At 72.6% G+C, this 57,671-nt stretch carries 11 protein-coding genes (2 of these 11 cut by a window edge); all 11 read left to right on the top strand.

Going from position 1 to position 57,671, the window contains the following annotated elements; translation table 11 throughout:
• On the top strand, positions 1-3,898 hold the final stretch of the coding sequence (locus AB0N89_RS05395) for a type I polyketide synthase (RefSeq protein WP_364200443.1). It extends 5,945 nt beyond the left edge of the window; only the last 3,898 of its 9,843 coding nucleotides appear in the window; its start codon lies beyond the left edge, outside the window; it ends in the stop codon at positions 3,896-3,898.
• Positions 3,899-4,133: 235 nt separating this feature from the next.
• A complete protein-coding gene (locus tag AB0N89_RS05390; RefSeq protein ID WP_364200442.1) occupies positions 4,134-5,381 on the top strand; it encodes a DUF222 domain-containing protein in 1,248 nt (415 codons plus the stop codon).
• Positions 5,382-5,781: 400 nt separating this feature from the next.
• Entirely contained in the window at positions 5,782-10,119 is a 4,338-nt protein-coding gene (locus AB0N89_RS05385; RefSeq protein ID WP_364200440.1) for a type I polyketide synthase, read from the top strand.
• A gap of 39 nt (positions 10,120-10,158) precedes the next feature.
• The gene (locus AB0N89_RS05380) at positions 10,159-31,851 is read left to right on the top strand and encodes an SDR family NAD(P)-dependent oxidoreductase (RefSeq protein WP_364200438.1); all 21,693 of its coding nucleotides are present in this window, start codon (positions 10,159-10,161) and stop codon (positions 31,849-31,851) included.
• A 34-nt stretch (positions 31,852-31,885) separates the two neighbouring features.
• Positions 31,886-42,874 (top strand): SDR family NAD(P)-dependent oxidoreductase, encoded by a 10,989-nt coding sequence (locus tag AB0N89_RS05375; protein WP_364200436.1) that lies wholly within the window; start codon positions 31,886-31,888, stop codon positions 42,872-42,874.
• 28 nt (positions 42,875-42,902) lie between these two features.
• Complete coding sequence (locus AB0N89_RS05370) at positions 42,903-51,638, top strand: type I polyketide synthase (protein WP_364200434.1); 8,736 nt, start codon at positions 42,903-42,905, stop codon at positions 51,636-51,638.
• Between the two features lie 8 nt (positions 51,639-51,646).
• Positions 51,647-54,583 (top strand): type I polyketide synthase, encoded by a 2,937-nt coding sequence (locus tag AB0N89_RS05365; protein ID WP_364200433.1) that lies wholly within the window; start codon positions 51,647-51,649, stop codon positions 54,581-54,583.
• On the top strand, positions 54,580-55,425 hold the full coding sequence (locus AB0N89_RS05360) for a 3-hydroxyacyl-CoA dehydrogenase NAD-binding domain-containing protein (protein WP_364200431.1): 846 nt from the start codon (positions 54,580-54,582) through the stop codon (positions 55,423-55,425). Before AB0N89_RS05365 ends, AB0N89_RS05360 begins: the two co-directional genes overlap by 4 nt.
• Positions 55,426-55,490: 65 nt before the next feature.
• The gene (locus AB0N89_RS05355; RefSeq protein ID WP_005152895.1) at positions 55,491-55,742 is read left to right on the top strand and encodes an acyl carrier protein; all 252 of its coding nucleotides are present in this window, start codon (positions 55,491-55,493) and stop codon (positions 55,740-55,742) included.
• 14 nt (positions 55,743-55,756) lie between these two features.
• Positions 55,757-56,896, top strand: coding sequence for an acyl-CoA dehydrogenase family protein (locus tag AB0N89_RS05350; RefSeq protein ID WP_364200429.1), 1,140 nt, complete (start codon positions 55,757-55,759; stop codon positions 56,894-56,896).
• On the top strand, positions 56,893-57,671 hold the 5' portion of the coding sequence (locus tag AB0N89_RS05345) for an HAD-IIIC family phosphatase (RefSeq protein WP_364200427.1). It continues 280 nt past the right edge of the window; only the first 779 of its 1,059 coding nucleotides appear in the window; it begins with the start codon at positions 56,893-56,895; its stop codon lies beyond the right edge, outside the window. The genes AB0N89_RS05350 and AB0N89_RS05345 overlap by 4 nt, the downstream gene beginning before the upstream one ends.

Below are 57,671 nucleotides of genomic sequence, written 5' to 3'. Positions count from 1 at the left end.
CCGGACCCTGCACGCGGCGGAACCCTCGACCGAGGTCGAATGGGACGCCGGCGAGATCGAACTCCTGCGTGAAGCGCGGCCGTGGCCGGAGGCGGGGCGTCCGCGCCGCGCCGCGGTGTCGTCGTTCGGGATCAGCGGGACCAACGCGCACGTCGTCCTGGAACAGGTTGCGGCCGAAGCGCCCGCAGAGCCTGCTTCGCATGGCGTCGTGCCCTGGGTTCTTTCCGCGAAGACCGATCAGGCACTGGCCGAACGCGCTCGCGCTCTGCTGTCTCTTGCGGACACTCAGGACCCGCGTGACGTCGCGTACTCCCTGGCCACGACACGGACCGCGCACGAGCGACGGGCAGCCGTCGTCGGCGCGGACGTGGATGCGCTCCGGGCCGGGCTCGAAGCCGTCGCCGAAGGTGGCGGGATCACCGGTAAGGCGCAGTCGGGCAAGCTGGCTTTCCTGTTCACGGGCCAGGGTTCTCAGCGTGTCGGGATGGGCACTGAGCTGTATCAGGCGTTTCCGGTGTTCGCGGCGGCGTATGACGAGGTTGCCGCGCTGCTGCCGGAGATCGGCGATCTGTCGAGGACGGAGTTCGCGCAGCCCGCGATCTTCGCTCTTGAGGTGGCGCTGTTCCGGTTGGTGGAGTCGTGGGGTGTGCGGCCGGATTTCCTGGCCGGGCATTCGATCGGTGAGATCGCGGCGGCTCACGTGGCCGGGGTGTTCTCGTTGGAGGACGCCGCGAAGCTCGTCGTGGCGCGTGGTCGGTTGATGCAGGCGTTGCCCGAGGGCGGCGTGATGGTCGCTGTTCAGGCGTCCGAGGACGAGCTCGGTGACCTGCCGGCCGGGGTTTCGCTGGCCGCGGTGAACGGCCCGACGTCCTTGGTGTTGTCCGGTGCCGAAGAGCCGACGCTCGCCGTCGTGGCAGGGTTCAGCGGACGCAAGACCAAGCGGCTCGATGTGTCGCACGCGTTCCACTCGGTCTTGATGGAGCCGATGCTGGACGACTTCGCCGCCGTGGTGCGGAGCTTGGAGTTCTCGGAGCCGCGCGTTCCGATCCTGTCACCGATGACCGACCCGGCGTACTGGGTGACGCACGTACGGGACACCGTCCGGTTCTCCGACGCTGTCGAGACACTCCGCGCCGAGGGCGTCACGAAGTTCCTCGAACTCGGCCCCGACGCGGTGCTCTCGGCGCTCACCGAAGGCATCCCCCTGCTGCGCAAGGGACGCGACGAAGCCGTGACGGCGATGACCGCGCTCGCCACCCTGCACGTCCAGGGTGTCCGCGTCGGCTGGGACGGCGTCCTGCCCGGCGCGCGTGCGCTCGACCTGCCGACCTATCCGTTCCAGCGCAAGCACTTCTGGCTGGACCCGGCGCCGGTCGCGGATCTCTCGTCGGCCGGGCTCGACTCGCCGGGGCACCCGCTGCTCGCCGCCGGGCTCTCGCTCGCCGAGGGCGACGGCACGGTCCTCACCGGACGGCTTTCGCTCGCGACGCACCCCTGGCTCGCCGGGCACACCGTGCACGACACCGTCCTGCTGCCCGGCGCGGCGCTCGCCGAACTCGCCGTCCGGGCGGGTGACGAGGCCGGGCGGCCGCGGCTGGTCGAACTGACCTTGCACGCGCCCGTGGTGATCCCCGAGAGCGGGCCGATCGAACTCCAGGTCGCGGTCAGCGGCGCGGCGGCGGTGACCATCCACTCGCGGATCCCCGGCGAGGACTGGGAACTCAACGCGCTCGGCCTGCTGGCCGAAGCCGATCCGCCGGTCAAGGGATTCGCGTGGCCGGACGGCCTCGAGCCCATCGACCTCGGCTCGTTCTACGACGACCTCGCCGACCGCGGGTTCGCCTACGGCCCGCTGTTCCAGGGCCTGCGGGCGGCGTGGCGGCACGGCGAGGACCGCTACGCCGAGATCTCCCTGCCGGAGGAGGCGCGCGACGACGCGGCCCGCTTCGGCATCCACCCCGCGCTGTTCGACGCCGCCCTGCACGGCATGTTCCTCGGCGAAGGCGAGGAATCGGGGGCGCTCCCGTTCAGCTGGAGCGACGTCAGCCTGCACGCGACCGGCGCCACGACGGTCCGGGCGCGGCTGCGGTTCCTCGCGCCCGGCGAGGTCTCCGTCGAGCTGACCGATCTCGCCGGGGCGCCGGTGCTGTCGGTCGGCTCACTGGTCGTCCGCGCGGTCAGCGGTGAACAGCTGCGGGCCGGTGAGGACCGGTCGCTGTTCCGTGTCGAGCACATCGCGGCCGAGCCGGCGTCCGCCACGCCGGTGCCGTGGGTGCGGTGGGACGACGTGACCGAGCCGGTGCCGCCGGTGGTCGTCCTGCCGGTGCCGCCGGAGGGGATCCACGCCGTTCTCGTTGTCCTGCAACGTTTCCTGACCGAGTCCCGGTTCTCGGGATCGCGGCTGGTCGTGGTCACCGGCGACAGCCTCGACGACGCGGCGGCTTCCGGACTGGTGCGGTCCGCGCAAGCGGAGAACCCCGGCCGGTTCGTCATCCTCGACGGCGAAGTGTCCGATGTGGACGTCGCGCTGGCCACCGGCGAACCCCGCGTCCGGGTCCGGGACGGCCGGGCCGAGGTGCCGCGGCTGGTCCGGGCCGAGCCCGGGCCGAAGCCGGACTGGGAGTCCGCGGGCACGGTGCTGATCACCGGCGGGACCGGTGGGATCGGGGCACAATTGGCCGAACGGCTCGTCACCGAACACGGTGTCGAACACCTGGTCCTCACTAGCCGTCGCGGCCTCGCCGCCCCCGGCGCCGGCGTGCTGGCCGCGCGGCTTGGCGAGCTGGGTGCGGAGGTGCGTGTCGAAGCGTGCGACGTCGCCGATCGTGATGCGGTGGCCGCCCTGCTCGACGGCATCCCCGACCTGTCGGGCGTCGTGCACGCGGCGGGTGTGCTGGACGACGGTGTCGTCACCACGCTGACGCCGGAACGCCTGGACCGGGTGCTCGGCCCGAAGGCCGACGGCGCCCGTCACCTGCACGAACTGACCCTCGACCGGCCGCTGACCGAGTTCGTGCTGATCTCGTCGGTGTCCGGCGTGCTCGGCGGGCCGGGGCAGGGCAACTACGCCGCGGCCAACGCCTACCTCGACGCGCTGGCCGAACGACGGCACGCCGACGGCCTGCCCGCGCGGTCGCTCGCCTACGGGATGTGGGCGGCCGAGGGGATGGGCGGTGTCCTCGACCAGGCGCTGATCGACAGGATGCGGCGCGACGGCTTCGGCGCCCTGAGTCCGGAGGAGGGTGCGACGCTGTTCGACGTCGCGCCCGGCCCGGTGGCGGTGCCGGTCAAGCTCGACCTGGCCGGGCTGCGGGACCAGGCCCGGGCGGGTGTGCTGCCCGCGCTGCTCACCGGACTCGTCCGGCTGCCCGTGCGACGGGCGGCTTCTCCGGTCGCTTCCGCAGACTCCGTCGCGCTTACGCGTGAGGGGCTGGAAGACCTGGTCCTGACGCACACCGCGCAGGTGCTCGGCTTCGCGACGGCGGGCGAGGTGGACCCGGAGCACGCGTTCACCGATCTCGGGTTCGACTCGCTGACTTCGGTCGACCTGCGCAACCGGCTCGCGGCGGCGGCCGGGCGGCAGCTGGGGGCGACGGTGGTGTTCGACCACCCGACCCCGTCGGCGCTCGCGGCGCACCTCGGCACGCTGCTGTTCCCCGAAGTGGTGGTGCCGGACGAGGCGCGGCTGCGGCGGGCGCTGGCCGGCGCGTCGCTCGACCGGTTCCGGGAGCTCGGGGTGCTGGACGCCCTGGTGAAGCTGGCCGAGGAGGTGCCTTCGTCTGTGTCGTCCGCGTCGTCCGCGTCGTCCGCGTCGTCCGTGGAGCCTGCTGTCGAGTCCATCGACGATCTGGACGTGGGGGACCTGATCAGCCGGGCGATGTCGACCTCCAAGGGCTGAAGGGGACTTTCCCCGCATCGGACGCCGTGAAGGGCGCTTTCCCCGCATGCCATGCGGGGAAAGCGCCCTTCAGTCTTTCCGGACCGGTGCACCAGTAAACCGTCCGGCACGGTCCGAGCTTGTGATTCACAGGTGGCAGATACGACTCTCCGGCACAAAGCGAAATATCTTCAATCCGCTTTCAGGAAACTGTCTCACATTCGCACACGTGTTCGATTCTTGGTATTCTTGTGGGGTGTCCAGCCAGCGAATCCTCGAACCGCCACGGGAGCTGTGGCGTGCCGGTGCGCGGGAACTCGCGCACGGTGTGGTCGAGCGGTTGTCGGTGGCACGGCAGGCGTTGGCGGAGGTCGGGCAGTTCCTGGTGGAGATCGAAGGCCGGGGCCCGATGGAGCTGTTCGGGCATGGCTCGACGGCGGGCTGGTTCGCCGAAACCGCCCGAATCAGCCCGAAGGAAGCAAGCGCCACCGTGGCTCGTGCGGTGGCGGTGAACGAGGGCCGGAATCTGGACGGCACCCCCGCCCCGGCTGTCGCCCCCATCGCCGGGGCCGCCGCGGCCGAAGGAGACCTCGGGCATCAGCAGCTGGATCCTATTTTGGCGGTCCTGAAGAAAATCCCCGACGAGGTGTCGGAGGAAGACCGGTCGGGGGCGGAGCAGATCCTGGTGAATCTGGCCCGTAGTGCCGGTCCACAAGAGATCGGGAAGATCGGCGCGGAACTGCTGGCCCACCTCGACCCGGACGGGAACGAGCCGAAAGACGAGGACCTCAAGTCACCGTCGCGTGAGGTGTATCTGCGGAAACGTGACGACGGCTGGTGGAGACTCAACGGCCTGCTGGACCCGGAATTCGGGGCCCGCGCGAACGCCCTGTTCGAGACCTGGGGACAACGAAGACCCGTCGACGAGGGCGGCAACCGCAACCCCCGTACCCCCGGCGAACGCCGCGGGGACGCACTCTTCGACGCCATCCACTACGCGATGACCAACGACAAAGCCCCCACCCTGTCCGGGGACCGCACCACCATCGTCGTCACCATTCCGCTGGAGACCCTCACTTCAGGACTGGGGTCCGCCTGCGTGGACGAGGTCACCCAGATCACCGCACGCCACGCCCGCATGCTGGCCTGCGACGCCAAACTCATCCCCGCCGTCCTCGGGTCGGAAAGCGAACCGCTCGACATCGGGCGCGCCGCCCGCACCGTCACCCCCGCACAACGCCGAGCTTTGAACCTCCGCGACCACGGCTGCGCCTTCCCCGGGTGTCACCGCAAGCCCAAGCACTGCGAAGCCCACCACATTCTCCCGTGGGGCCACCTCGGCGACACCGACCTCGGCAATCTGTGTCTGCTGTGCCGCTACCACCACATGGTCATCCACGGGCAATCCGGCTGGCAGGTCCGCCTCGCCGCCGACGGACGGCCCGAGTTCATTCCGCCGCAGTACCTCGACCCGCTACAACAACCCCGCCGCAACCACCACTGAACCCCGAGGAAGCCCGCCACCACCACCGGCGACGGGCCCCTCGGCATGCCCACACCCAGGTTTCGCGTGTTTGGTTGGACGGTGCGTGTGATCCGGTGGACGACACGAGTGAGGGGATGCGCGACACGTGTGTCGTGCGGTGAGTCCATGCGTCGTCCACCGGATCGCGCGCAGCGCCCCTGAGGTCACGCGGGACCGCCTGGTTAGTAGGTACCTAAGACACCCTGGCCCTGACCTGCCGCACGACCGCCCGGACCGATCGCCGTCGCGGAAGCAGGTGGGCCCCCGGTTACCGGGGAATGGGGCCGGGGTGGCGAACAGCGCCCGGGGCGAGCGGCGCCCGCGCCCAGGATGAGGCCATGCCCGAGCTGCGTCCGTCTCGTCCGGTCCGGAGAATCTGATGGCGACACCCGAAGAGCTGGTGACCGCGCTGCGGGAATCGGTCAAGGAGAACAGCAGGCTGGCCGCGCGCAACCGCGAGCTCGCCGAAGCGGCGAAAGAGCCGGTCGCGATCATCGGCATGGGATGCCGTTACCCGGGCGGGGCCGACTCGCCCGAGGCGTTGTGGGATCTGGTCGCCGCCGGTCGCGACGCGGTCTCGGAGTTCCCCGAAGACCGCGGCTGGAACCTCGCCGAGCTGTTCCATCCCGACCCCGACCACCCCGGCACGTCCTACGCGCGTGAAGGCGGATTCCTCCACGAGGCCGCCGAATTCGACCCCGAGTTCTTCGGGATCTCGCCGCGTGAAGCGCTCGCGATGGACCCGCAGCAGCGGCTCCTGCTGCAGGTCAGCTGGGAGGCGATCGAGCGCGCCGGACTCGACGCCTCGGCGTTGAAGGGCAGCGCGACCGGCGTGTTCGCCGGGATCATGTACCACGACTACGGTTCAGGCGTCACCGAGCTGCCCGAAGGCGTCGAGGGCTTCCTCGGCACCGGCACGGCGGGCAGCGTGCTTTCCGGCCGAGTCGCCTACACCTTCGGCTTCGAGGGGCCGGCCGTGTCGGTCGACACCGCCTGCTCGTCGTCGCTGGTGGCCGTGCACCTGGCCGCGCAGGCGTTGCGGGCGGGGGAGTGCTCGCTCGCCCTCGCCGGTGGCGCGACCGTGATGGCCATCCCGGACACCTTCATCGAGTTCTCCCGCCAGCGCGGGCTCGCCCCGGACGGGCGCTGCAAGTCGTTCGGCGCGGGCGCCGACGGCACCGGCTGGGGTGAGGGCGCCGGCGTCCTGCTGCTGGAGAAGCTGTCCGACGCCGTCCGCAACGGACACCGCGTACTGGCCGTCGTCCAGGGTTCCGCGGTCAACTCCGACGGCGCGTCGAACGGGCTCACCGCACCGAACGGGCCGTCGCAGCAACGCGTGATCCGCACCGCCCTGAAGAGCGCGGGACTGTCCACTTCGGATATCGACGTCGTCGAGGCGCACGGCACGGGCACGAAACTCGGCGATCCGATCGAGGCCGACACCTTGCTGGCCACCTACGGCCGCGAGCGCGAGAACCCGCTGTGGCTCGGCTCGATCAAGTCCAACATCGGGCACACGCAGGCCGCGGCCGGGGTCGCGGGGATCATCAAGATGGTCGAGGCGCTGCGCCGCGGTGAGCTGCCGCGCACGCTGCACGCCGACGAGCCGTCCCCGCACGTCGCCTGGGATTCCGGCGCGGTCGAACTTCTCACCGAGCACCGGCCCTGGCCCGAGACCGGCCGCCCGCGCGCGGCGGCGGTGTCGTCGTTCGGGATCAGCGGCACCAACTCGCACGTCATCCTCCGGCAAGCCCCCGAACAGGCGCCCGAGACCAAGAGCGGCAAGGCGACCCGGGTCCCGTGGGTGCTCTCGGCCCGCGGCGAAGCCGCCCTGCCCGAGCTGGCCGACCGGCTGCTCCAGACCGGCGGCGACGCCACCGACGTCGCCTGGTCGCTCGCCACCGGCCGCGCGCCGCTGCCGTACCGCGCTGTCGTCACCGGCGCCGACGAAGAAGAACTCCTCGCCGGACTCGGTGCCCTGGCTCGCGGAGAGGCCGCGCCCGGCGTCGTCACCGGCCGCGCGGGCAGCGGCAAACTCGCCTTCCTCTGCACCGGGCAAGGAGCGCAGCGGCTCGCGATGGGTGCCGGGCTCGCCGCCGCGTTCCCTGTCTTCGGGGAGACCTTCGACCGTGTCGCGGAGCGGCTCGACGCGCACACCGGCTTCAAGCTCGCCGAAGTCCTCGCCTGCGAGGACCAGACGAGGATCGACCGGACCGATGCCGCCCAGCCCGCGCTGTTCGCCTTCGAGGTCGCGATGGCCGAGCTGGTGCGGTCCTGGGGCGTCGAACCGGACTACCTGCTCGGGCACTCCATCGGCGAACTCGCCGCGGCGTACATCGCCGGGGTGTGGTCGCTCGACGACGCCGCCCGCCTGGTCGCCGCGCGCGGCCGGTTGATGCAGGCGCAGCCCTCGGGCGGCGTGATGGTCGCGCTGCAGGCCACCGAAGCGGAACTGGACCTGCCCGACGGCGTGAGCATCGCCGCGATCAACGGGCCCTCCTCGGTCGTGCTCTCCGGTGAGGAAGCCGCCGTCACCGCGGTCATCGAAGGGTTCCCGGACCGTCGCACCAAACGGCTTTCGGTCAGCCACGCCTTCCACTCCGCGATGATGGACGGGATGCTCGACGACTTCCGCGAGGTCGCCGCGAGCGTGACGTACGCCGAACCGCGGATCCCGATCATCGCCGGTGACGTGCGCGACCCGGAGTACTGGGTGCGGCAGGTACGCGAGCCCGTCCGGTTCGCCGACGGTGTCGCGGCCCTGCACGCGCGCGGCGTCCGGCGCTTCGTCGAGATCGGGCCCGACGCCTCCCTGACCGCCCTCGGCGCGGACTGTGTCGCCGACGGCACTTTCATCGCCACACAAAGGAAAGATCGTGACGAGGCGGCCGCCGCCGACCTGGCACGGGCGAGGCTCTTCACCGCCGGGGTCCGGCTCGACTGGGCCGGGATGCTCGACGGGGGTGCCCATGTCGACTTGCCGACGTATCCCTTCCGGCGTGACCGCTTCTGGCTCGCCGCCGCCGATCGGAGCACGCCTCCGGCCCGGCGGTACGAGATCGTGTGGCGTCCGATCGAGCCCATCGCGTCCCTGGAAACCTGGACCGTCTACGCCCCCGAGAACCACGCGTGGGCCGAAGCCGCCGCGAAGGCGCTCGACGCGCCCTTGGTGACGGAGGTCCCGGAGAACGGGCCGGTTCTCGCCTTCCCTGCCGACGGGGCCGCGCTCGCCGCCCTCCTTCGGGACTCCCCGGCGAAGATCTGGTGCGCCACCAGTGATCCCGGTGTCGCCGCGGTCGCGCGGGTCGCGGCGATCGAGCAGCCCCGTCGCTGGGGTGGCTGCGTGACCCTGCCCGAGAACCCGGACGCGGCCGACCGCCTCAGGGACGTGCTCGGCGGCCCGGAGGACGAGGTCGCGATCCGCGAGGACGGGATCTTCGCCCGCCGGTTCGTCCCCGCCGCCCCCGCGCCCACCACGGCCTGGACCACCTCCGGCACCGCGCTGATCACCGGCGGCACCGGAGCGCTGGGCGCGCTGGTGGCCGAACGGCTGATCCGTGCCGGAACCGAACACGTGGTGCTCCTTTCGCGGCGCGGTGAGGACGCGCCCGGAGCGGCGGAGCTTCGCCGGAAACTGGAAGGCCTCGGCGCCCGCGTCAGCATCCACGCCTGCGACGCCGCCGACCGCGACGCAGTGTCCACAGTGGTCACCGGCCTCGGCGACCTCAAAGTGGTCGTGCACACCGCCGGCGTCCTCGACGACGCGCTGCTCGACGACGTCACCCCGGAGCGGTTCGAAGCCGTCGCCCGGCCGAAGGTGACCGCCGCGCGGCATCTGCGGGAGCTCACGAAGGACCTCGACGCGCTGGTGCTGTTCTCCTCCGTCGCCGGGGTGCTCGGAAACGGCGGTCAGGCCGCCTACGCCGCCGCGAACGCGGAACTCGACGCGCTCGCGACCCGGTGGCGGGCCGAAGGGATCAAGGCGGTGTCGATCGCTTGGGGTCCGTGGGCCGAGGGCGGGATGGCCGAAGCCGTCGACGACGCCGTCCGCCGCAAGGGTTTGCGCCCGATGACCCCCGAAGCGGCGGCGGAGGAGTTCGTCCGGGCGATCGCCGCGGACGACACCTGCGTCACCGTCGCCGATTTCGACTGGCCGTCGTTCTTCGAGGACTTCCGTGCCGCGCCGATGCTCGCCGAGCTGCCGCGACCGGAGACCGCGGCCGCCGAAGCCCCCGTGGTGGATCTCCGGTCGCGGCTGGCCGGGCTGATCGAGCCCGAGCAGCGGCGGCTGCTGCTGAAGGTCGCCCGCGAGACCGTCGCCCGCGTGCTCGGTCATCCGGACACCTCGGCCATCGGGCCGGACCGCGCGTTCACCGAGCTCGGCTTCGACTCGCTGACCGCGGTCGAACTGCGCAACCGTCTCGACGCCGCGACCGGCCTCGCCGTGCCCGCGACGCTCGTCTTCGACCATCCGACCCCGCAGGCCCTCGCCGCCTACCTCTGGCAGGAACTCGCGGGAACCACCGAGGACGCCGACGTGGAAGGCCTGCTCGACGGGCTGGAAGCCGCGCTCGGCCGTCTCGACCCGGGCAGCGACGAGCACGCCAAGGCGGGTGCGCGGCTGCGGAAACTCGCCGAGAGCCTCGACGGGCCCGGCTTCACGCCGTCTTCGGACGACGAACTCTTCGCCTTCATTGACCAGCAACTCGGCGCTTGAGCCGGGTGCACGCGACCTCGACCGATGAGTGGGGACACCGTGGGTGAGAACGACAAGCTTCGCGACTACCTGACGCGAGTCACCGGCGAACTGCAGCGCACGCGCGGCAGGCTGGCCGCGCTGGAGGACCGCGCCGCCGAACCGATCGCGATCGTCGGCATGGGCTGCCGGTTCCCGGGCGGCGTCCGCACGCCGGAGCGGTTCTGGGAACTGCTGACCGCCGGGGAACACGGGATCACCGGGTTCCCCGAAGACCGCGGCTGGGACGTCGGCGCGCTCGTCGACCCGGACCCGGACCACCTGGGCACGAGCTACGTCGACCGAGGAGGTTTCGTCGACGGCGCCGGGGAATTCGACCCCGAGTTCTTCGGTATCTCGCCGCGCGAGGCCGTCTCGATGGACCCGCAGCAGCGGCTCCTGCTGGAGACGTCGTGGGAGGCGCTGGAGCGCGGCGGGATCGACCCGGCGTCGCTGTCCGGCAGCCGCGCCGGGGTCTTCGTCGGCACCAACGGCCAGGACTACGGACGCGACCTGCCCAAGGGCGTCGAAGGCGTCGAGGGTTACCTCGGCACCGGCATCTCCGGCAGTGTCCTTTCCGGACGGATCTCCTACGTCCTCGGGCTGGAAGGCCCGTCGGTCACCGTCGACACGGCGTGTTCGGCGTCGCTGGTCACGCTCCACCTCGCCGTCCGCGCCTTGCGCGCGGGGGAGTGCGACCTCGCGCTTTCCGGTGGTGCCACCGTGATGGCGAGCCCGGACGCGTTCATCGAGTTCTCCCGCCAGCGTGGTCTCGCGCGCGACGGCCTGGTCAAGGCGTTCGCCGCCGGGGCCGACGGCACCGCGTGGGGCGAGGGCGCCGGCATGATCGTGCTGGAGCGCCTTTCCGACGCCGAGCGCAACGGACACCCTGTCCTGGCCGTCGTCCGTGGCTCCGCGGTCAACCAGGACGGCGCGTCCAACGGTCTCACCGCGCCCAACGGTCCCTCGCAGCAGCGCGTCATCCGCCAGGCGCTGGCCGACGCGCGACTGTCCACAAAGGATGTCGACGTCGTCGAGGCGCATGGCACGGGAACCACGCTCGGTGACCCGATCGAGGTCCAGGCACTCCAGGCCACGTACGGCCGCGACCGCGGCGAGCGCGGTCCGCTGCTGCTCGGCTCGGTGAAGACGAACATCGGCCACACGCAGGCAGCCGCGGGTGTCGCCGGGATCATCAAGATGGTCCTGGCCCTGCGCAATGGGATCCTGCCCGCGAGCCTGCACATCGACGCCCCGAGTCCGCAGGTCGACTGGTCGCCGGGCTCGATCGAGCTCCTGTCGTCCGCGCGCCCGTGGCCGGAAGGGGAGACCCGCCGGGCGGGCGTCTCGTCGTTCGGCATCAGCGGCACCAACTCCCACGTGCTGCTGGAGCAGGCGCCCGCGACCGAAGAGTCCACAGTGGATACAGTGACACCGCCGGTGATCCCTTGGGCGCTGTCCGGCCGCACTCCGGCCGCGTTGCGTGCCCAGGCCCGTGCGCTGCTGGACGTCGAGGGCGATCCCGCCGACATCGGCTGGTCGCTGGCCGCGACCCGGTCCACGTTCGAGCACCGCGCCGTCGTCACCGGCCGCGACGAGGCCACGCTGCGCGCCGGGCTGACGGCGGTCGCCGAAGGAAATCACGACGTCGGCGAAGCGGCCGACGGCAGCCTCGCGGTTTGCTTCACCGGCCAGGGATCGCAGCGCCTCGGCATGGGCCGTGAGCTGTACGAGGCGTACCCGGCGTTCGCCGCCGCGTTCGACCAGGTCTGCGAGCTGCTGCCGGGTGTCCGCGAGATCGTCTTCGGTGACGACGCGGACGCCTTGAACGACACCGCGAACGCCCAGCCCGCGCTGTTCGCGCTGGAGGTCTCGCTCTACCGGCTGGTCGAATCCTGGGGCGTCGTCCCGGACTTCCTGATCGGGCATTCCGTCGGCGACTTCGCCGCGGCGCACGTGGCCGGTGTCTGGTCGCTGGAAGACGCGGCCGAGCTGATCGCCGCGCGCGGCCGTCTGATGAGCGCGTTGCCGCGCGGTGGCGCGATGTGCGCGATCGAGGCGGCCGAGGACGAGGTCCGTGCCGCTCTGGTCGCGGGCGCGGACATCGCCACCGTCAACGGCCCGCGCGCCATCGTCGTCTCCGGCACCGAGGACGCCGTGCGAGCCGTCGCGGCTGCGTTCGCCGAGCAGGGCCGCCGGACCAAGAACCTCGCCGTCTCCCACGCGTTCCACTCGGCGCTGATGGACGGCATGCTCGACGACTTCGCGACCGTCGCGCGCCGCGTCACCTACAAGACACCGAAGATCGCGCTGATCGCGGGCGTCACCGGCCGTATCGCCGAGACCGCCGAAATCCTCGACCCCGCCTACTGGGTCCGGCACGTGCGCGAAGCCGTGCGCTTCGCGGACGGTGTCAAGGCCTTGGCCGAAGCGGGCGTCACCCGCTTCCTCGAACTGGGCCCGGACGGCATCCTCTCCGCCGCCGGTCAGGACAGTGCCGAGGGCCTGTTCGTTCCGGTGCTGCGCCGCGACCGTCCCGAACCCGAGACGTTCGTCGCCGCGCTGGCCGCCGTGCACGTCCACGGCGGGAAGGTCGGCTGGGCCGCCGCGTTCGACGGCGCGCGTCCGGTCGAGCTGCCCACGTACCCGTTCCAGCGCGAGTTCTACTGGCTCCCCGCGACCCACGCCGCCGGTGACGCGGCCGGTCTCGGCCTCGGCTCGCTCGACCACCCGCTGCTCGGCGCCGCCGTCTCGGTCGCCGACGCGGGCGGCTTCCTGTTCACCGGCAGCCTTTCCCTCCGCACCCATCCGTGGCTGGCGGACCACATGGTGCACGGCCAGGTCGTCGTGCCCGGCACCGCGCTGGTCGAACTCGCCGTGCGCGCGGCCGACGAGACCGGCCTGGCGGCGCTGGAAGAGCTGACCCTGCAGACGCCGCTGGTGCTCCCGGAAAGCGGCGCGGTCCAGGTCCAGCTGTGGGCGGGGACGCCGGAGGAGCCCGGCCACCGCCCGCTCACCGTGCACTCGCGCCCGCACGGTGCGGGGGAGTGGACGCTGCACGCCACCGGCGCGCTCGCCCCGGCCGCCGCCACGCCGGACTGGGAGCTGGCCGAATGGCCGCCGCCCGGCGCCGAAGCCGTGTCGCTCGAAGGCCACTACTCCGAGCTGGCCTCGGCCGGACTGGAGTACGGCGAGATCTTCCAGGACTTGCGCGCTTTGTGGCGCGACGGCGAGCACACCTACGCCGAGGTCTCGCTGCCCGACGCCGCCCGCGACCAGGCCGGTCGCTTCGGCCTGCACCCGGCGCTGCTCGACGCGGCGTTGCACGCGCTCGCGGAGGGCGACGGTCCCGCGCGTCTGCCGTTCGCGTGGAGCGACGTCGCCCTGCACGCCTCCGGCGCGGCCGAGCTGCGTGTCCGGCTGACCCCGGCCGGCACCGACGCGGTGACGCTGCGCGTGGCCGACGGGACCGGCGCGCCGGTCGCCACCGTCGGTTCCCTGGTCGTCCGTCCCGTTTCGGCCGGAGCGCTGCGTCCGGCGGCCACCCGTGAGGGGCTGTACGAGCTGGAGTGGCGCCCGATCGCCACGCCCGAGACCGAAGCGCCGACCTGGGCGCGGTTCGCCGACGTCACCGGCGACGCCCCCGAGATCGTCGTCTACCGCGCCGAAGGGGACGACGTCCACGCCGTCACGGGCGCCACGCTGGACGTCCTCCGGACCTTCCTCGCCGAAGACCGCTTCGCCTCGTCGAAACTGCTTGTCCACACTGGACAGTCCGATGTGGACCCGGTCGCCGCCGCGGTGTGGGGACTCGTGCGCAGCGCGCAGTCCGAGCATCCGGACCGGTTCCTGCTGGTCGACGCCGACGAACTCACCGAAGTCGCCTTGGCCGCCGGTGAGCCGCAGATCGCCGTCCGCGACGGGGAACTCCGCGTCCCGCGTCTGGTCACGCCCGAATCCACCGGCAGGCTCCTGCCGCCGTCCGGGAACTGGCGGCTCGGCCTGTCCGGCAAGGGCACCTTCGACCACCTGACCCTGGAACCGCTGCCCGACGAGCCGCTCGGCCCGCAGGGCGTCCGGGTCTCCGTCCGCGCCGCCGGGCTCAACTTCCGCGACGTCCTCAACGCGCTCGGCATGTACCCCGGCGAGGCCGGACTGCTCGGCAGCGAGTTCGCCGGAACCGTCCTCGAGGTCGGCGCCGACGTCACCGACCTGCGGCCCGGCGACCAGGTGATGGGTCTCGTCTCCGGCGGCGCCGGTCCGGTCGCGGTCGCCGAACGGCCGATGATCACCCGCAAACCCGCGGACTGGACCTACGAGCAGGCCGCGTCGACACCGCTGGTGTTCCTCACCGCCTACTACGCGCTGGTCGACCTGGCCGGGCTCAAAGCGGGCGAGTCGATCCTGATCCACGCCGCCGCCGGTGGCGTCGGCATGGCCGCGACGCAGCTCGCGCGCCACCTCGGCGCCGAGGTCTACGGCACCGCCAGCGAAAGCAAGCAGTACGTGCTGCGCGACGCCGGACTCGACGACGCGCACATCGCTTCCAGCCGCACGCTGGAGTTCGAGGAGCGGTTCGGCGGCATCGACGTCGTCCTGAACGCCCTCGCCGGGGACTTCGTCGACGCCTCGATCCGCACGATGGCGCCGGGCGGCCGCTTCCTGGAAATGGGCAAGACCGACATCCGCGAGCCCGAAGACGTCCACTACCAGGCGTTCGACCTGATCGACGCCGGCGGTGAGCGGACCGCGCAGATGTGGGACGCGCTGACCGCCCTGTTCGATTCCGGCGCGCTCGCCCCGCTGCCGACCCGGACCTGGGACGTCCGCGAGGCCCGGGAAGCGTTCCGGTTCCTCAGCCAGGCCAAGCACATCGGCAAGGTCGCGCTCACCATGCCGAGGGCGCTCGACCCCGAACGGACGGTGCTGATCACCGGCGGCACGGGCGGCCTCGGCGCCCTGATCGCCCGCCATCTGGTGAGCACGCACGGCGTCCGGAAACTCCTGCTCACCAGCCGTCGCGGCCTGGACGCGCCGGGCGCACGGGAACTGGTCGAGGAACTGGACGCCGAGGTCAAGGTCGTCGCGTGCGACGTCGCCGACCGCGATGCCGTCGCCGCGCTGCTGGACGGCGTCGACCTGACCGGTGTCGTGCACGCCGCCGGTGTCCTGGACGACGGCACCATCGACGCGCTCACCCAGGAGCGGCTCGACTTCGTGCTCGGCCCGAAGGCCGACGCCGCAAGGCATCTGCACGAACTGTCCGGCGACCCGGAACTGTTCGTCACCTTCTCCTCGGCCGCCGGCGTGCTCGGCGCACCGGGACAGGGCAACTACGCGGCGGCCAACGGCTACCTCGACGGTCTCGCCGCCCACCGCCGTTCCCTCGGCCTCGCCGGGCAGTCGCTGGCCTGGGGCCCGTGGGCCGCGGGCATGGCGGAGACACTCGGCGAGGCGCATCTGGCGCGGCTGCGCGCCGGAGGCACGCCCGCGCTCGCCGTCGAGGACGGCCTCGCGCTGTTCGACGCGGCCATCGCCGCCGGTGCGCCGCTGGCGATCCCGGTCCAGCTCGATCTGCCGGTGCTCGCCGCGTCCGGACCGCTCCCGCCGCTGCTCGGCGCACTGGTCAAACCCGGCCGCCGGACCGCGAAATCCGGCAGCGACTCCTCACTCGCCAGGCGGCTCGCCGGGCTGACCGAGGCCGACCAGGACCGCGAACTGCTCGACCTCGTCCGCACCCAGGTCGCCCTGGTGCTCGGACACGTCAACGCCGCCACCGTCGAACCCGGCCGCGGGTTCATGGACTCCGGTTTCGACTCGCTGACCGCGGTCGAACTGCGCAACCGCCTCGGTTCCGTGACCGGGCTGCGGCTGCCGTCGACGGTGATCTTCGACCACCCGACCCCGGTCGCGCTCGCCGGCTACGTGCGTTCGGAACTCCTCGGCGACCTCACCGCCGGACCGCGCACCCGCGCCCGTGTCGTCAACGACGACGAGCCGATCGCGATCGTCGCCACCAGCTGCCGGTTCCCCGGCGAGGTGAACACGCCGGAAGACCTGTGGCGTCTGGTTTCCGAAGGCCGCGAAGGCCTCACCGAATTCCCCACCGACCGCGGCTGGGATCTGGCCGCGCTGTTCGACCCGACCCCGGGCAAACAGGGCGTGTCGAACACCCGCACCGGCGGCTTCCTGCCCGACGCGGGCGACTTCGATCCGGAGTTCTTCGGGATCTCGCCCCGCGAGGCACTCGCCATGGACCCGCAGCAGCGGTTGCTCCTGGAGATCGCGTGGGAGGCGTTCGAACGCGCGGGCATCCCGCCGGGCACCCTGCGCGGCAGCGACACCGGCGTCTTCACCGGCGCGATCTACCACGAATACGCCTCCAGGCTGACGAAGATCCCGGAGGAGGTCGAAGGCTTCCTCGGCACCGGCACGTCCGGCGCGATGATGTCCGGCCGCGTCTCCTACACCTTCGGTTTCGAGGGACCGGCCGTCTCGGTGGACACGGCGTGCTCGTCTTCGCTGGTCGCGATGCACCTCGCGAGCCAGGCGCTGCGGTCGGGGGAGTGCTCGCTCGCGCTGGCCGGCGGGGTCACCGTGATGGCCAACCCCGACCCGTTCGTCGACTTCAGCAAGCAGAACGCGATGGCGATCGACGGCCGCTGCAAGGCCTTCGCCAACGGCGCCGACGGTGTCGCCTGGGGTGAGGGCGCCGGGTTCGTGCTGCTGGAGAAGCTGTCCGACGCGCGCCGTAACGGACACCCGGTGCTGGCACTGCTCAAGGGATCCGCCGTCAACCAGGACGGCGCGTCCAGCGGGCTCACCGCGCCGAACGGCCCGTCGCAGCAGCGCGTGATCCTCCAGGCGCTCGCCAATGCGGGACTGTCCACTTCGGACGTCGACGTCGTCGAGGCGCACGGCACCGGCACCAGGCTGGGCGACCCGATCGAGGCGCAGGCCCTGCTCGCCACCTACGGCCAGGACCGCGAAGAGCCGCTGCTGCTCGGCTCGGTGAAGTCGAACTTCGGGCACACGCAGGCCGCGGCCGGTGTCGCCGGAGTGATCAAGATGGTCGAGGCGATGCGGCACGGCGTCGTCCCCGCGACGCTGCACGTCGACGCGCCCTCGGCCCAGGTCGATTGGGAGGCAGGCGCGATCCGCGTCGCCACCGAGTCCGCGAGCTGGCCGGAGACCGGCCGTCCGCGCCGGGCGGGCGTGTCGTCGTTCGGGTTCAGCGGGACCAACGCGCACGTCGTGCTCGAACACGTTCCCGCGCAAGAGAACCCCGAGCCGGGAACCCGGCCCGCGATGCTGCCGTGGGTGCTGTCCGGCCGGTCCGAGGAAGCCTTGCGGGCACAGGCCGCGCGGCTCGCCGACCTGACGGATGACCCGCTCGACGTCGCCTGGACGCTCGCCACCGCCCGCACCGCGCACGAACGGCGCGCGGTCGTCGTCGGGACCGATCCGTCGGTGCTGCGGGCCGGGCTGTCCGCGTTCGCCGACACCGGGCGGGCGGCCAACGTCGTGTCCGGCCGCGCGGCCACCGGCAGGCTCGCGTTCCTGTTCACCGGCCAGGGCGCTCAGCGCCTCGGCATGGGCCAGGGCCTTTACGAGACCTTCCCGGTGTTCGCGGCGGCCTATGACGAGATCGCCGCGCTGCTTCCGCTCGATGGTGAAATCGACCGGACCGGCACCGCGCAGCCCGCGATCTTCACCCTCGAAGTGGCGCTGTTCCGGCTCTTCGAGTCCTGGGGTGTGACGCCCGACTTCATGGCGGGGCATTCGATCGGCGAGATCGCTGCGGCGCATGTCGCCGGGGTGCTTTCGCTTGCGGACGCGGCGAAGCTGGTCGAGGCTCGTGGCCGGTTGATGGAGGCGCTGCCCGAGGGCGGGGCGATGGTCGCGGTCCAGGCGTCCGAGGACGAGGTGCGCGAGTTCCTGTCCGACGCGGTCTGCCTGGCGGCGGTCAACGGTCCGCAGGCGATCGTGCTGTCCGGTGTGGACGGTCCGGTCCGCGAGGTCGCCGCCCGGTTCGCCGGAGAAGGGCGTCGCACCAAGCATCTCGTGGTGTCGCACGCGTTCCACTCGGCGCTGATGGAGCCGATGCTGGACGAGTTCGCCGCGGTCGTGCGGAGCCTGGAGTTCTCGGCGCCGCGGATCCCGATCGTGTCCACCGTGAGCGCGTCGGCGGATCTGACCGACCCGGGTTACTGGGTGCGGCACGTGCGCGAAACCGTCCGGTTCGCCGACGGCCTCGCGGCCCTGACCGCCGAGGGCGTCACGACGTTCCTCGAACTCGGCCCGGACGCGGTGCTCAGTGCGCTCGTCGACGGCGGTGTGCCCGCGCTGCGCAAGGACCAGGACGAGGCCAGGACCGCGATGACCGCGCTGGGCGCGGTGCACGCGGCGGGCGCTCCCGTCGACTGGGACCGCTTCTTCGACGGCAGCGGCGCGCGGCCGGCGAATCTGCCCACCTATCCGTTCCAGCGCCGTCGTTTCTGGCTGCTGGCGCCGCCGGGATCCGGTGACGCCACCGCGCTCGGCCTCGGCGCGCTCGACCACCCGCTGCTGGGCGCCGCCGTCGCGCTGCCCGAACGCGGCGGGCTCGTGCTCACCGGACGCCTGTCGCTCGACGAACAGCCGTGGCTGGCCGGGCACCGCGTCCGCGACGCCGTCCTGCTGCCCGGCACCGCGTTCGCCGAACTGGCCGTGCGGGCGGGCGACGAGGTCGGCTGCGGCACCGTCGAGGAACTGACGTTGCAGGCGCCGCTGGTGCTCACCTCGGCCCCGGTCCAGCTCCGAGTGTCCCTTTCGGACAGTGGTTCCCTGGCGGTGCACTCCCGTCCCCAGGACGGCGACTGGACGTTGCACGCCACCGGCTCGCTGACCACGGCCGCCGAAGAACCCGCCGCGATCACCGAGTGGCCGCCGTCCGGTGCGGAATCCGTCGACCTGGAAGGCTTCTACACCACGCTCGCCGAGGCCGGTCTCACCTACGGGGACCCGTTCCGCGGTCTGCGCGCGGCTTGGCGCCGCGGTGACGAGGTCTTCGCCGAGGTCTCGCTGCCCGAGGGCACCGACGTCCGCGGGTTCGGGCTGCACCCGGCCCTGCTCGACGCCGTCCTGCACGCCGTCGGCCTGACCGGCGGCCCGGCGCGGCTGCCGTTCTCGTGGGCGGGATTGTCCCTGCACGCCACCGGAGCGAGCACCCTGCGGGCCAAGCTCACCCCGGCCGGTCAGGACGCCGTGTCCTTGCAGGTCACCGACGGCACGGGCGCGCCGGTGCTTTCGGTCGCTTCGCTGAGCCTGCGTCCGGTGGGTGACGGGCCGCTGCCCAGCGCCACCACCGACGCGCTGTTCGGCATCGAGTGGATCCCCGTCGCCGTTCCGCGGCAGGCCGAAGACGTCGCCGTGCACGAAGCCGCGTCGGTCGAAGGCGCGCTCGAAGCGTTGCAGGCGGCCGAAGACCGGCTCGTCGTCCACCTCACCGGTGACCGCCCGGAGCACGCCGCGATCGCCGGACTGGTGCGCAGCGCGCAGGCCGAGTACCCGGACAAGTTCGTCCTGGTCCACGGCGACGGAGACGCCCGGATCGCGGCCGCCACCGGTGAGCCCGAGGTCAAACTGACCGAGGACGGTCCGCGTGTGCCCCGCCTGACGCGGTCCCGCGCCACGGCCGACCCGGACTGGACGCTCGACGGCACCGTGCTGGTCACCGGCGGTACCGGAGGACTCGGCGCGCACGTCGCGCGGCGGCTCGTCGAGCGGCACGGCGTCCGGCACCTGCTGCTCGTCGGACGCCGGGGAGCCGACGCTCCCGGCGCCGAAGCCTTGCGGGAGGATCTGCGCACGCTCGGCGCGGAGGTGACGATCGCCGCGTGCGACGTCGCCGACCGGTCCCAGGTCGAGTCCGTGCTCGCTCTCGTCGAGGAACCGCTCAGCGGTGTGGTGCACGCCGCCGGCGTCCTCGACGACGGCGTCCTCACCTCGATGACCCCCGAGCGGCTCGCCGCCGTGGCGGGACCCAAATCCGAAGCCGCGCGGCATCTGCACGAACTGACGTCCGATCTGAAGCTGTTCGTCACGTTCTCTTCGATCGCCGGCGCGCTCGGCGCGCCCGGTCAGGCGAACTACGCGGCGGCCAACGGCTACCTCGACGGGCTCGCCACGCTCCGGCGCGCCCAAGGCATTCCCGGCACGTCGATCGCTTACGGTCTCTGGGAAACCGGCATGGGCGAGGGGCGCGGGGGAGCGGCCCTGCCCGTCGAAACCGGACTGGAGCTGTTCGACCTCCTGGCCTTCGGTGACGACCCGCGTCCGGTCGCGACCAAGCTGGACCTCGCCGCGCTACGCGCCGAAGCAGAGATACCGCATGTGCTGCGGAGCCTGGTCCGGCCGCGCCGTCGTCGCGCGGCGGAGGAAGCAGAAGCCGCGGGCCTGCGGCAGCGCTTGGCGGGTGTGCCCGCCGGTGAGCGCGTCCGGCTGCTGACCGAGCTGGTCCGCACCGAGGCCGCGCACGTCCTCAGCCACACCAGCCCCGACGCCGTCGAAGCGGACCGCGCGTTCGGCGACCTCGGCTTCGACTCGCTCACCGCGGTCGAGTTCCGCAACCGCCTGAGCACGGTCACCGGGCTGCGGCTTCCGGCGACGCTGACCTTCGACCACCCGACCCCGGTGGCGCTGGCCGAATTCCTGCTCGCCGAACTGCTCGACGAACCCGCCGACGCGACCCCGGTCTTCACCGCGGCCCGCGCCGACGGCGACCCGATCGTCATCGTCGGCATGGCCTGCCGCTACCCGGGCGGCGTGACGTCCCCGGAAGAGCTGTGGGACCTCGTCGCCGGTGGCCGCGACGGCGTGACCCGGTTCCCCGAGGACCGTGGCTGGGACGTCGACGGCATCTACGACCCCGACCCCGACCGGCCGGGCAAGACCTACACCCGCGAGGGAGGATTCCTGCACGACGCGGGCGACTTCGACCCGGAGTTCTTCGGGATCTCGCCCCGTGAGGCGCTCGCGATGGACCCGCAGCAGCGCTTGCTGCTCGAAGTCGCGTGGGAGGCGCTGGAGCGGTCCGGCACCGACCCGGCCGCGCTCAAGGGCAGCCCGACCGGCGTGTTCGCCGGGGTCATGTACCACGACTACGGCACCCGGCTCGGCAACGACGTCCCCGACGACGTCGAGGGCTTCCTCGGCACCGGCACCTCGGGTTCCGTGCTGTCCGGCCGCGTCGCCTACACCCTCGGCCTGGAGGGACCCGCGGTGTCGGTCGACACGGCGTGTTCCTCGTCGCTGGTCGCCCTGCACTGGGCGACGCAGGCGCTGAAGTCGGGGGAGTGCTCGCTGGCGCTGGCCGGTGGTGTCACGGTGATGGCGACGCCGGAGACGTTCATCGGGTTCTCCCGTCAGCGCGGCCTCGCCGCCGACGGCCGCTGCAAGTCCTTCTCGTCCGACGCCGACGGGACCGGCTGGGCCGAGGGCGCCGGAATGCTGGTACTGGAACGGCTTTCCGACGCGCGCCGCAACGGACACCGCGTGCTCGCGGTCGTCAAGGGCTCCGCGGTCAACTCCGACGGCGCGTCCAACGGCCTCACCGCCCCCAACGGTCCCTCGCAGCAGCGGGTGATCCGCCAGGCACTCGCCGCGGCCGGGGTCCCGTCGTCCACTGTGGACGCTGTCGAGGCGCACGGAACCGGTACGACCTTGGGCGACCCGATCGAGGCGCAGGCGCTCCTGGCCACCTACGGCCGCGAACGCGACGGCGAACCGTTGTACCTCGGCTCGGTGAAGTCCAACTTCGGGCACACGCAGGCCGCGGCGGGCGTCGCCGGGATCATCAAGATGGTCCAGGCGATGCGCCACGGCGTCCTGCCGCGGACGCTGCACCTGGGCGAGGCGACCCCGCACGTCGACTGGGAAGCCGGCGACGTCGAGCTGCTCGCCGAAGGCCGGGAGTGGCCGGAGACCGGACGCCCGCGGCGGTCCGCCGTGTCGTCGTTCGGGATCAGCGGCACCAACGCGCACGTCATCCTCGAACAGCCCCCGGCCGAAACCCCCGCTCCACGCGAGGTCGTGACCCCGGCGCTCGTGCCGTGGGTGCTTTCCGGCCGCGCGGAGGACACGCTGCGAGAGCAGGCCGAGCGCCTGCTCGGCCGCGACGGCGAGCCGGTCGACGTCGGCTTGGCGCTCGCCACGACCCGGACCGCGCACGAACGGCGTGCCGTCGTGCTTGGTGCCACGGAAGAAGAACTCCGCGCCGGACTCGGCTCGCTGGCCGAAGGTGCCACGACGCCCTCGGTCGTCGCCGGGCGCGTGCTGTCCGGGCGGACCGCGTTCCTGTTCACCGGTCAGGGATCCCAGCGCCCCGGCATGGGCGAAGGGCTCTACGCCGCCTTCCCGGCGTTCGCCAAGGCCTACGACGAGGTCACCGCGCTGCTCCCGGCAGGCGGCGACCTGAACCGCACCGGCACCGCGCAGCCCGCGATCTTCGCGCTGGAGGTCGCGCTCTACCGGCTCGCCGAATCCTGGGGCATGGCGCCCGATTTCGTGGCCGGGCACTCGATCGGCGAGATCGCGGCCGCTCACGTGGCGGGCGTGCTTTCGCTGGAGGACGCGGCGAAGCTGGTCGAGGCTCGTGGCCGGTTGATGGAGGCGCTGCCCGAGGGCGGCGCGATGGTCGCGGTCCAGGCGAGCGAGGACGAGGTGCGCGAGCACCTGACGCCGAAGGTCTCGCTGGCCGCCGTCAACGGCCCGGATTCGGTCGTGTTCTCCGGTGCCGCGTCACCGACGCTCAAGCTGGCCAAGAAGTTCGAGAAGCTCGGCCGCCGCACCAAGCGGCTGGAGGTCTCGCACGCGTTCCACTCGGCCCTGATGGAGCCGATGCTCGACGAGTTCGCCGCCGTGGTGGCCGAACTCGGCTTCTCGGCCCCGACGACCCCATTCGTGTCCACAGTGGACGGCGAGCGGTCGGCGCGGGTCGCCGAACCCGGCTACTGGGTCGAGCACGTCCGCGCCACCGTCCGGTTCGCCGCCGGGCTGGCGTGGCTGCGCGAGGCCGGGGTGACCAAGTTCGTCGAACTCGGCCCGGCCGCCGTGCTGACCGCGCTCGCCGACGACGGCCCGGACACCTTCGCGGCCTCGTTCCTGCGTGCCGGCCGCGACGAGGCGGAGACCGCGCTCACCACGCTGGCCGCCGCGTACACCCGCGGTGTCCCGGTGGACTGGGCCGCGGTGTTCCGCCCGACCGGCGCCCGCGTCGTCGACCTGCCGACGTCGGTGTTCGACCGCCGCCGGTTCTGGCTCGCCGCCGGAAGCGGCGCGGGCGACGTCACCACGGCCGGGCTCCAGGCCGCCGGGCATCCGCTGCTGGGCGCCGCGGTGCCGTTCGCCGACGGCGACGGCTGGGTCCTGACCGGACGGCTTTCGGTCGCCACGCATCCGTGGCTGGCCGGGCACGCCGCGTTCGGCGAAGTGCTCGTCCCCGGCACCGGACTGCTCGAACTCGCCGTCCGCGCCGGTGACGAAGCCGGCTGCGGAGGCGTGGAGGAACTGACCCTGGCCGCGCCGCTGGTGCTGCCCTCGCACGGCGCGCTGGACATCCAGGTGCTCGTCGGCGCGGCGGGCCCGAGCGGACGGCGCCCGGTTTCGGTGCATTCGCGTGCGCCGCAGGGGGAGTGGACCGAGCACGCCACCGGCACGCTCTCCCCCGAGGCCGCCGCCGTGCCGTCCGGGCTGACCGAATGGCCGCCTACCGCCGAGCCGATCTCCCTGGACGGTTTGTACAGCGATCTGGCGGCAGCCGGACTCGACTACGGGCCGCCGTTCCGCGGGCTCACCACCGCCTGGCGCGACGGGGACACCGTCTTCGCCGAGGTGGAACTGCCCGAGGCCACCGAAGTCGACGGCTTCGGCCTGCATCCGGCGCTGCTCGACGCGGCCCTGCACACCTTGGGGCTGCTCCCGGGCGAGGGCACCCGTCTGCCGTTCCTGTTCGGCGACGTCACCCTGCACGCCACCGGCGCCACCGCGCTGCGCGTCCGGGTCACCCCCGCCGGTTCTGGATTCTCCTTGCTGGTCACCGACACCACGGGCGCGCCGGTCGCCACGATCGGCACGGTCGCGGTCCGGGCGGCGGAGGCGCCGAGGCAGCGCGGCACGGACTCGCTGTACGAGCTGACCTGGGTCGAGGTCCCCGCCGACGGCGAGGCGAGCGAAGACGTCCAGGTCTTCACCGCGCCGGACGGCGAGCCGCGCGACGCGCTGGCGGCGACCCTGACCGCGATCCAGGAGTTCCTGGCCGACGGCGGGACGCGGCTGGTGATCCGCACCGGCGACACCCTGGCAGGGGCCGCCGTCCGCGGTCTCGCCCGCACCGCCGCCTCGGAACACCCGGACCGGTTCGTCGTCCTCGAAGGGGAGGACGTCACGACCGCGCTGGCCACCGGCGAACCGCAGGTCCGGGTCCGCGACGGTGTCGCGGAGGTCCCGCGACTGGCCCGCGCGACGCCCGGTGAGGCCGCGATCTGGGGCGAGGGAACGGTTCTCGTCACCGGCGGCACCGGCGGGGTCGGGGCCGCGATCGCCCGGCACCTCGCGCCGGACGTCACCAAGCTGGTCCTCACCAGCCGCCGCGGCCTCGACGCGCCCGGCGCGGCGGAACTGGCGGAGGAGCTCGGCGCCGAGGTCGTCGCCTGCGACGTCACCGACCGCGACTCGCTCGCCGCCCTGCTCGGCGGGATCGACGACCTCACCGGGATCGTGCACGCCGCCGGTGTGCTCGACGACGGTGTCGTCACGGAACTGACCCCGGAGCGCATCGACACCGTGCTGCGGCCCAAGGCCGAGGCGGCGCTCGCGCTCCACGAACTCACCCTCGGCGAGCCGCTGACCCAGTTCGTGCTGGTGTCCTCGGTTTCCGGGATCCTCGGCGGCCCGGGGCAGGCCAGTTACGCCGCGGCCAACGCCCTGCTCGACGACCTCGCGCGACGACGTCACGCCGAAGGTCTGCCCGCCCGTTCGCTCGCGTACGGCCTGTGGGCCAACGGCATGGGCGGACAGTCCGATGTGGACCGTCTGGCCCGTGCCGGATTCGGCGCGCTGACCGAAGAAGAAGGCCTGGCGTTGTTCGACGCCGCACTGGCCGCTTCGACGCCGGTCCCGGTGCCGGTCAAGCTCGACCTGGCGACGCTGCGCACGCTGGCCCGCACCAGCGAGCCCGCTCCCGCGCTGCGCGGTCTGGTCCGGGTGCCGAAGCGACGGGGCGCGGCCAACGCCGCGGCCGCCGCCGGGCTGGCCGTGACGCTGACCCGGCTCTCGCCCGCCGATCAGCTCTCGCATCTGGTCGACCTGGTCCGCGGTCACGTCGCGGACGTGCTCGGACACGGCACCGCGACGTCGGTCGAGGCAGGCCGCGCGTTCACCGAACTCGGGTTCGACTCGCTCACCGCCGTCGAGCTGCGCAACCGGCTCGGCGAGGCGACCGGTCTGCGGCTGCCCGCCACGCTCGTCTTCGACCACCCGAACCCGGCGGCGCTGGCGACCTACATCCGCACCGAGATCGCCGGTGACGTGTCCACTGTGGACGTCGAGCCGGTGCGGGTCGCCGAACCGGACGAGCCGATCGCGATCGTCGCGATGAGCTGCCGGTTCCCGGGTGGCGTCAGCTCGCCGGAGGATCTGTGGCGCCTGGTCGCCGAAGGGACTGACGCGATCACGCCGTTCCCGTCCGACCGTGGCTGGGACCTCGACCGGCTGTATCACCCGGACCCCGACCACCCCGGCACCAGCTACGCCCGCGAGGGCGGTTTCCTGCACGACGCCGCCGACTTCGACGCGGAGTTCTTCGGCATCTCTCCGCGTGAGGCGGTCACCGTCGACCCGCAGCAGCGGTTGCTGCTGGAGACGGCACAGGAGGCGTTCGAGCGCGCCGGGATCGACCCGGTCTCGCTCAAGGGCAGCGCCACCGGGGTGTTCGCCGGGGTCATGTACGACGACTACGCCTCCCGGCTGGCCGCCACCCCGGACGGGATGGAAGGCCTGCTCGGGACCGGTAGCGCGAGCAGTGTGCTGACCGGACGCGTCGCCTACACCTTCGGGCTCGAAGGTCCGGCGGTCTCGGTCGACACGGCGTGCTCGTCTTCGCTGGTCGCCCTGCACTGGGCGGCGCAAGCACTGCGTTCGGGTGAATGCGGCCTGGCGCTGGTGGGCGGCGCGACCGTGATGGCCAGCCCCAACCCGTTCATCGAGTTCTCCCGTCAGCGCGGCCTGGCCGCCGACGGCCGCTGCAAGCCGTTCGCGGCGGCGGCCGACGGCACCGCCTGGGCCGAGGGCGCCGGATTCCTGCTCCTGGAACGGCTTTCCGACGCGCGCCGCAACGGACGTCAGGTCCTGGCGGTGGTCCGAGGCAGCGCGGTCAACCAGGACGGCGCGTCCAACGGCATGACCGCGCCCAACGGTCCCTCGCAGCAGCGGGTGATCCGGCGGGCACTGGCGGCGGCGGGCGTCGAATCGTCCACCGTGGACATCGTCGAGGCGCACGGCACCGGCACCGCGCTGGGCGACCCGATCGAGGCGCAGGCGTTGCTGGCCACCTACGGCCAGGACCGCGAGGAACCGTTGTGGCTGGGCTCGGTGAAGTCCAACATCGGCCACACCCAGGCCGCCGCCGGCCTCGCCGGGATCATCAAGATGGTCGAGGCGATGCGTCACGGCGTCCTGCCCGCGACCCTGCACGTCGACGAGCCGTCACCGCACGTCGACTGGAGTGAAGGCGAAGTCCGGCTGCTGACCGAGGCACGTCCTTGGCCCGAGGCGGGCAGGCCCAGGCGAGCGGCGGTTTCGGCGTTCGGCATCAGCGGCACCAACGCGCACGTCATCCTGGAGCAGGTCCCGGAGCCCGCGAAGCACGCGACCCCGGCGGCGCCGTCGCTCCTGCCGTGGGTGCTGAGCGCCCGCACCGAGGACGCGCTGCGGGCCCAGGCCGGACGGCTGCTCGGCACGGTCGGGTTCGCCGACCCGGTCGACATCGGGTACGCGCTGGCCACCACCCGGACCGCGTTCGAGCGGCGGGCGGTGCTCACCGGCGACGCCGACGCGCTTCGTGCCGGGCTGGCCGCCCTCGCCGGCGGCCGGAACACCCCGGACGTCGTCACCGGACGTGCGGCCGAAGGCAAACTCGCACTGCTGTTCACCGGTCAGGGTTCGCAGCGGCTCGGCATGGGACAGGGCCTCTACGACGCCTTCCCGGTGTTCGCGGCGGCTTACGACGAGGTTTCCGCGCTGCTCTCGCTCGACGGTGACATCGACCGCACCGGCACCGCGCAGCCCGCGATCTTCGCCCTGGAAGTGGCTTTGTTCCGGCTGGTGGAGTCGTGGGGGATCCGGCCCGATTTCCTGGCCGGGCACTCGATCGGCGAGATCGCCGCCGCCCACGTGGCTGGCGTGTTCTCCCTGGAGGACGCGGCGAAGCTCGTCGAGGCTCGGGGCCGCTTGATGGAGGCCCTGCCGGAAGGCGGCGCGATGGTCGCCGTGCAGGCGACCGAGGACGAGGTGCGCGAGTACCTGTCCGACGAGGTCTGCCTGGCGGCGGTCAACGGACCGCAGGCGATCGTTCTGTCCGGTGTGGACGGTCCGGTCCGCGAAGTCGCCGACCGGTTCGTGAAGGAAGGCCGCCGCACCAAGGCGCTGGTCGTCTCGCACGCGTTCCACTCGGCGCTGATGGAGCCGATGCTGGCGGAGTTCGCCGAAGTCGCGGAGTCCCTGAGCTACGCCGAGCCGCGGATCCCGATCGTGTCCGCGGTGACCGAATCGGCGGATCTGACCGACCCGGGTTACTGGGTCCGGCACGTCCGCGAAACCGTGCGGTTCGCCGACGGTGTCGCCGCACTCGCCGCTGCGGGCGTCACCCGGTTCACCGAACTCGGCCCGGACGGCGTGCTCTCCGCGATGGGTCTCGACAGCGCCCCTGACGCGGTGTTCGTCCCGGTGCTGCGCAAGGATCGCGACGAACGCCAGACCGCTGCCCTCGCGTTCAGCCGACTAATTGCGACGGGTACCGACGTCGACTGGACGGCGTTCTTCGACGGCACGGACGCCCACGCCGTCCCGCTGCCCACCTACGCGTTCCAGCGGGAGCGCTTCTGGCTCGACCCGCCGGCCGTCGCCGGTGACGCCGCTGGGCTGGGCCTGGCCGCGGCCGGGCACCCGCTGCTCGGGGCGACTGTGCCGACAGTGGGCGAGGACGGCCTGGTCGGCTACGGCAGGCTGTCACGCGCCGTGCAGCCGTGGCTGGCCGATCACGCGGTGCTCGGCACCGTGCTGGTCCCCGGCGCGGCGCTGATCGAACTCGCCGTCCGGGCGGGTGACGAACTCGGCTGCGCCCGCGTGGCCGAACTGACGCTGGCCGCGCCGATGGTGCTGCCCGAGACCGGCGGACTCGCCGTGCAGGTCGTGGTCGGTGCCCCGGACGACGACGGACGACGTCCGGTGTCGATCCATTCCCGGCTCGACGAGGCCTCCTGGACCGAACACGCGACCGGCCTGCTCGCCCCCGGGGACGCCTATCCGGCGGCCAAGGACGCCACGTGGCCGCCCGCCGGAGCCAAGGCTCTCGACGTCACGGACCTCTACCCGGGGCTCGCCGACGCGGGCCTGCGGTACGGGCCGGTGTTCCAGGGCCTCACCGCCGCCTGGCTGGTCGGCGACGAGGTCTGCGCCGATCTCGAACTGCCCGCCGCCGCGCACGGGGACGCCGGGAAGTTCGGCCTGCACCCGGCCCTGCTCGACGCCGCGCTGCACGCCATCGGCCTGCTGCCCGGGAACGCCGAGACCACCCGGTTGCCGTTCCTCTGGCGTGACGTCGTCCTGCACGCGGCGGGCGCCACCGCCGCCCGCGTCCGGGTCGCCGCCTCCGGTACCGATTCGGTGCGGCTGGAGCTCACCGACGGTGCGGGAGCGCCGGTCCTGACGGTGGGATCGTTGCTGCTGCGCGAGGTCACCGACCTCGGACCGGCGGCTCCGTCCACCTCGGACTCGCTGTTCCGGCTCGGCTGGGCCCAGGTCACGAACGAGTCCCCGGCTCCGGCGACAGAGCTGCTCTCGGCGGTACCCGGCACCGGCGAGACCCCGGCGGCCGCGCACGCCCTGCTGCGAAGCACGCTGGCGAAGCTGCAGGACTGGCTGGCCGAGGAGAAGGAAACCATCCTCGTCGTGCGCACCGAAAACGCGGTCGCCGTGTCTGCTTCGGACACTGTCGACCCGGCTTCGGCCGCGGTCTGGGGCCTGGTCCGCAGTGCCCAGTCCGAGAACCCCGGCCGTCTGGTGCTGCTCGACGCGGCCGAGGCCGACGTCGACACCGCGCTGGCCGTGCTGGGTGACGAAACGCAGCTGGCCGTCCGGGACGGTGTCGTCCACGCGGCCCGGCTGCTGACCGCGTCGTCGTCGCCGGATCTCGTGCCGCCGTGGCACGAACCGGCCTGGCGCCTCGACAGCGTCGTCAAGGGCACCCTCGACAGGCTCTCGTTCGAGCCGTACCCCGACGTGCTCGAACCCTTGCTGCCGCGCGAGGTCCGGATCGCCACCCGGGCGGCCGGGACGAACTTCCGCGACGTGCTCAACGTGCTCGGCATGTACCCGGGTGACGCCGGCCGGATCGGCTACGAGGCCGCCGGTGTCGTCACCGACGTCGGCTCCGAAGTGACCGACCTCGTGCCGGGCGACCGGGTGATGGGACTGGTGCACGGCGGGTTCGGCCCGCTCACCTTCGCCGACCGGGACCTGCTGGCGAAGATGCCCGAGGGCTGGACGTACGAAGAGGCCGCCTCGGTACCGCTGGTCTACCTCACCGCCTACTACGCGCTGACCGACCTCGGCGCGCTGAAGCAGGGCGAGTCCGTGCTGATCCACGCCGCGGCGGGCGGTGTCGGCATGGCCGCCACGCAGCTCGCCCGGCACCTCGGCGCCGAGGTGTTCGGCACCGCGAGCGAGGGCAAATGGGACGTCCTGCGCGCCGCCGGGCTGGCCGACGACCACATCGCGTCGTCGCGGACGCTCGAGTTCGAGGAGCGGTTCCGCGAGACCACCGGCGGGAACGGCGTGGACGTCGTCCTCAACGCGCTGACGGGCGACTTCATCGACGCGTCGATGCGCCTGTTACCGCGCGGTGGACGGTTCGTGGAAATGGGGAAGACCGACGTCCGTCCGGACGGCTGCGCCGCGGGGCACCATCCCGGTGTGACTTACCAGGCGTTCGACGTGATCGACGCGGGCAATCGCCGGATCGCGCAGATATGGGAGGAGTTGATCGCCTTGTTCGACCAGGGCGCGCTCACCCCGCTGCCGATCCGCGCCTGGGATCTGCGCCAGGCCCCGGAGGCGCTGCGCTTCCTGTCCCAGGCCAAGCACGTCGGCAAGGTCGTGCTGACGGTGCCGCGCCGCCCGATCGGCGGCACGGTGCTCGTCACCGGCGGCACCGGTGGCCTCGGCGCTGTCCTGGCCAAGCACCTGGTCACCAAGCACGGCATCACCGATCTGGTGCTGACCAGCCGCCGCGGTCCGGACGCGCCCGGCGCGGCCGAACTGACCGCGGAACTGACCGAGCTGGGCGCGACCGTGCGGATCGAGGCGTGCGACGCCGCCGACCGCGCCGCGCTCGCCGCGGTCCTCGACCGCACGCCGGACCTGACCGGTGTGGTGCACGCGGCCGGTGTCCTCGACGACGGCCTGCTGACCGCGCTCACCCCCGAGCGGCTCGAAAAGGTGCTGCGGCCCAAGGTGGACGCGGCGTGGAACCTGCACGAGCTCACCCGCGGACACGACCTGACCCTGTTCGTCCTGTTCTCCTCGGCCGCCGGGGTGCTCGGCGCGCCGGGGCAGGCGAACTACGCCGCGGCGAACACCTTCCTCGACGGCTTGGCGCACCACCGCCGCGGCCTCGGCCTTCCCGCGACGTCGCTCGCCTTCGGTCTCTGGGCCGACGGCATGGGCGACTCCGCGGACTCGGACCGGATGGGCCGCGACGGGGTCGGCAGTTTCGACCCGGCCGAGGGCCTCGACCTGTTCGACGTGGCCACCGGCCTGGCCGAGCCGGTCTCGGTGCCGGTCAAGCTGGACGTCGCCGGGCTCCGGTCGATGACCGGACCGGTGCCGCCGCTGTTGCGCGGTCTCGTCCGCGGTTCGGTGCGGCGTGCCGCACCGGTGGACGCGGCGGCGCAGGCCGACGGGCTCAAGCGACGGCTCGCCGGGCTGTCGCAGGTGGACGCCGAGCGGGTGCTGCTCGGGGTGGTGCGCGGTCAGGCCGCGGCCGCCCTCGGGCACGACGGCGCGGACTCGATCGAGCCGGGCCGGGCGTTCACCGAACTGGGCTTCGACTCGCTGACCGCGGTCGAGCTGCGCAACGGGCTCGACGCGGCCACCGGGCTGCGCCTGCCCGCGACGTTGATCTTCGACTACCCGACTCCGGACGACCTCGCCAAGTTCCTGCAGTCCGAAGTCGTGCCTGCTGCGGCCGAGGACACCGGACTGGCTTCGGGAATCGACAAGCTCGCCGCCGAATTGTCCACAGTGGACATCGAAGCGGCCGACGCCGGCGAGGTCGAGGCGAAACTGCGGAGCCTGATCACCCTGTGGCAGGACCGCGTCCGCCCGTCCGGCGGCGACGCCGACCTCGAAGTGGACACCATCGACGACATGTTCGCCCTGCTGGACAACGAACTCTGACCCCCGGCCCGCCGCCGCGAGGAGGACCACCGTCATGACCACCGACGAGCGGACGCTCGACTACCTCAAGCGACTGACCGCCGAACTGCGCGAGACGCGGCGCCGTCTGCGAGAAGCCGAGGAGAGCGGCTCCGAGCCCCTGGCCGTGATCGGCATGGCCTGCCGGTTCCCGGGCGGGGTCACCTCGCCGGAAGGACTGTGGGATCTCGTCGACGGCGGCGGGGACGGGATGACGGGGTTCCCGGCGAACCGGGGCTGGGACACCGACGGGCTGTACCACCCGGACCCGGAACACCGGGGCACCACCTACAGCGACCAAGGCGGATTCCTCCACGACGCCGGGGAGTTCGACGCGGGCTTCTTCGGCATCTCGCCGCGGGAAGCGCTGGCGATGGACCCGCAGCAGCGGTTGCTGCTGGAGGTCACCTGGGAGACGTTCGAACGGGCGGGGCTGGACACGGCCGCGCTGAAGGGCAGTGCCACCGGGGTGTTCGCCGGTGCCATGCGCAGTGAGTACGTCTCCGGTTTCGACGGCGGATCCGAAGAGGTCGAAGGATTCCTGGGCACCGGCTCGTCCAACAGCGTGCTGTCGGGACGGCTCGCCTACACCCTCGGGCTGGAGGGTCCGGCGGTCACGATCGACACGGCGTGCTCGTCGTCGCTGGTCGCGGTCCACCTCGCGGCGCACGCGCTGCGGTCGGGGGAGTGCTCGCTCGCGCTGGCGGGCGGCGTCACGGTGATGGCCACGCCGGAGACGTTCGTCGAGTTCTCGCGGCAGCGCGGCATGGCGCCGAACGGGCGCTGCAAGGCGTTCGCCGCGGCGGCCGACGGCACCGGCTGGTCCGAGGGCGCGGGCATGCTCCTGCTGGAGAAGCTGTCCGACGCCCGCCGCAACGGGCACCGGATCCTCGCCGTCCTCAAGGGTTCCGCGGTCAACCAGGACGGCGCGTCCAACGGTCTCACCGCGCCCAACGGCCCGGCGCAGCAGCGTGTCATCCGTGCCGCGCTGAAGAACGCGAAGCTCACCGCCGCCGACGTCGACGCCGTCGAGGCGCACGGCACCGGCACGACCCTCGGCGACCCGATCGAGGCGCAGGCGCTGCTGGCCACCTACGGCCGCGAGCGGGAAACCCCGCTGTGGCTGGGGTCGATCAAGTCGAACATCGGCCACACACAGGCCGCCGCGGGTGCCGCCGGGATCATCAAGATGGTCGAGGCCATGCGCCGCGGCGTGCTGCCCCGCACCCTGCACGTGGACGAGCCTTCCCCGCACGTCGACTGGACGGCCGGGGCCGTCGAACTGCTCACCGAACCGAAGCCGTGGGACACCGGCGACCGTCCGCGCCGTGCCGGGGTGTCGTCCTTCGGCATGAGTGGCACCAACGCGCACGTCATCCTGGAGCAGGCCCCCTCCGACGACGACGCCGAGCCGGAGCGGACGCCGCCCGCCGTCCAGACGTGGCCGCTTTCGGCTCGCGGTCCCGCCGCGCTGAAAGCCGCCGCCGCCGACCTTCTGTCCACAGTGGATAGCGTTGACCCGCTCGATCTCGGCTGGTCGCTGGCCTCCACGCGCACCGCGCTGGAGTCGCGTGCCGCGATCGTGGGCACCGGCGTGGAAGACCTCAAGGCCGGGCTGACCGCGCTCGCCGAGGGCGAACCCGCTCCCGGCGTCGTCACCGGTGAGCCGCTGCTCGGGCGCACCGCGTTCCTGTTCTCCGGCATGGGCGCCCAGCGCTGCGGCATGGGCCGCGAGCTGTACGACACCTTCCCCGCGTACCGCGCCGCTTTCGACGAGGCGTGCGCCGCGCTCGACGCGCACCTCGACCGTCCGCTGGCCGACGTCGTCTTCGGCGACGACCAGCGGTTGCTCGACCGGATGACCTTCGCCCAGCCCGCGATGTTCGCCCTGCAGGTCGCGCTGTTCCGCCTGCTGGAGTCGTGGGGCGCCCGGCCGGACTACGTCGTCGGGCACTCCGCCGGTGAACTCGCCGCGGCCCACGTCGCCGGGGTCTGGGACCTGGCAGGCGCCGCGCGGATGATCACCGCGCGCGGCCGCCTGATGGAGGCGCAGCCGCCGGGCGGCGCGATGATCGGCATCCAGGCCACCGAAGAGGAGGTCGCGGCCGAACTGACCGACGGCCTCGCCATCGGCGCGCTCAACGCCCCCGACTCGGTCGTCGTCTCCGGTGAGGAAGCCGCCGCCGGGGCCCTCGCGGCGAAGTTCGCCGAACGCGGCCGGAAGATCAAACGGCTCAACATCTCCCACGCGTCCCACTCCGCGCGGATGGACGGCATGCTCGCCGAATTCGGCGCCATCGCCGAAGAGATCCCGCACGGGACGCCGTCGATCCCGGTGGTCTCCAACGTGACCGGCCGCCTCGCCGGACCCGACGAGGTCACCGTGCCCGGCTACTGGCCGCGCCACGTCCGGCAGCCGGTCCGGTTCGCCGACGGCATCGGTTTCCTGCGCGGCGAAGGCGTTTCCCGGTTCGTCGAAATCGGCCCGGACGCGGTGCTGGCGGGCATGGCGGCGAGGACGCTGCCGCCGGAAGGCACGCTCGTCGTCCCGGTGCTGCGCAAGGACCGCCCCGAAGCCCGGACGGCGATGACCGTGCTCGCCGAACTGCACGTCCGCGGCTCCCACGTCGACTGGACGGCGTTCCACGACGGCACCGGCGCCCGCACGATCGATCTACCGACGTACCCGTTCCAGCGTGAGAACTACTGGCTGCGCGGCGGCCACAGCGCGGGCGACCCCGGCGGGCTCGGCCTGGCCGACGCCGCCCACCCGCTGCTGGGCGCGGCCGTCCCGCTCGCCGATGGCGCCGGAGTCGTGCTGACCGGCCGGATCTCGCCGTCCACGCACCCCTGGCTTACCGACCACGCCGTCGCGGGCACCGTCATCGTGCCCGGCACCGCGCTGGTCGAACTCGCGCTGCGGGCCGGTGACGAAGCCGGCTGCGCGCATCTGGAAGAACTCACCCTGCGCGAACCGATGGTCCTGGCCGGTCCGCTGGACGTCCAGGTCGTCCTGGCGGGCCCGGACGAGAGCGGTCGTCGCGCCGTCGCCGTGTACTCCCGCGCCGGTGAAGGCGCCTGGACGTTGCACGGTTCGGGCACCCTGGCACCGCAGGCCCCGGCCGCGACCTTCGACCTGGCCGAGTGGCCGCCACGCGACGCCGTCTCCGTGGACGTCGCCGACGTCTACCCGGTGTTCGCCTCCGCAGGCCTCGAATACGGCCCGGTCTTCCAGGGACTCAAGGCCGCTTGGCGGCTCGGCGAGGAGATCTTCGCCGAGACCGCGCTGCCGGAAGACACCGCGAAGGCCGACGTCGAGCGCTTCGGGCTGCACCCCGCGCTGTTGGACGCCGGTCTGCACGCGATCGGCCTCATGAGCGAGGAACCGGGTGGCGCCAAACTGCCGTTCCTCTGGCAGGACGTCACCCTGCACGCCACCGGCGCGTCCGCGCTGCGGTTGAAGCTCACGCCCGCTGCTTCGGGTGCGGTCACCCTGCGCGCCGCCGACGGCACCGGCGCGCCGGTCGTCACCATCGGCTCCCTGACCCTGCGTGAACTCGCTCCGGTCACCTCGGCGACCCCCGGTCTCGACTCGCTGTTCCGCCTCGACTGGACCCCGGTGCCCACCCCGGCCGAGCCTGCGCAGGTCGAGTGGGCCTACCACGGCCGGGTCGGCGGCGGCGCCGTTCCGCCGGTGGTCGTGCTCCCGGTGTTCACCGACCCGGCGGGCGCTGGCATCGCCACCCGCGAAGTGCTCGCCGTCCTGCAGCAGTTCTCCATCGAAGACCGGTTCGCCGACGCGAAACTCGTGCTGGTCACGTGTGACGCCATCGGTCCCGGCCGGGTCGATCCGGCCGCCGCCGCGGTCTGGGGCCTCGGCCGCTCCGGGCAGAGCGAACTCCCGGGCCGGGTCGTCCTCGTCGACACCGAGACCGGCGACCTGTCCGATACCGAACTCACCGCCGCGCTGGCGACCGGCGAACCCCAGTTGATCCTGCGTGACGGCGGATTCGCCGCCCTGCGCCTTTCGCCCGTCCCCGGCGCCGACGAGCTCAGCCCGCCCGCCGAACCCGCGTGGCGTCTCGGCATGGCCGCGCGCGGCACGCTGGAGGAACTGCGGCTCGAACCCTGCCCCCAGGCCTTGGAGCCGCTCAAGCCCGGGCACATCCGGGTCGTCGTCGGAGCCGCGGGTCTCAACTTCCGCGACGCGCTCAACGTCCTCGGCATGTTCGAGGGCGAGCCCGGCCCGCTCGGCAACGAGATCGCCGGTGTCGTGCTGGAAACCGGGGCCGAAGTGGACGATCTCGTACCCGGCGACCGCGTGATGGGTGTCGCGATCGGCGGCATCGGCTCGATCACGACCGCGCAGCGCTCGATGTGCGCGAAGATTCCCGAGAGCTGGACCGACGAGGAAGCCGCGTCCGTCCCGCTGGTGTTCCTCACCGCCTACTTCGGGCTCAAGGAACTCGCCGGGCTGAAGGCGGGGGAGTCCGTCCTCGTCCACGCGGGCGCCGGCGGCGTCGGCATGGCGGCGATCCAGATCGCCCGCCACCTCGGCGCGGAGGTCTACAGCACCGCCAGTCCCGCGAAGCAGCACGTGCTGCGCGAGGCAGGGCTGGACGACGGCCACATCGCCAACTCCCGCACCCTCGACTTCGAACAGCATTTCCTCGCCACCAGCGAAGGACGCGGTGTCGACGTCGTCCTCGACGCGCTCACCGGCGACTTCGTGGACGCGTCCCTGCGGCTGCTGCCGCGCGGCGGCCGGTTCCTGGAGATGGGCAAGGCGGGGCTGCGTGACCCCGAAGAGGTCGCCGCGGACCACCCCGGCGTGCACTACCGGCCCTACGACCTCATCGAAGCGGGCCCCGAGCCGTTCTCCCGCATGTGGGCCGAAGTGCTGGACCTATTCGCGAGCGGTGTCCTGAAGCCGTTGCCGCGCCGCGTCTGGGACGTCCGCCGCGCGCCGGAGGCGTTCCGGTTGCTCAGCCAGGCCAAGCACATCGGCAAGGTCGTGCTCACCATCCCGCGCGGCCCGGAGCCCGAGGGCACCGTCCTGATCACCGGCGGCACCGGCGGTCTCGGCGCGATGCTCGCCAAGCACCTGATCGCCGGGTACGGCGTCCGGCACCTGCTCCTGACCAGCCGTCGCGGCCCCGACGCGCCCGGTGCTTCCGAGCTGTCGCAGGAGTTGCAGGCGCTCGGCGCCGAAGTCACCATCGCCGCGTGCGACAGCGCGGACCGCGAAGCCGTCGCCACGCTGCTGGCCGCCATCCCCGGCGAGCATCCGCTCACCGCCGTCGTCCACGCGGCCGGTATCCTCGACGACGCTCCGATCGACGCGCTGACCCCCGAACGCCTCGACCGCGTCCTCGCCCCCAAGGCCGACGCCGCCTGGCATCTGCACGAGCTGACCGCGGAACTCCCGCTGCGCTGGTTCGTCCAGTTCTCCTCGGCCGCCGGCGTGCTCGGCAACCCGGGCCAGGGCAACTACGCCGCCGCCAACGCCTTCCTCGACGGCCTCGCCACCCGCCGTCGCGCCGAAGGCCTCGCCGCGCAGTCCGTCGCGTGGGGCCTGTGGTCCGGTGGCATGAAGGGCGAACTCGGCGACGCGGGCGAAGAACGCATGCGCCGCAGCGGTTTCCCGCCGATCGACCCGGAAGAGGGCTTGGCGATGTTCGACCGCGCGGTCGGCCTCGACCACGCCGTCCTGCTCGGCCTCAAGTTCGACCGCGCGACCGTCCGCGGCAGCGACGCCCCGATCTCGCCGCTGATCCGCGGGCTGGTCGGCGGATCCGGCCGCGCCAAGGCCAAGACAGCCACCGCCGAGCAGGCGGGCGAACTGCGGCGCGCACTCGCCGGGCTGCCCGCGCCGGACCGGGACGAACTGCTGCTGGACCTGGTGCGCCGCGAGGTCGCGCTGGTCCTCGGGCACGCCGACGCGGCCGGGATCGCCGCGACCCGCGCGTTCAACGAAATCGGCTTCGACTCGCTCACCGCGGTCGAACTGCGCAACCGTCTCGGCGCCGCGACCGGTCTCCGGCTGCCCGCGACGCTCGTCTTCGACCACCCGACGCCCGACGCGCTCAAGGTTTTCCTGCGCGGCGAGCTCGTCGGGGACGAGACGCCGGCCCCGGTCGCGATCACCCCCGTCGCGGCCGGGTCCGGTATCCACGACGATCCGATCGTCATCGTCGGCATGGGCTGCCGGTACCCGGGCGAGGTCACCTCGCCCGCCGAGCTCTGGCAGCTGGTCGCCGAGGGCCGCGACGGCGTCGGGGACTTCCCGGCCGACCGTGACTGGCCCTTGGACTCCCTGTTCCACCCGGACCCCGACCACCGCGGCACCACCTACGCTTCCGAGGGCGCTTTCCTTTACAACGCGGGAGATTTCGACGCCGAGTTCTTCGGGATCTCGCCGCGTGAAGCGCTGGCGATCGATCCGCAGCAGCGCCAGGTCCTGGAGACGTCGTGGGAGGCGCTGGAGCGGGCGGGCATCGACCCGGCGTCCCTGCGCGGCACGAGCACCGGTGTCTTCGCGGGTGCCCTGTCCAACGACTACATCTCGCGGCTGAGCGCGATTCCCGAACAGGTCGAAGGCTTCCTCGGCACCGCGTCCTTCAGCAGCGTCGTCTCCGGCCGCGTCGCCTACGCGCTGGGTCTCGAAGGCCCGGCCGTCTCCGTCGACACGGCCTGCTCGTCCTCGCTGGTCGCCGTGCACCTGGCCGCGCAGTCGCTGCGGTCGGGGGAGTGCTCGCTCGCGCTGGCGGGGGGCGTCAACGTGATGGCCTCACCGGACATGTTCGTCGAGTTCTCGCGGCAGCGCGGACTCGCCCCGGACGGCCGCTGCAAGCCGTTCGCCGGGGCTGCCGACGGCACGAACTGGGCCGAAGGCGTCGGGATCCTGGTGCTGGAGCGTCTTTCCGACGCCCGCCGCAACGGGCATCGCGTCCTCGCGGTCGTGCGCGGTAGTGCGGTCAACCAGGACGGCGCGTCCAACGGTCTCACCGCCCCCAACGGACCTTCGCAGCAGCGCGTGATCCGGTCCGCCCTGGCCAACGCCGGTGTCGAATCGTCCACCGTGGACGTCGTCGAAGCGCACGGCACGGGCACGCCGCTGGGTGACCCGATCGAGGCGCAGGCGCTGCTGGCCACCTACGGCCGTGACCGTGAGCGGCCCCTGCTGCTCGGTTCGGTCAAGTCGAACATCGGCCACACGCAGGCCGCCGCCGGGGTCGCCGGGATCATCAAGATGGTCGAGGCGATGAACCACGGTGTCGTCCCGGCGAGCCTGCACGTGGACGAGCCGACCCCGCACGTCGACTGGACCGCCGGCGACATCGCGCTGCTCACCGAGCGGACGCCGTGGCCGGAGACCGGCGGCCCGCGCCGCGCCGGGGTGTCGTCGTTCGGCATCAGCGGCACCAACGCGCACGTCGTCCTCGAACAGGCCCCGGCCGAAACCGAGCCAGAGCCCTCGGGCACGCTGCCCGTAGTGCCTCTGCTGGTTTCCGGGCGCACACCGGAGGCCCTGGCAGCGCAGACCTCCCGTCTGTCCACAGTAGACCTGAGCGTCGACACCGGCTTCTCGCTGGCGACCACCCGCACCCACCACGCGCACCGCGCGGTCGTCGCCGGGGAGCCCGGCGCCGGACTGCGGACGCTGGCCTCCGGCGAACCCGCGTCCGGCCGTCTCGCGTTCCTGTTCACCGGACAGGGTTCGCAGCGACTCGGCATGGGGCAGGGGCTGTACAACGCTTTCCCCGCGTTCGCCAAGGCCTACGACGAGGTCGCCGCGCTGCTCCCGCTCGATGGTGACCTGAGCAGGACCGGGACCGCGCAGCCCGCGATCTTCGCCCTCGAAGTCGCGCTCTACCGGCTCTTCGAGTCGTGGGGTGTCCGTCCCGCGTTCGTCGCCGGGCACTCGATCGGCGAGATCGCCGCCGCGCACGTCGCGGGCGTGTTCTCGCTGGAAGACGCGGCGAAGCTGATCGAAGCGCGCGGCAGGCTGATGGAGGCGCTGCCCGAGGGCGGCGCGATGGTCGCCGTGCAGGCGACCGAAGCCGAGGTCGCCGAGTTCGACGGTGTCGCCGTCGCGGCGGTCAACGGCCCGGACGCCGTCGTGCTCTCGGGTGCGGAGGAACCGGTGCTCGCCGTCGCCTCGGCGCTGGAAGCCCGGGGCCGGAAGGTGAAGCGGCTCGACGTCTCCCACGCGTTCCACTCGCCGCTGATGGACCCGATGCTCGACGACTTCGCCGCCGTGGTGCGGGAACTGTCGTTCTCGGAACCGCGGATCCCGATCGTGTCGACCGTCGCCGAGCAGGCTGATCTGACCGACCCCGCGTACTGGGTGCGCCACGTCCGGGAGCCGGTCCGGTTCGCCGACGCGCTGACCGCCCTCGCGGCCGAAAACGTGACCACCTTCCTCGAAATCGGCCCTGCCGCGGTGCTTTCGGCACTGGCCGCGGGGACCAGCGAGGCGATCCCCGCCCTGCGCGCCGACAAGGACGAGCCGGAGACCGCGGTCACCGCGCTGGCCCGCCTGCACGTCCGCGGGATCGACGTCGACTGGTCCGCGTTCTTCGCCCCCGCGAAACCGCGCGTCGTCGACCTGCCGACCTACGCCTTCCAGCACGAGCGGTACTGGCTGCGCGAACCCGCCGTGGCGCGTGTCGCGGGCGGGCTGCGTCACCCGGTCCTGGCGTCCGCGGTGACCTCGGCCGACGACGGTTCGGTCCTGGGCACCGGCGTTCTCCCCGCCGACCCCTCGGACACGCTGCTCGTCGAACTGGCGATCCGGGCCGGTGACGAGGTCGGTGCGAGCACGCTCGCCGAATTCGCCGTCGAGGCTCCGCTGACCGGTGACCGCGAGGTCCAGGTCTCCGTCGGCGCCGAGAACGACGGCCGTCGCCCGGTCTCGGTCCACACCCGGACCGGCGCGGGCTGGCAGCGGCACGGCACCGGATTCCTGGTCGAGGCACCCGCACCGGCACCGGCCCTCCCCGAAGTCTCGACCGAGCTGACCCTGCCGGACGACAGCGCGCAGCTGTACGGCCTGCACCCGAGCCTGCTCGACCCGGTGCTTGCCGAACGCGGCTGGCCGGTCTCCTGGCGGAACGTGACCCTGCACGCAACCGGCGCCACCACCGTCCGGGCGCACCTGAGCCCGGCGGGGGAGCTGGCGGTGTTCGACCTCGCGGGAGCCCCGGTGCTGTCCGCCGAGGTGACCTTCGGCGAACGCCCGGCGGCCGTGACGGAGCCGAGCGAATCGCTCCACCGGATCGTCTGGTCGCCGATTCCGGCGGGCGACGGCGAAACGTCGTGGGCCCGTCTTGAGGACGTCGGCGCGGAGCTGCCCGAAGCCGTCGTCCTGGAACTCGCCGAACCCGCGGGGGACGTGGCCGACGCGGCGCGGACGGCGACCGCGACCGTGCTCGCCGCGGTGCAGGAGTCCCCAGCCGCCCGCCTGGTCGTGCTGACCGCCGGCGCCGTCGCACTGTCCGAAGAGGACGGTGCGGATCCCGCCGCCGCCGCGGTCTGGGGTCTGGTGCGCGCCGCGCAGTCGGAGAACCCGGGCCGGTTCGTCCTCGTGGACGGCGACGGCGACACCTCGATGCTCGGCAAGGCGCTGGCCACCGGCGAGGACCAGCTGCTGCTGCGTGAAGGCAAGCTGTACGCGCCGAAACTGGCGTTGGTGAGCGGCGCCGCCGGAACCAAGACGGACTTGGCGGGCGGGGCGGTGCTCGTCACCGGCGGCACCGGCGGACTCGGCGCCCACCTCGCCCGGCATCTGGTCCAGGCGCACGGCGTCACGGAACTCGTGCTCACCAGCCGACGCGGCCCGGACGCCCCGGGCGCGACCGAGCTGGCCGAGGAGTTGACGGCGCTCGGCGCGAACGTCCGCGTCGAAGCCTGCGACGTCGCCGATCGCGCCGCCCTCGAAGGTCTCCTGGGCGGGATCCCCCGGCTGAGCGGGGTCGTGCACGCGGCCGGTGTCCTCGACGACGGACTCGTCGGCGCGCTCACCCCGGAGCGGCTCGCGACCGTGTTCGGTCCCAAGGCCGCCGCCGCTTGGCATCTGCACGAACTGACCAAGGGCCACGAGCTCGCCGCGTTCGTCCTGTTCTCCTCGGCCGCCGGGGTCTTCGGCAACGCCGGTCAGGGCAACTACGCCGCCGCCAACGCCTTCCTCGACGGTCTCGCCGTGCACCGCCGGGCGCTCGGCCTGCCCGCCCGCTCGCTGGCCTGGGGCCGCTGGGCGGACGGCATGGGCGGCGCGCTCGGCACGCAGGCCGGGCAACGCTTGAGCCGCAACGGTTTCCCCGCGCTGAGCCTGGACGAAGGACTGGCGCTGTTCGACGCGGCGCTGGCCGCGGACGTGGCCGCGTCGGTGCCGGTGAAGCTCGACAAGGCCGGTCTCGCCGACGCCGCCGCGGCCGGACAGCTCCCGCCGGTCCTGCGCGACCTGGTGCCCGCCGTCCGGCGCACCGCCGCTGCCGCCGACGCCGGCGCGCTGCGGCTCAAGCTCGCCGGGCTGGCCGAGTCCGAGCAGGAACGCGCGCTGCTCGACCTGGTGCGGGGGCAGGCCGCGGCCGTCCTCGGCCACGCCGGGGCGGCCGCGATCGCCCCCGGCCGCGGCTTCCTCGACCTCGGGTTCGACTCGCTCACCGCGGTCGAGTTCCGGACCGCGCTGGCCGCCGCGACCGGCCTCACCCTGCCCACGACGGTCGTCTTCGACTACCCGGCGCCGGACGCGCTGGCCAAGTACCTCCAGACCGAACTCGCCCCCGAGACCGGCGCGGGCGCCGCGGTGACCGAACAGATCACCCGGCTCGAAGCGCTGCTCGACGGCGCAGACCCCGGCGACGCGGAGATCGACGGACGGCTCAAGCGGCTGGTGGCGGCCTGGGCGGCGAAGAAGCCCGCGCACGCCACCGCCGACCTCGACGCCGCGTCCCCGGACGACCTCCTCGCGCTGATCGACGACGAGTTCGGCCCGCGCTGACCCGCGACAGACACTCAGGAGCCGTGACATGCCTTCGGAAGAGCAGTACGTCGACTACCTCAAGCGGATGGCGGCCGACCTGCGTGAGAGCCGCCGCGAGCTGGCGGACGCGCGGGACAAGGAGACCGAGCCCATCGCGATCGTCGCGATGAGCTGCCGGTTCCCCGGCGGCGTCCGCACCCCGGAACAGCTGTGGGAACTCATCGACGGCGGCGGGGACGCGATCTCGCCGTTCCCCGCCGACCGCGGCTGGGACACCGACGCGATCCACGACCTCGACCCGTCCGTCCCCGGCACCAGCTACGTCCGCGAAGGCGGCTTCCTGCACGACGCCGCGGAGTTCGACAACGAGCTGTTCGGCATCTCGCCCCGGGAGGCGGAGGCGACCGATCCACAGCAGCGCCTGCTGCTGGAGACCGCGTGGGAGGCCGTCGAGCGGGCCGGGATCGATCCGCTTTCGCTCAAGGGCAGCGCCACCGGCGTGTTCGCGGGCGTCGGGTTCACCGACTACGCGTCGCGGCTGACCGCGCTGCCCGAGGAACACGAGGGCTACCTCGGCATCGGCACCTCCGGCAGTGTGGTGTCCGGCCGCGTCTCCTACGCGCTCGGCCTAGAAGGGCCGTCGGTGTCGATCGACACGGCGTGCTCGTCCTCACTGGTCGCGGTCCACCTCGCCGCTCGCGCGCTGCGGTCGGGGGAGTGCACGCTGGCCTTGGCAGGCGGCGTCACGGTGATGGCGACCCCGGGCGCGTTCGTCGAGTTCTCGCGGCAGCGGGGGCTCGCGCCGGACGGGCGCTGCAAGCCGTTCGCGTCCGCCGCCGACGGCACGAACTGGGCCGAGGGCGCCGGGATGCTGGTGCTGGAACGCCTTTCCGACGCCCGCCGCAACGGGCACCCGATCCTCGCGCTCGTCCGAGGCAGCGCGGTCAACTCCGACGGCGCGTCCAGCGGTCTGACCGCCCCGAACGGCCCGTCGCAGCAACGCGTCATCCGCGCCGCGCTCGCCAACGCCGGGGTCGAGGCGTCCACTGTGGACGTCGTCGAGGCGCACGGCACCGGGACCGCGCTGGGCGACCCGATCGAGGCGCAGGCCCTGCTCGCCACCTACGGCCGGGACCGGGAAACGCCGCTGTGGCTCGGCTCGGTGAAGTCGAACATCGGCCACACCCAGGCCGCCGCCGGACTCGCCGGCATCGTCAAACTGGTCGAGGCGATGCGGCACGCCACCCTGCCCGCGACCCTGCACGTCGACGCGCCGTCCCCGCATGTCGACTGGTCCGCCGGGTCGGTGGAACTGCTCGGCAAGGCCCGCCCGTGGGCGGCGACGGACCGGCCGCGTCGCGCGGGGGTGTCGTCGTTCGGGATCAGCGGCACCAACGCGCATGTGATCCTGGAGCAGCCGTCGGAAGAAGCTGCTCCCGCCAGGGAGATCGCGGCGCCTCCGGTGGTTCCGTACGTGCTGTCCGGTGCTTCGCCCGCCGCCGTCCGCGCACAGGCCGCCGCCTTGTTGTCCACTGTGGACGAATCCGGCGCCGAGCCGGTCGACGTCGCGCTCTCCCTCGCCACGACTCGCGCCGGGATGGAGCACCGCGCGGTCGTCACCGGCGCGGACCGCACCGAACTGGCCGCCGGTCTCCGCGCTCTCGCGGGCGGCGAAGCGGGCACGGTCACCGGCAGCGACACCGCCGGGCGCCTGGCCGTGCTGTTCACCGGCCAGGGTTCGCAGCGACTCGGCATGGGCCGCCGTCTCCACGAGTGCTTCCCGGCGTTCGCCGAGGCCTTCGACGAGGCCTGCGCGCACCTTCCCGGCGTGCGGGACGTTGTGTTCGGCGCTGACGCCGCCCGGCTCGACCGCACCGAGTTCGCCCAGCCCGCGCTGTTCGCGTTCGAGGTCGCGCTGTTCCGGCTCGTCACCTCCTGGGGTGCCGGTCCGGACTTCCTCGCCGGGCACTCGGTCGGCGAGATCGCGGCCGCGCACGTCGCCGGGGTGCTTTCCCTGGAGGACGCGGCGAAACTGGTCCTGGCCCGCGGCCGGCTGATGCAGGCACTGCCCGAGGGCGGCGCGATGATCGCGCTGGAGGCGACCGAGGACGAGGTCCGCCCGTACCTTTCCGCCGACGTCGCGCTCGCGGCGGTTAACGGTCCGCGCGCGGTCGTCCTGTCCGGCGCCGAAGCCGCGACGACCGCTGTCGCGGAACGCTTTCCGGGCCGCCGCACGACTCGCCTGTCGGTCTCCCACGCCTTCCACTCGGCGCTGATGGAGCCGATGCTCGCCGAGTTCGCCACTGTGGCGCGGACCCTGACCTACCGCGAGCCCATGATCCCGGTCGTCTCGACGCTGACCGGCGAGCTCGCCGACCGGCTCACCGATCCGGAGTACTGGGCCGAGCACGTCCGCGGCACCGTCCGGTTCGCCGACGCGGTGGAAACCCTGCATGGCCAAGGCGTCACGACCTTCCTCGAACTCGGCCCGGACGCCGCCCTCACCCCGATGGGCCGCTCGGTCCTCCCCGACGGCGCGGTCTTCGCCGCGGCTCAGCGCAAGGACCGTGACCAGGCCGTCACGCTCGTCACCGCGCTGGGCCTGATCCACGCCCACGGCGCCCGCGTCGACTGGTCCGCGTACCTCGGCGGCAGCGGCGCTCGCGTCGTCACGCTGCCGACGTATCCGTTCCAGCGCAAGCGTTTCTGGTTGGAGGACCCGGGCGCGGACGTGGTCGCCGCCGAGGACGGCCGGTTCTGGTCGGTCGTCGAGTCCGGCGACGTCGGCGAGTTCGCCGCCGAGCTGAAGCTGTCCGACGTCGAAGCACCGCTCGGCACGGTTCTGCCCGCGCTGTCTCGGTATCGCCGCGCCCGGTCGCTGGCGGCCGAAGCGACGTCGCTGGCGTACCACGTCCGCTGGCAGCCCTTCACCCCCGCGACGACCACGGCGACCGGACGCTGGCTGCTCGTCACCTCGGCTCAGGAACACCCGTGGATCGAGGCCGCTCTTGAGACCTTGTCCGGTGCCGAGGTGCGGCGCCTCGTCGTCGAGCACCCCGATCGCGTAGACCTGCCTGACGAGTCCTTCGACGGAATCCTGTCCCTGCTGGCCCTCGACGAGACCGAGAGCGACGGCCTGTCCTTCGGCGCCGAAGCCATCATGTCGCTGGTCCGCGAGCTGGCCGCCCGCGACTCCCAAGGTCCACTGTGGACGCTCACCCGCGGCGCGGTCTCGACCGGCGCCCACGACGCCCCCGATTCGCCCGCCCAGGCTCAGCTGTGGGGCTTCGGCCGCGCGGCCGCGTTGGAGAACCCGCAGGCGTGGGGCGGCCTCGTCGACGTCCCGGCCGAGCCGGGGGAGCGGACCGTGTCGCTCTTGCGCGGCGTCGTCACCGGTCCTCGCGGTGAGGACCAGGTCGCCGTCCGGGCCACCGGCGCCTTCGGCAGGCGCCTCGCCCACGCCGAAACCGTCGAGCCCAAGCGGTCCTGGCGGCCGAGCGGCACCGTGCTCGTCACCGGCGGTACCGGTGGTCTCGGCGGGATCGTCGCCCGCTGGCTCGTCGAAAACGGCGCCGACCACGTCGTCCTCGTGTCCCGCCAAGGACAAGACGCGCCCGGCGCCGCCGAGCTGGCAGGCGATCGCGTCACCATCGCCGCCTGCGACGTCGCCGACAAGGACGCCCTCGCGGCCGTCATCGAGCCGATCCGTGACGACCTCCGCTCGGTCTTCCACCTCGCCGGCGTCCTCGAACTCGGCCTCATCGAGACGATGGACCGCACGCGCTACGCCGATGTCCTGCGCCCCAAGGTCGCCGGGACGCGCAACCTCGAAGAACTGACCGAGGGACTCGACCTCGACGCCTTCGTCCTGTTCTCCTCGATCGCCGCTTCGATCGGCAACGCGGTCCAGAGCGCTTACGGCGCCTCGAACGCGTACCTCGAAGCCGTCGCGCAGCGTCGCCGGGCGAACGGCCTGCCCGCGACGTCGATCGCGTGGGGCCGCTGGGGTCGTGTCGGCATGGGTGTCGGCGCGGACCTCGACGAATTGCTCAGCGGGCTCGGCGTTCCGGCCATGGCGCCGGAGACCGGTCTGGTCGCGCTCGGCCAGGCGCTGGACCGCGACGAGACCGCGCTGACCGTCGCCGAACTGACCTGGGAGAAGTTCGCCCCGCCGTTCGCGGCGCTGCGGCCGAGCCCGCTGCTGGCCGACCTGCCCGAGGTCGTCGCCATCGCCGAGGCCGAAGCCGCTCAGGCCGCCGAGGGCGCGGAAGCCGCCGACGCGTGGCGGACCCGTCTCGCCGGACTGCCCGAGGCCGAACGCGAACGCGTCGTCACCGAACTGGTCCTGACCCACACCGCGGCCGTGCTCGGGCACACCGACGGCGTCCCGGCCGGGCAGCAGTTCACCAAACTGGGCATCGATTCGCTCACCGCGATCGAGCTGCGCGGCCGGATCAACACCGAGACCGGGCTGGCGCTCCCGCCGACGATGGTGTTCGACCACGCGACCCCGGCCGCGCTCGCCGCGCATCTGCTGGCCGCGCTCACCCCGGCCGCCGAGGAGACGCGGGTCGTCACCGCCGGACCGGCCGCCGCGGGCCAGGACGTCGCCGTCGTCGGCCTCTCCTGCCGCTTCGCCGGCGGCAGCGACACCCCGGAGAAGTTCTGGCAGAACCTGGTCCAGGGCAAGGATCTGGTCCGTGAGGTCCCGCCGGACCGCTGGACCGCCGCCGACTACTACGACCCCGACCGCACCGCGCCGGGCAAGGCGTACACGCAGCAGGGCGCGTTCGTCGACGACATCGCGGGCTGGGACGCGGCGTTCTTCGGCCTGTCGCCGCAGGAGGCGCGGCGGCTCGACCCGACCTTCCGGTTGCTCATGGAGCTGGTCTGGGAAGGCATCGAAGACGCCGGGCTCACCGCCGACGAACTGCGCGGCAGCCGCACCGGCGTGTTCGCCGGGCTGATCGACACCATGCAGTACAGCATGCGGCAGCTCGAAGCCGACGGCATGGACGCGGCCGACGACCCCTACTTCGGGCTCGGCAGCTCGCTTTCCGCCGCCGCCGGGCGCATCGCGCATCTGCTCGACCTGCGCGGCCCCTGCCTGACCGTGGACACCGCCTGCTCGTCGGCGCTGAGCGCGGCGCATCTGGCGGTGCAGAGCCTCCGCCGCGGTGAATGCGACATCGCGATCGTCGGTGCCGCGTCGGCGATGATCAACCCGGACGTCTTCATCCAGTCCTGCAAGATGAGCATGCTGGCCGCCGACGGCCGCACCAAGACCTTCGACGAGAGCGCCGACGGCTACGTCATCGGCGAGGGCGGCGGCGTCGTCGTGCTCCGCCGGGCGGGCGAGGTCGGCCAGGCCCAGCGGACGCGTGCGGTCATCCGCGGCACCGCGACCAACCAGGACGGGCGCAGCAACGGGCTCACCGCGCCCAACCGCGCGGCGCAGAACGCGGTCATCCGCGCGGCGCTCGCCGACGCCGGGGTCAGTCCCGACGAGATCGGTTACGTCGAGGCGCACGGTTCCGGCACGCAGCTCGGCGACGCGATCGAGTTCACCGCGCTCGGCGAGATCTTCGGTGAGCGGAACGCGCCCGAGCCGCTGTACGTCGGCGCGGTCAAGACCAACGTCGGCCACACCCTCGCCGCGGCGGGCATGGCCGGGCTGATCAAAACCGTGCTGTCGCTGGAAAACGGCACTCTGCCGGGCAACCTGCACATGAGTACGCCGAACTCGGTGGTCACCGTGGACGGCACGGTCCGCCCGGTCCCCGAGGCCCGGCCTTTCCCGGCCAACGCCGCCGGGGTGCTGCGCGCGGGCGTCAGTTCGTTCGGCTGGTCCGGGTCCAACGTGCACTTCGTTCTCGACCAGGCCGAACCCGCCCCGGCGGCCACCCCGGGCGTCGAATGGCAGCTGCTCACGGTGTCCGGGCAGAGCGAAGCCGGTCTGCGCGCCAACGCCGAGGCTCTGGCCGAGAACCTGACCGGAGAACTGGCCGACGTCGCCTTCACCACCCAGGCCGGGCGCAGCGCCCTTCCGCTCCGCAAGGCCGTGCTGGTGCGCGACCACACCGACGCCGTCACGGCCCTGCGCGCGGTCACCGGCGGCTCGGCCGTCACCGACAAGCGGCGCTTCGGTCTCCTACTGCCCGGCACGCGCGGCGCCTGGCAGAACACGACCGACGAGCTGTACCGCACCGAACTCGCGTTCCGCGCCGCGATCGACGAATGCGCCGCCTTGCTGGACGGCCGTGCCGACCTGCTCGGCGCGCTCTACGGCACGGCCGAGGCCGACGAACGGGCCGTGGTCTTCGCCGTCGAGTACGCCTTCACCCGGCTGCTGGCCGCGTGGGGCCTCGAACCGGCCGTGGTGCTCGGACGCGGGACCGGCGAATGTGCCGCCGCCGTCGCGGGCGGGCTGTTCGGTCTCGCCGAAGGCCTCGAACTCGCGCTCGGCGGATCCGTTCCGCAGGCGGGAACCCCGACGGTGCCGGTGATCTCTCCCCGCACGGGCACGGTGCTCACCGCCGCCGAGGCCGCCGATCCGGCGCACTGGCGGATCGCGGACGACCGCTTCGAAGACGGCCTGCTGGCGCTGGCCAAGTACGCCGGGGTCCTGGTCGAAGCCGGACTCGGCGACGAGGGCGCCGAGGCGGCCGGCCGTTACCTGCCGCAGACGCCGGTGGTCTCGCTGCTGCCTGAGCCGGTAGCCGGTACCGGACGACAGTCCTGGCTGACCGCGCTCGGCGCGCTCTGGGAGCACGGCGTCCAGATCGGCTGGGCGGACGGCGCCGGACCGGACCGCCGGTTCGTCTCCCTTCCCGGCTACCGCTTCCAGCGCACTCGTTACTGGCCGGAGGTCGCTTCTCGCGGTGGCGGCTGGTCGCTGTCGCAGATGTCCGCCGGTGAGCCGCGGCCGGAGACGCCGGTCCGCGACGGGCTGGCCGCGCACACGCCGACGTGGCGCCGGGACGGCACGCGCCGGGTGCCCGCGACACCGGGCGACCTGGTCCTGTTCGCCGAGCCGGGCCCGTTCGCCGACGGTTTCGCCGCGGCGGCCGAAGCGGCCGGGCACCGCGTCACGGTCGCTTCCGACATGGACCGTCAGGTGCTCGCCGGGGACGGCCCGCTGCGGATCGTGCACGCCCTCGGGCTCACCGCGAGCGGCGTCGAAACCGGCTTCTACAGCCTCCTGGAACTCGGCAAGGCGATCGGTGCCGAATGCGCCGGGCGCCGCGTCGACCTGCTCACCTTGGGACACAACGGCTTCGACGTCCTCGGCGGGGACGCCACCGACGCCTTCGCCCCGACCATCGCCGCCACGTCCGACGCGATCGCCGCCGAGTACCCGATGGTCCACGCGCAGTACGCGGACTTCGACCGCACCGGCGACAAGATCGCCCAGGCCACGCACGAGCTCGACCTGCTCGCGGCGTCCACAGTGGACACCGTCGACGGCGTCGCCGTCGCCGCCTGGCGAGGCGGACGACGCTGGCTGCGTGGCTTCGACGTCGTCGAGCTGCCGGAGACCGACGACGTGCTGGCCTGGAAGCCCGGCGGGACCTACCTGATCACCGGTGGGCTCGGCGTCCTCGGCCTCGCGCTGGCCAAGCGGCTCGCGCCGCTGGGCGTGAACCTCGCGCTGGCGGGCCGGTCCGAGCTGCCGCCGGAGGAGACCTGGGACGACTGGATCTCCGACCACGGCGTCGACGACCGCACCAGCGAAGTGCTGCTGGCGGTCCGGGATCTGCGCGCCCTCGGCGCCGACGTCCTGACGCTGCGCGCCGACGTCAGCGCCCCCGGCGAGGCCGCCGCGCTGCTGGCCGAGGTCCGCGGCTACTTCGGCTACCTCGACGGCGTCGTGCACGCCGCCGGGATCGCCGGCGGCGGCCTGCTGCAGAACAAGACCCGCGAGCAGGCGGCCGCGGTGCTGGCGCCGAAGATCGACGGCACCCTCGCCCTGACCGAGGCGCTGCGCGTCGAACCGGTCGACCTGCTGGTCCTGTACTCCTCGACGGTGACGCTCACCGTCGGCGTCGGCGAGATCGACTACTCGGCGGCCAACGCCTTCCTCGACGGGGTCGCTTCGGCCTCGGCGGGCGGGCGCGGCCCGGCCAAGCAGGTCGTTTCGGTCGCGTGGGGGCCCTGGCAACTGGACGCCTGGACGGCGTCCGGGCTCTCGGGCTCCGCCGAAGCGCAGGAGGGTTCCCGCAAGTTCCGCGAGGAGTTCGGCATCGGCGCCGAGGAAGGCACCGAACTGCTGTCGCGGATCGTCGCTTCCGGCGAGCCGCTGGTGACCGTGCTGCCGCTGCCGCTGACCGACGTGCTGGCCGCGCTCGCCCGGATGGGTTCGGTCGACGCGCTGGTCGGCGCCGACGCCGCGATCCCCACCGGGGAGCGGTACCCGCGCCCCGACCTGCGCACCGCGTACGTCGCCCCGCGCACCCCGGCGGAGGTGCGCGTCGCCGCCGCCTGGTGCGATTGCCTCGGCCTGGAAGAGGTCGGCGTGCACGACCCGTTCTTCGACCTCGGCGGCACTTCGCTGATCGGCCTGGTGCTGATCGGCCGCGTCGCCAAGGAGTTCGGCGTCGAACTGGCCCCGGCGAGCCTGTTCGAGAAACCGACCATCGCCGAATTCGTCACGCTCCTCGGCGAACAGTCCCCGGCGGCCGCCGAGCCCGCCGGCGTCGCCGAAGACGTCTCCGCCCGCGGCGAACGCCGCCGCGCCCGCACCGCGAAGCTCCGCAAGCGCCCGAGCCGGACCGGAAGGTGAACCACCCCATGACCACGCGAGAACGGGACACCGGCGACGACATCGCGATCGTCGGCATGGCCGGGAACTTCCCCGGCGCGCCCGACATCGGCAAGTTCTGGGCCGACCTGTGCGCCGGCCGCGACGGCATCACCCGGATGACCCGCGCCGAACTGCTCGCCGCGGGCGTCCCGGCCGAAGTGGCCGACGACCCCGCGTTCGTCCCCGCCGCGGGCCTCCTGCCCGGGATCGACCGTTTCGACGCCGGCTTCTTCGGCTACAACCGGACCGACGCCGAACTGCTCGACCCGCAGCACCGGCTGTTCCTCGAATGCGCGTGGCACGCGCTGGAGGACGCGGGCGTCGACCCGGACCGGATCGAGGGTCTCGCCGGGGTGTTCGCGGGCGGCGCCCCGAGCACCTACCTGCTGTCGAACCTGCTGTCCAACGACGTCACCGCGCTGACCGTCGGACCGGATCAGCTGATCCTGCAGAACGAGAAGGACCTGATCGCGTCCAGGCTGTCGTACGCGCTCGACCTGACCGGTCCGTCCGTCAGCGTCCAGAGCTGCAGCTCGACCGCGCTCGCCGCCGTCGCGCAGGGCTGCTCCAGCCTGCTCACCGGCGAGTCCGACCTCGTGGTCTCCGGCTCGGTTTCCGTTGTCGTGCCCCAGGAACCGGGCTACCTCTACCGCGAGGGCAGCCGGTTCGCGCCCGACGGGATCAACCGGATCCTCGACGCGGGAGCCAACGGCAAGGTCCCCGGCAACGGTCTCGGCGTCGTCGTGCTGCGGCGGCTGGAGGACGCGCTCGCCGACGGCGACCGGGTGTACGCGGTGATCCGCGGCTGGGCCATCCACCACGAGGGCAACCGCGCGCGGCAGGGATTCAACCTTCCGGGCGTACCCGGTCAGGCCGCCGTCGTCGCCGAGGCGATGGCCGCCGCCGACGTCGAACCCGGCGAGATCGACCACATCGAAGTGTCCACTTTGGGCACTCCGTTCGGCGACGTCGCCGAGATCTCGGCCCTGCAGAAGATCTTCGACGTCGACGACGTCGAGCGGATCACGCTCGGCTCGATCGACGCGAACCTCGGGCACATCAACCAGGCGGGCGGCATCGCCCGGCTGATCAAGGCCGCGCTGGCGCTGCACCACGAGAAACTCCCGCCCGCGGTCAACTTCGAGAAGCCCAACCCTCAGCTGGCCCACAGCGGCGACAAGCTCGTCGTGCAGACGGAACTGGGCGAGTGGCCACGCGGCGAGCGGCCCCGGCTGGCCGGGGTCAGCGCATATGGGTTCGGCGGCACCGACGCCCACGTCGTCATCGAGGAAGCGCCGGAGGACTGCCCGGAGCGTCCGGCCGCCCGGCCGCATCAGCTGCTCGCCTGGTCCGCGCGGACCCCCGAGGCGGCCGACGCGATGACCGGCAGGCTCGCCGCGGACCGTCCTGAGTGGACGGATCTCGCCGACGTCGCCTACACGCTGCACAACGGACGCAAGGCGTTCGAGCACCGGCGCATGACGGTCGCGTCCTCTGTGGACGACGCCGCCGAAGCGTTCTCGTCCGAGACCCGCGTGGCCGCCGAGGCGGACTCGAAGCCGCGGAAGGCCGGTTTCCTGCTGGCCGGGGTCGGCGAGCAGTACCGCGGCATGGCCGGCGGGCTGTACGACAGCGAGCCCGAGTTCAAGGCCGCCGTCGACGAATGCGCCGCGCTGTTCAAGACCCACCTCGGCACCGACCCGACGGCGAGCCTGCACGGTGACCGCGGTTCCGACGGCGGCGACGTGGCCCGACTGCTGGGCCGCGCCGCCGACGCCGAGGACGCGTCGCCGTCCGTCACCCAGCCCGCCGTGTTCACCCTCGGCTACGCGCTCGGGCGTCTCCTGCGCGCTTGGGGTCTCCAACCGTCCGTGCTCGCCGGGTACAGCGTCGGCGAGTTCGCCGCCGCGGCGCTCGCGGGCGCGCTCACGCTGGAGGAGGCCACCGCTTTGGTGGCTTTCCGCGCCAAGCTGATCGAAAAGCTGCCCGAAGGCTCGATGGCCGCGATCCCACTGGGCGCTCAAGAACTCACCGCGCTGGTGGGCGACGTGACCGCGTTCGGGGTCGACGTCGCCGCGGTGAACGGGCCGCGGATGATCGTCGTGTCCGGCGCGGGCGACGGTGTCGGGAAGCTGGCCGCCGCGCTCGCCGAACACGGCGTCCCCGCCCGGCCGCTGCGCACGACGCACGCCTTCCACTCACGGGCCCTGCGCCCGGCCGCCGCCGAACTGACCGCGTGGGCGCGGAAGAACCTCACGCCGCGCGAACCGGAAGTGCCGTACCTGTCCAACGTCACCGGCGCGCCGATCACCGCGAAGCAGCTCAACGATCCCGGTTACTGGGCCGAGCACATGTGCCGTCCCGTGCGGTTCGCCGCGATGATCGAGCATCTTGCCAGTACTTCCCCGGATACCGTGTTGCTGGAACTGGGAGCCGGGCAGTCGCTCGGCTCGATGTTCCGCGGCCACCCCGATTTCCCCCAGACTTCGTGGTCGCTGCTGGTACCCACCCTGCCCGGCGAGGCCGACCCCCGCCAGGACACGGCCGTGCTCACCGAAGCGCTCGGCCGGGCCTGGCTGTCCGGGGCGGACATCGACTGGCGGGCCTATCACGACGGCCGTGACCCGCGGAAGACCACGTTGCCCGGTTATCCGTTCCAGCGCGACCGCTACTGGATCGAGCCGACCGAAGCCGCCGCCGACGTCGCCCTCGGCGCCCGGTCGACCCGGCCGGTCTACCTGATCGAAGGCGAACTCGACGTCACCGCCCGGGACCTGGCCGCCCGGCTGGGCGCCGAGCTGGACGCGACCGTCGTGTTCGCCGAAGAGCACCCCGGCGGCGCCGACGCGGTGCGGGCCGCCCACGGCCGGCTCGACGGCGTGCTGGACCTGACCACGAGCAACGCAGCCAAGGAGGAACGATGACCCTCGTCGGAGTCGTCGGCGCCGGTGTGATGGGCACCGGGGTCGCGCAGAATCTCGCCACCAGCGGGCACGAGGCCGTGCTCATCGACGTCGACCCCGGCAAGCTGGCCGACGCCCGCGACCGGATCGAGCTCGAATGCCGGATGAGCCGCATGCTCGGCGGGCCGGAGATCGACGCGGCCGAGGTGCTGGGCCGGATCACCTTCGGCGCCGAGCTCGACCTCCTCGCCGAGGCCGAGGTGGTGATCGAGAACATCACCGAGAACTGGGACCTCAAGTCCCGCCTCTACCCGAAACTCGACGAGGCCTGCAAGGCCGACACCGTGTTCGTCGTCAACACCTCCGCCATCCCGATCACCAAGGTCGCCGCGCTCACCCGGCGCCAGGACAAGGTGATGGGCGTCCACTTCATGAACCCCGTCCCGATGAAGCCGTCGTGCGAGTTCATCCCCGGCTACCACACCAGCGAGTCCACCAAGGACATCGTGCGCGAGCTGCTGCTGTCGATGGGGAAGAAGCCGATCCCGGTCAACGACGCCTCCGGGTTCGTCTCCAACCGCGTGCTCATGCTGACGGTCAACGAGGCCGCTTTCCTCGTCCACGAAGGGGTCGCGGACGCGGAGACGGTCGACGAGGTGTTCCGCGGCTGCTTCGGGCACCCGATGGGCCCGCTCGAGACCGCCGACCTGATCGGCGTCGACACGATCCTGTACAGCGTCGAGGTGCTCTACGACGAGTTCAACGACAGCAAGTACCGCCCCTGCCCGCTGCTCAAGCAGATGACCGCGGCCGGCCTGCACGGCCGCAAGAGCGGCAAGGGTTTCTACAACTACAGCGGCTGACCCACGACCACCTTGACCCAGCGCGCCACCCACGCCTTACCACCTAAGCGAGAGAGGCATCCACCATGTCGCAGGACGTCCGCGGCGAGATCCGCGCCTTCATCGGGGCGAAGTTCCCCAGCCTGTCGTTCACCGACGAACAGGACATCTTCGCACTGGGTTTCGTGAACTCCCTGTTCGCGATGGAGCTGGTCATGTTCATCGAGAAGGCGTTCGCCACGCGGATCCCGAACGAGGAGCTGAAGCTGGACAACTTCCGCACCGTCACGCGGATGACCGAGCTGGTCGAGCGGCGTACCGCCGCGGCCGCGCACTGAACGGAGAGCACGACGTGAGGGCGAGGACACGGCCCGAAACGCCTGAGGTCGAGGTGGTCGGGCGTTTCGTCGACGAGGAGGTCGGCCCGCACGCGGACGCGTGGGACCGGGCCGAGCACATCCCCGGTGACGTGCTGCGGCGGGTGGGGGAGCTGGGACTGTGGGCCCCGTTCCTCCCCGCCGAAGCGGGCGGCGCCGGGCTGGACATGGTCACCCTCGGGCGGTTGCACGAGGAGGTCGGCCGCGGGTGTTCGTCGCTGCGGAGCCTGCTCACCGTGCACACCATGGTGACCGCGACGGTGCAGCGCTGGGGCGACGACGAACAGCGCGAGCGCTGGCTGCCCGCCCTGTCCGAAGGCACGACGCTGGGCTCCTTCTGTTTGACCGAACCGGATCACAGCGGCAGCGACTCGACCGCGGCGGGGACCGAGGCGGTCGCCGAGAACGGCGTCTGGACCCTGCGGGGACGCAAGACCTGGATCACCGGCGGCCAGGTCGCCGGGCTGCTGCTGGTGTTCGCCGGCACGGCGACCGGGATGAGCGCGTTCCTGGTGCCCTCGGACCACCCGGGGGTCCGGGTGACCCCGGTCCGGCACATGCTCGGCACCACCGCGAGCATGCTGGCGACCATCGAGTTCGACGACGTCCGGCTCGACCCGACCGCGCTGGTCGGGCCGCCGGGCTGGGCCGCGGGCACGGTGATGACCGGCGCGCTCGACCTCGGGCGCTACAGCGTGGCGTGCGGTTCGGTCGGGATCGTGCGGGCGGCGCTGGCCGCGTCGGCCGCCTACACCTCGGCGCGTTCGGCGGGTGGCGGGCTGCTGCGGGATCTGCCGCAGATCCGCGCCAAGATCAGCGAAATGGTCACCGCCCGCGAGGCCGCGCGCCTGCTGTGCGAGAAGGCCGGACGGCTCAAGGACGCGGGCGACCCGGCGACCATCATGGCGACCTGGGTGGCCAAGTACTTCGCGTCCACGGCCGCGGCCACGGCGGCTTCGGACGCGGTCCAGATCCACGGCGCGAACGGCTGCGGCCCGGACTACCCGGTGGCGCGGCTGTACCGCGACGCGAAAGTCATGGAGATCATCGAGGGCAGCACCCAGATCCAGGAGCTGACCATCGCGGACGAGGCGTACCGGGAGGTGGCGGGATGATCAGCGACAGCACAGTACTGGAGAAACCCAAGCGGGGCCGCATCAAATGCGTGGTGTGGGACCTGGACAACACGGTGTGGGACGGCACCCTGCTGGAGGACGGCGAGGTCACCGTGCGCCCCGAGGTGGTCGCGCAGATCAAGCGGCTCGACGAGCTGGGCATCCTGCATTCGGTGGCCAGCCGCAACGATCACGAAGCGGCGATGGCGCGGCTGAAGGCGGCCGGTCTCGACGAGTACTTCCTGTACCCGCAGATCAGCTGGAACCCCAAATCCGGTTCGGTGGAACGGATCGCGAAGGCGCTCAACATCGGCCTGGACGCGATCGCGTTCGTCGACGACCAGCCGTTCGAACTGGAAGAGGTCGCGCACGCGCTGCCGACGGTCAAGACCGTCGACGTGGCGAAGCTGGGGGAGACCCTGGCGTCGGAGGAGTTCCGGCCCAAGTTCGTCACCGACGAGTCGCGGGTGCGCCGTGACCTCTACCGCGCGGCCGCAGTACGGGAGCAGGTCGAACAGGACCACGAGGGCACCAGTGAGGAATTCCTGTCCACTTTGGACATGAAGTTCACGATCGCCCGCGCGCAGCGGGAGGACCTCCAGCGGGCCGAGGAACTGACCGTCCGCACCAACCAGCTCAACTCCACCGGCCGCACCTACTCCTACGACGAACTGGACGAGCTGCGGACCTCGCCCGATCACGTGCTGCTCGTCGCGTCCCTTTCGGACAAGTACGGCGGCTACGGCAAGATCGGTCTCGCGCTGGCCGAACGCGG

The organism is Amycolatopsis sp. NPDC089917 (genome assembly GCF_040684635.1).
Taxonomy (GTDB): Bacteria; Actinomycetota; Actinomycetes; order Mycobacteriales; family Pseudonocardiaceae; genus Amycolatopsis.
Note: the sequence above shows the minus strand (reverse complement) of the source record. Positions and strands in the feature narration are given on the sequence as shown.

What these genes read in the sequence shown, in the direction of transcription:
- AB0N89_RS05385 (WP_364200440.1), top strand. Translation starts at nt 5,782, where the DNA reads ATGGCGACACCCGAAGAGCTGGTGACCGCGCTGCGGGAATCGGTCAAG.
- AB0N89_RS05375 (WP_364200436.1), top strand. Translation starts at nt 31,886, where the DNA reads ATGACCACCGACGAGCGGACGCTCGACTACCTCAAGCGACTGACCGCC.
- AB0N89_RS05370 (WP_364200434.1), top strand. Translation starts at nt 42,903, where the DNA reads ATGCCTTCGGAAGAGCAGTACGTCGACTACCTCAAGCGGATGGCGGCC.
- AB0N89_RS05365 (WP_364200433.1), top strand. Translation starts at nt 51,647, where the DNA reads ATGACCACGCGAGAACGGGACACCGGCGACGACATCGCGATCGTCGGC.
- AB0N89_RS05360 (WP_364200431.1), top strand. Translation starts at nt 54,580, where the DNA reads ATGACCCTCGTCGGAGTCGTCGGCGCCGGTGTGATGGGCACCGGGGTC.
- AB0N89_RS05355 (WP_005152895.1), top strand. Translation starts at nt 55,491, where the DNA reads ATGTCGCAGGACGTCCGCGGCGAGATCCGCGCCTTCATCGGGGCGAAG.